Genomic DNA, 56,019 nt, shown 5'->3' with positions numbered 1-56,019 from the left:
GCGGTGACCGGATGACGTTGGCAACACCAGACTCTCCCGTCGTCGCCATCGCACTGCCGACCCTGAAACTGGGTGAGTCTGAGCGCGACGCCGCGCGGGCACTGCGCGCCCAGCTGAACCGGGTGAACGTCAAGAACCGTCAGAAGTCCGCTCTGTATGAGGCCAAGCACGCCGCGGAGGATCTGGGAATCGCCGCCCCGGAGGGCCTCTCCGACTTCGTGCGCGCCGTAGCGGGATGGCCTGGCACCACCGTGGACGTCCTGGAGGAACGCCTCGACTTCCTCGGCTGGACCGGCGCCGACCAGCTGGCACTGCAGGACGTGATGATCGACAACGACCTCGTGGTCGAGTCGGGCCGCGGGCATTTGGACACCCTGATCTGCGGTGCTGGATTCATCGCGGCGGGCAAGGGCGATGAGTCCGCGGGTGAGCCCGAGATACTGGTGACCGTCGAGTCGTCCGAATCATGCACCGTCGAATGGGATTACCGGCTACGCCGTGCCAAGTCTGGCCTCTCGCAGACCCGCGATGAGAACGGCGTGCCGATCATGGAGACGCTGTATCTACCGAACGAGACCATCAACTTCGAGCGTGTGCGCGGTGAGCTTGTCGTCACCCGGCGAGACCCTCACAAGCTGAACCGCGTGCCGCTGGCGCAGCTGGTGAACCGGGAGCGCGCCTCTGACATCCGTGGCCGCTCCGAGATCACCCGTGCGGTTGTCTATTACACCGACGCCGCGATCCGAACCCTGCTCGGTATGGAGATCAACCGCGAGTTCTACACGTCTCCGAAGTGGACGGCACTCAACACCGACCCCGCGGTGTTCGGGATGAGCGAGAAGAATACCCAGCAGGAGAACCGTCGCGCCGGATGGTCGTCCACCGCAGGGCGCATGAATGCGATTCCGCCGCAGGTGGACGACGACGGCAACGTCGTCGAGCCGAAGCTGCACGAGTTCCGGCCCGCGCCTCCCACGCCGTACATCGACCAGATTCGTTGCTACTCGCAGCTTCTCGCTGCCGAGGCGGGCATCCCCGCGCCGTACCTGGGGTTCGTCACCGACAACCCGTCGAGCGCCGACTCGATTCGCCAGCAGGAATACCGGCTCGTGAAGCGCGCCGAGCGCCGGCAGACCTCATTTAGCCTGGCGTGGCGTGAGATCGCCTACCTGGCACTACTGCTACGCGACGGATCTGTGGATCCCGTTGTCTTCCGCGAGGTGAGCCCGAAGTGGCGCGACGCCGCGACACCCACGCGCGCGGCATCCGCCGACGAGGCATCCAAGCTCATCGCCGCCAAGGTGCTGCCGCCGGATTCGACGGTCACCTGGGACCGCATCGGGCTCTCCCAGCAGGAGCAGCGGCAACTGGAGCGCGACAGGCGTACAGCCTCGGTGACCGACCTAACGGCCATCCTCCGCGCCCGCAAACAGCCCCAACAGCCTCCGCAGGGCGAGTAAGTGACGCCGACCGAGGTCCAAGAGATCCTTGCCGAGCTCGGCAAGGCGTTCGACTCGGACCTGTTGGCGGCATGGAACGCAGCCGCCGACCTTCCCTCGGATCAGTTCCGGGCCTTCGTCATAGACGCCTTCCTCGAGTTGGTGTTGCCCTACTCGTCGGCGGCGGCCGAGATTGGGGCGCAGTGGTACGACTCGCTCCCGTCAACATCCAACTATCAAGCCACCGTGGGTGAGTTGCCCCCGGAGGCTCGCCTGGCCGAATCGGCTGTATGGGCGCTGAATGTGGGGGCAGGAGAGAAGGCAATCTCCTTACTATCCGGCGCGGGCCAGCGAGGGCTGATGGACGGCTTGCGAGAAACGGTCTTCGAGAACGTAATCGCAGAACCCGGAGCGCGATGGGCACGCCACGCCTCGGCGAACGCTTGCGGCTTCTGCAGGATGCTCGCCACCCGCGGCGCGGTGTACAGGTCCGAGGAATCAGCGCGGCGCGTCGTCGGGCGCAGCGTCGATCTGGAGGTCACCGACCGGCGCGCGATTGCGCGCGGGCAGATGACCCGCGATGAAGCGTTGGAGCGCCGATCGGTGTATCGATCGCAGCGACAGGCGTCCAAGCGCGGCAAGAGCGTCGGAGATCAACGCGGCGGCCAGCAGCGCGGGACTCAAGCTCTCGGCGACAGATTCCATGACCACTGCCATTGCGTACCCGTGATGGTTCGGCCGGGTCAGTCGTACGAACCTGCCCCGTACACCGAACAGTGGGAGCAGGACTACATACGTGCGGTGCGCGAAGCCCGCAGTGATGGAAAGACATTGGGCAAGTACGGCGCGATCGACGTCAATGAGATCGTGCGCCGTATGGACCTGATGCACGCCTAGACCCCCGGAAGGCGCGAGGCCAACCGGATTACCTCTGCGATGGAGGAACCCCCATGTCCATGTCAACCCTGCCTGTTCATCCGGCGACCGGATTTCAGGCTCTCGGCTTCGGCAAGCGCGGCCCTATCTGGCCAGTAGTCGGTGCGTCGGAAGACCCGCCGAATCCCGAAGACCCCACGCCTGAACCCGATCCCGATCCCGACGAGCCGTTGGGCGACGCCGGTAAGAAGGCACTGAAATCGGAGCGCGACGCCCGTGCCGCATCTGATGCCAAGGTGGAGGATCTGCAGAAGCAGCTCGATACTGCCAACCAGAAACTCGCCGCGGCCAAGAGTGACGGTCAGCCTGAATGGCAGCAGAAGCTCGACGAGCTGCAGGGCAAGCTGGACGCCGAGATCGAGGCGCGCACAACGGCCGAGAAGGACAAGGCCGCTGCCCAGCGCGTGTCGTACGGCATCGACAAGGGCCTGCCGAAGGCTCTGGCGACCAAGCTCGTCGGCACGACCGACGAAGAGCTGGATGCCGAAATCGAGGAGCTGCTACCGCTTCTCGGCACTCCCGGGCCCCAGCCGAATCCGCAGCAAGGCAACCCCTCCAAGGGGAACGGCGGATCGATCGCATCCGGGCGTGCGCAGTACGAGGAATCCAAGAAGAAATAAACCCCGCAGGCGGGCCGCCTGCACAACCACTCTGAAAGGAGTGACACCATGACCCAGCTCGCCCCGCGCACTGAGTCTGTCGGTGCAGGCGACCAGTCCTGGCTCGGTTCGCGACACGGCACCGAAACCCCCAAGTCAGCAACCCTGGACCCGTCCGCATGGACCTCCAAGACCACTGCCGGCGTCATCAAGTCCGGTGAGCCGTTCGCGGTCGCCGGTGGACTCGCAGTGCCTTACGACGCAGCCGGTTCTGCCGCCGCGAAGGTGCTGGCCGGGTTCGTGTTTACCGACCAGTCGGTACGCGCCGATGGCGGGAACCTGACGTTCCCGGGCATCTGGCACGGCCGGATCATCCTGTCCAAGTTGCCGTCTCCGGTCGCCGCTGATGCGACGACCAGCGGCCTGTTCGTTCTGGAGGCGTAATCATGCTGTGGACTGACGCCATCACCCCCGCGGAGCTCACCGGCTTCGCCCGCGCTGCCGTCGAGGACGTGGAGCGCACAAAGGGCACGCTGGCCCGCTGGCTGCCGAACACCTCGGTTCCCGACGTCGTCGTGAAGACCATTGTCGGCGAGGACGGTAACGGCGCTCTGGCGCAGTACCGTTCGTTCGACGCCGAGACCCCCATCGGTTCCGGTGGCAAGGCTGAGGAGAAGCTCTTCGGACTGCTGCCCCTGGGTCTCAAGGAGCGAGTCTCGGAGTACGACCAGATCCGCATGCGGGGTAACACCTCGCTCGCGATCGTTCTGGGCGGTATCCAGAAGGCGGCCAAGCGTGTCGCCAACGCAGTCGTCGACCGCCTCGAAGTCGCTCGCGGGCAGGTGCTCGAAACCGGCTCGCTGGCCATCAACGAGAACAACGTCGTGCAGACGGTGAACTTCGGCCGCCCGGCCGGGAACTCCGTCACTGCGGCAACTCTATGGTCGGCCACCGGCGCCAAGCCCGTCGAGGATCTGATCACCTGGACCGAGGCATACGCCGACGCCAACCAGGGCAGCGCACCGGGTGCGCTGGTCACCTCCAAGCGCGTCTTGGCCGCACTGCAGCGCGCCGAGGGTATCCGGGCGCTGGTCGCTACGACCGCCGGTACCCCCAGCATCGTGTCGGTGGAGGCGGTCAACGCCGTGCTGTCCTCGTACGGCCTGCCGCCGATCGTGCTGTTCGACCGCAAGGTCCGCGGCACGCGTCTCCTGTCGGACAACAAGATCCACCTGTTGCCCGCGCCGGTCGACCCCGAAGGCAGCAACGAGCTCGGCGCAACCTTCTACGGGCAGACCCTGGAGGCATCCGAGCCCGAGTACGGCATCGGCGACGCTGACCAGCCCGGCCTGGTCGTCGGCGCCTGGAAGACCAAGGACCCGATCGGCGTGTGGGTGCATTCCAACGCCATCGCGATGCCGATCATGGTCAACCCGGTCGCCTCGATGGTCGCCACGGTCCTCTGATGAAGATCCGTGACGACCTGGAAGGCGTCGTCTACGTCCACACCGAGGGGGGTGTCGTCGTCCTTTCGGCCGGCGACACCGTCCCGGACGGTGCGAGCGTGGGCGATCACCTGACCTCCGAGGACAAGGAGACCGACGGTGCTGGCAGCCGACGCGGACGTAGAGGCCCGGCTCGGTCGGGATCTGACGACTGACGAGCAGGACCGCGTAGACGATCTTCTCGAAGAAGCGTCAGACCTCGTGATCGGTTTTCTGCGCTGCACCCCAGACCCGGTTCCCGGTGCGGTGGTACGGGTGACAGCTCGTATGGTCGCCCGCGTGTTCGGACTGAAGTACGGCCCCGGTGAAAGTCCCGACCCCACAGTGGAATCGGTCAACGCCGTGATGGGGCCGTTTCAGGTGAACAGGAAGATCGACACGGACCGGACCGATGGGGAGCCTTGGCTCTCCAAGAAGGACCGATTGAAGTTGCGCCCCTACCGGTGCAGCGGTCTAGCCGGAAACGTTCCGACGTCGAAATGGTGAGCTTGGCGCGGTATTTCCCGCTTCCGTTCACGTGCTCGCACGAGCGTTACACCGCTGGTGACGAGAACGCACATGGCAACGCGACACCGGGATGGGCACAACCCGTCTCGGTGCCGTGTGTCTGGTGGACCCCCACGTCGAGCGAGCCCGCCGGACCACCCACCGGTGGCGAGCGGGTCATCGCTGATCTGGTGCTGGTGGTCGATGTGGCTGTCCCGGTTGATCATCGGGACAAGTTCACCGTCGAGGGCCGCAAATTCGAGGTGATCGGTATCCCCGAGGACTACAACCATGGGCCATGGGGGTTCTCGCCGGACCGCCTTGTCATCGCGCTGAAATGGGTGGGTTGATATATGGCCGCGAAGTTCTCCGTCAGCCTGGCCACGATTCGCAAGCTGATGACATCGCCGAACGTCAAGGCCGAAGTCTATGAGCGCGCTCTGCGGTTGGCGGCCAAGGCCAATGAGGTGCCGTCGACCACGTCACCCGAATTCGATGGCCTGTATTACGAGGCAGTCGAGGCGTCCGACGAGAAGCGTGCGCGTTCCCGGGTGAAGACCACCGGCCCGCGCGCGGTCAACCACGAGGCTCGGACGCAGGCACTACTGAGGGCGGCCTCCAGTGGCGGTTGATCTCGTCGAGTTCGACGACCTGACCGCACTCGCGAGAGCGATGGCCCTGCAAGAGCTGGCCGCCCATGGCATCTCGGGCGTGAAGATCAGCTCGCACCAGATCAGCGGCAATCCCTTGCCGAAGCGCTACATCCGCCTGTTCGCACTGCCCGGAACGGAACGGTGCCTGCGCGTGATGACCGCCACCGTGGTCGGTCAGGTGTACGACGAGACTGACGAGATCCGTTGTGCCGAAACGGCGGGCAAGCTTGGGGCGATTCTGCGCGCTGCGCCCAACATCATTCTCGCCAACGATAATCCGATCACCGAGCCGTGTGAGCTGCATGGCCCCTATCCATCGCAAGACCCTGATCTCCCGACCTATTCGCGGTATCAGGTCAATGTCTCCTGGACGGTTCAGTCCAGCGTGACTCAGTAATCACAGTCCAAGGTAACCCCCTCCCGCGCCGCGGCTGGGGGCATTTGTCGTGCCCACTCGGGCGCACTCCCAAGGAGGAAAAACAGTGGCGCACACCAATGTTCGCAACACCGGCGTCTGGGTGCCGAAGGCAACCGGCGGCATCTACCGGTATCCGCTGGGCACCATCTTGCCTACCGACCCGTGGACCCCCCGGCCCGTCATCCCCAACTGGGATCCCCGGCTGGGTGGCGTCTCCGACGAAGGCGTGACCAGCACCACCAAGCGCGACACCGAGAAGAAGAAGGACTGGAATGGCGACAAGGTTCGCTCGGTTCAGAACGGCAAGGACGACACGCTCAAGCTGACGTTCATCGAGCCGAAGAACCCGCGCGTGATGGAGGAGTACTTCGGTAAGGCCAACGTCACCGTCACTGAAGCCACCGCGCAGCACGGCACCCTCATCGCCGCGGTGTCGAACTCGGACATCCTGCCGCACTTCGCCTACATCATCGACACCTTCGATGGTGCCGACCGTAAGCGTCGTTGCCTGCCCGATGCGCAGGTGAGTGAGACCGGCGACGAGGTGTGGCAGTCGAAGGACTGGACCGTGCACCAGCTCACGTACGACCTTTTCCCCGATCTGGCAGGCAACACGTTCTACGACTACACCGAGCGCGACGACAAGCTCATCGAGTCCACGTACACCGTGACCTTGTCGGGCCCGCCGACCGCCGGCACCTTCGACTTCAAGGTCGCGGACCTGGCGGCCGAGATCGCCTACAACTCGACGCAGGCGGCATTCCAGTCGGCCGTGGCCGCGCTGGCGAACGTCAAGTCCGCCACAGTCACCGGCACCGCCGGTGGGCCCTACACGGTCAAGATCACCACCGCCGGCGTGGCGCCCGTCTCCGTCGACGGCACCGACCTGACCGGCGGCACCGTAGCTGTCGCCTAATCCTGTACCCCACCCCGCGCCGTTTACACCTTGGGCGGCGCGGGGTGGTCACACAAAAACCAAGGTGAAACAAGGTGATTGACATGACAAAGAACCAAAACCCGCCAACCCACAAGATTGCCGCCGAGGATGCCGAGACCGTCGTCGAGGAAGCAGAGACCACCGAGGTAACCGAGGCGCAGACCGATACCCCGGAAGCTCCCAAGGATGATGAGCCCGCGGGGCCGCTGCCGGGCGCGGCGGACTACGACTGGTCGGCGCACTACGGTGAAGGCGTCGAGCTGTACCGGCACACGTTCCGTGACGGAACCACGGTGGCGCTGAGGCCTTTCGGCGCGGTGTTCTCCAAGACGCTGCTGTGGAAGCTCAGGCACGCCGAGTCCACGTCCGAAGTCGAGTTTACGACCATCATGCGCGGCGGTTGCCCCGTGGTCGATGTGGTGCTGGACCGGGTAGCTGCGGCTGTACTCGATACCGATGACTACGAGTACGACCCGATCGATGACCTGTTTCAGTCGTGGATGAAGGCGGGCACCAGCACCACCCCCGACGCCGATGACGGTCTGTCACTGGGAAAATCCGCCAGCTAGCCGAGATCACATTCGAGCACATCGACGCCATCGAGCGCGATCTGCTCACCGATCATCTGGTCTTCGACGACCTCGGCTGGCGCGGACTGTGGGCATACGTCACCAAAGCACCTCCGCTGACCGCCATCCACCATGACCGCACCGAAGGCATGTCGATCGAGGCCCAGATTGGCGCGGAGCTGCTCAATGAAATCGCCGAATTGCATTGGCGATACGCCGCAGTCCATTTCAAGGGCCGCGCAGACCTCCCAATACCCGAACGCCTAACGCTGCGAGAGCTGATCCACGGCGTCGAGGAAGTCGAACCGGTCGATTGGGAACCGGCGATCGACACGCTAACATCCCCCGAATTCCGCGCGATGCTGCAAGGAGGCTGATCATTGTCTGAGATCGAAACCTTGTGGATATCCCTCGCGGTATCGGGCAAGAACCTCAAGCGCGACATGGATCGCGAGGTCACCGGGGCCGGCACGCAGGCTGGTAACAAGATCGCCAAGGAGCTCGAAGACGCCGCCGGCAAGGGCGCCAAGCGAGCTGCGCAGCAGATCGATCGGAACCTGGGCAGAAGCCTAGGCGAGAGGACCGGCGCAGCGTTGGGCACCGCGCTCGGCGTGGGGTTGCGTCCGGTCGTCGGGACCGTGCAGCGGCTCGGCGGCGAGGCTGGACGCCAGTGGGTGCAGAAGTTCTCCCAGCAGCTCGCCAACGCAAAAGTCAATGCCCCCAAGGTCAATGCACCGATCAATGTCGATCTGCCAGGTGGCGGATCGAGCAGCAGTGGCGGACTGGCGACGGCCGGCATACTCGGCGCAATCGCGCGTGCTGCTGGCCCTGCCGCAATCGCCCTCGGTGTCACCGGCGTTGCATACAAGACACTTTCGGCGGGATTTGATCGGGCCAAGAGCCTTGACGCCACTCGATTCAAGCTGGAGGCGCTCGGTAACGATGCCACCGCGGTCGCGCAGATCATGCAGGCCGCCCAGGCGTCGGTGAAGGGCACTGCGTTCTCTATGGACGAGGCTGCCTCGACAGCGGCAACCGCAGTCGCTGCTGGGGTCAAGCCGGGCGAGGATCTGGCGAAGTATCTCAATACCGTCGCCGATGCTGCTGCTATCGCGGGTGCCGACCTGGGGGATATGGGCCACATCTTCAATAAGGTGCAGACGTCTGGCAAGGCCATGACCGACGACCTGAACATGCTGGGCGACAGAGGATTGCCGATCTTCGCGTGGCTGCAGAAGGAATACAAGGTCACCGGCGCCGAACTGTCCAAGATGGTCGAGGGCGGAAAGGTCGATGCCGCCACGTTCCAGCGTGTCATCTCCGAGAACGTTGGCGGTGCCGCCAAGAAGATGGGTGGCACTTTCGAGGGCTCGATGAAGAACATGGGCGCGGCCCTGGGCCGGCTCGGCGAGGCGATCATCGCTCCATTCATGGGTAGTGGCACAGATGCGCTCGGACAAATCACGGTCGCCGTCGACAAGCTGTCAGGGTTCGTCAAAGAGCACCAGCCCGAGATCATCCGATTCGCGGCGGCCGTGGGCACGGCGTTCACCTCGATGGCAGGCTCGATTGCACGCGGCCTAGGCGATGGGCTGCGATTCATCGCGAAGTTTGTCGACGGAATCAAAACGGCGTCAAGCGGTATCGGTGGATTCTTCTCGGCGCTCGGACTGACCGATATCGGCGACGCGCTACAGCGTTGGGGTAGTGACCGTAGCGTCAATGACTGGCTGCGCGACACAGCGAAGTCCGTCGACGAATTCGGCGACCGCGCTACCGCGGCATCGGATCGGATCGCCAAGTGGGGCGAAGACACCGCCGAGACCACCAAGATCGTCAATGCACTCGGTGCCGCGGTGCAGGAAGTGCCCGACACTCACGAGATTGTCCTGAAGGACAACTCGCCCGAGCAGATCGCCAAGCTGAATGCCATTGGCTACACCGTTAAGCAGATGCCCGACGGCAAGAACTTGGTGATCCGGGTCGACGACAGCGATGCGGCCGAGCGGATGCGTGCGCTGCGCCAGGAACTCGAAGACCTTGTGAGCCATCCGAAGACGGTCAAGGTCACCACCGAACTGCAACAGCAGAACTTGATCGGAGCGCAGCCTGTAACTCCTACCGCCTCGGCACCTTCGGGTCCGTTCCCGTTCGCCACCAATCTGCTCCCGAGGATGTTCGGCGCAATCGCGATGGCTACCGGTGGACTCCGTCAGATCTCCAAGCCGCAATCGGCCGATATCTACGCCGGCCGGGGCGCGGGGACGATCTTCGCCGAACAGGAAACTGGCGGAGAGGCCTACATTCCGCTGGCGCCATCCAAGCGCACCCGTAGCACCGCGATCCTGCGCGAGGTTGCCCGACGGTTCGGGATCACCAGCTTCGCCGAGGGTGGCATCACCGTCGACGAGCTCAAGGCCATGGCCAGCGGCATCGAAGGGCAGACCTATGGCTGGGGCGCCCCAGCGGGACCCAACTCGGACTGCTCAGGTGCTCAATCGTGGATCGCCAACATGATCAGCGGCGGCACAGGGCGATTCGCAACCATCTCAGAGAGCAGCGCGCTCGCGGCGCGCGGGTTCCAAATGGGAGATCCGCCCCCAGGGGTCTCGGCGTATTGGGTCGGCTGGAAAAACGGCGGCCCGGGTGGAGGGCACACCGCGGGCACCATCGTCGATCCCGAGGGCGGCAACGTCAACGTCGAGATGGGCGGCAAGCGCGGCAACGGCCAGTTCGGCGGGGGCGCGGCGGGCGCTCGCGACTTCCCTAGCCGGGCATGGATCGCGCTGGCCGGCGGTGACAACGGCAAGACCACCGGTGGCGGAGGAGGGGCTTCGACATCGCAGGTGATGTCCGCGCAGTCGTCGGTCCGCCGCACCAAGGCGGCCACGGCCGCGGCGCAGAAGGATCTCGACGACGCGAACGCGGAATTGAATTCGGCACCCGATGACAAGAAGCGCGCGGCGGCCGAGAAGAAACGCGACGGCGCGCAGCGGCGCCTCGACTCGGCGAAGGACCGCCAGGCGGTTGCCGAACAGAAGCTCTCTGAAGTGCTGGATAAGAAGGCCAAGGGCACCGACAAGGAGGCGGGTGGCGCTGGCGATGCCGCTGGCGGCGGAATGGGCCAGGGTCTCGGCCAGGGCATCATCTCCGGGCTCTTCCAAGGCCTCGGTATCGACGGCTCAGTGTTCTCCAATCCCATGGAATGGCCGAACGTCAAATCCGGTATGGCCGCATTGAACTGGGGCCTGAACTACGCACAGAAGTGGGCTGGCGCCGACAACTCGGACCTCCCTGGGGGTGGTGGCGAGCTGAACTTCGGATCCGAGGTCGCAGGCGGCGCGATGGCCGGGCTCGGCGTCAACATCCCCAGCGCGGCGACCGCCGCGACGCAGGCGCCACCACGCGGGGGAGACACCTACAACATCTCGGGCGTCAACCCGACCGACATGTTGAACAAGGTAGACGCGCGCCAGATGGCTGCGCAGCGTCGCAATTTCGGGACGGTGCAGAAATGAGCAAGTGGCTCAAGTACGACCCGATCCTGGATCGCACCGCGGAGCCCTCATTTGCGACGTGGTCCGAAAACGACATGGGCAAGTGGGCGTCTCAGCTCCAATCGAATCAGACCAAGATCGTCTACGTCTCGCCTGACGGGGAGCGGATCTACAACCTTGCCGGCGGGTTCAAGGGAGACCGGGGTGTGATCCTCGCGCCAAAGCTCAAGGGCCACACTGGCGTCGACTTCAACCAGCGGTACTCCTCGGGCCCCTGGATGCTCGGCGAGGAACCGGAGCGCACCGACTACGGCAAGCGCGTGATCCATATGGGCCTGCATTTCGGCCCGCACCTCAACGCCGTCTCCAGATTGCGGTACGTCGATACTGCCGTGGCGCTTCGGCAGATTGAGCAGCAGTGGTGGCGCGACTGGCCCGAGGACTCGGACCTACCCATGGGATTCTGGGGCGAGTTCACCCGCTACGACGGATGGCGCTGGACCCGGGTGCGCAACGGCGAGCCCAACCTCGACGAGGTCGAGATCGACCCACACGCATACGGGAACAACTACGCCTCGGCGGCGATGACGATCCACTCGCCGTTCCCGTTCTACTCCAAGCGCGCCCTGACACGCGAATGGGTCAACGACGCCGCGAACGCGACCATCAACGGACGCAACCACGGAATCCTGCACCTGCCCAACAAGGGCGACTACGAGCAGTGGCCCAAGTTCATCATCGAAGGCGCTGGCGACGTCACCATTTCCGACGGCATTACAGATCGGATCGTGCCGCTGGAGATCCTGCCGCAGGACGGCATGGTGCTGGTGGACACCGACCCATCAGCCAGAACCCTTACTTCCGAACATGATCCGATCGACAATGCGCTGTGGAAGCTGATCCGCAACAGCGAGATCCTTGATTTCATTCTCGGTGACATCACCAACGCCGACGCCGGTATCCCGATCGGGCGCCGTGTTCCGGGCGGGGTGGGGTTCATGTCCCCAATTCCCTCGGAGTCGATGGCCAATATCAAGGTCACCCACACCAATCCCGCCGGCAAGGTCACGATGGTCATGTCGCAGTGGTATCGGCGCGGGGTGGCGTGATGGCCGGCCGGATGATCACCGCGCCAACCGATCCGATCACCAAGTTCCGGCTCCTGGACGGTCGTCGCGAGATGTGGCGGCGCTCGGGGAAGCAAACACCCCTGCTGCGCGTGCTCGACAAGCAGCTCAAGTACCTGGGCACGCTGCACGGACAGGTCCGCAGCGGGGACTGGGAGCGCCTGCTCGACGAAACCGGTGTGGGCAAGATCCGGGTGCGCCGCGCCGACTGGCTAGCCGACCTCATGGCCCGTGGCACCCGCTACACCGAAGACCTCCACCTGGCGATCGACCCCAACCCGAACATCCGATCCTGGAGAACCCGCATCGGGTACCGCATTCAGGCGGTAGTCGCGGTCAAAGACGAAGACGGCACGTACTGGGTCGACCTGGAGCTGATGTCGCTACGTGAGCACGCCAAGCACATCGCGCTGATTCCCACGCCCATCTCGGCCCCCGAATTCCAGCCCATGAAGGCGTGGATCTGGATCCAGAACATTCGGTCAGGTCTGGCGTTCACCACATTCCTGAACCTGTTGCGCACGTACTGGCCATTCCTGGCACTCATCACCTCATGGGCCGATCCGGTGCACTGGCTGACCACCCGCGCCGGAAACCTCTCGCCGCTGCACTGGCCGATTCAAGTCCAGTTCGTCAACCCGATCCTGGACCAGTCGCGAATCGTGCCTATCGCAGCGAAAGCGCAAATGCTGCACGATATTCACGCCCCACTAGGGGATGACACGGGCGTCGCTCTGATCGACTACCTGTGGCTAGAGGAAGACGAGACCAGCCCGCACCCCGAGCTCGCCGCGATCGTGGGGGAGAAGCTGGCGCGCCCCACCCGCAACTGCATCGTGCTGGCCTTCGAAGACAAGTCGGGCGTAACCGGACCCACGGGAACGGCTTTCGATGGCGCGCTCAACGCAATCGGCGCCATCCTCGACGACACGATCACCGAGGTGATCCTGCCACTGGACTCCGACGGCGACGGTCTCACCGACCCGTTCTTCCGGCGGCTGCTCGGCGTCGCACCGGAGAAGCCCTCGCTGGTGTGGAGAGACTGCAAGCACTCAGGCATCATCACCAGCGCGCACAGGATGCAGCGCGGGACCGCCCGCACCATCTGGACCGGCGGCCACAGCCCGACAATTTTGAACCAGGCCATCACGTTTGGCATTCGATACGGGCTCGCGCAGCTCGAGCAAGTCATTCCATATCCGGGTAGTGCGTACCAGCAGCCGGGCAGCTCGGGCCTGGACAACATCTACCAGGGCCAGCTCGACGACGTGTTCTTCTCGTGGCAGAAGATGAGCAATCCCAAGGTCGCGATCTGGCTCAACGACTACGCGCTGATCGATCACGTCGAATCCGGCAACGGCATCGCCTGGGTGGTGTCCAGCGCGCTGACGATCCGCCAGGGCATGAGCAAGACCATGCCCAAGGTGGCCTTCACCATGACCACCCGCGACGGGCACCCCTGGGTGTACGGATTCGACTACCTCATCGGAGACCGCGGACTGTGGGAAGTCGATGCCATCTACTACGTCGACAACATCCGCGGCATGAAGTGGTCGGTCAGCGAAAACTCGCCCATGGCACAAGATCTGACCATCGGCAAGGCCCGCGACCACGACCCCTTTGAGGCGGGCATGAAGGCCCTTGCTGACGGCTGGAACGCCATCGGATCCCTGATCGGCGGCGCGGCAATAGCCGGATAGCCCGTATCACTCTCAACCGCCTCGCCAACTGGCGCCGCGGTCTGTTCGTCATCTCAAGGAGGCCACGTGGAGCCTGGCAAGGAACGCGACCCGAAGGCGCAGGAACTCCTGGACGCCGCGGCGCGTATCACCGACGCTCTGGCGTTCGCGCGCGGACCCCGCGGGGAAGTGATGTACCTGACCGACGACCAGCGCGTGTGCTTCGCATTCCACCTCGCTCGCGCTGGGTGCGATGTGCATCCCGACAAGGCGATCATCAAACGCCGCGCCATCCCGGACCGAGTCGGACAACTGCCGGGAGTAATCGACTGGGTTCCCGTCAATTGGGCCGATGACCCCAGTGCGCCCGAGCCGATCTCAGCTGTAGGGCCCGTGCCCATCCCGCCCGAGCTCCCTGATTTCGACGCCATGAACGCCTGGCACACCAAGCCACGTATCGAAGGAGACTGGTCGTGACGACTCCACTGCCCGGTGCGCCCGTGCACCTCATGGACTGGCTGAACACCATGCATGTGTTCGGCATCGTCTCCGACGGCGAAGTGCCCGGCCTGCGCACCGCCACCTTCGAGGGCGTCGCGAACGACATCGTGGCCACAGTCCCTGTACTCAAAGGCGACACTGGTGAGCCCGGCGCGGCGGCGCCTGCTGTCGATATGCAGATCGACCCCACCATCACCCAGCCGACTCAGCTGCCCACCAACCTGGGCCTGGATGACAAGGGCAAGACCTGGTGGATCGGGGATCTGCTCTACTACTGGACCGGCATCGAGTACGTCACGCACCCAGCCGGATACCCCGGGCGCCCTGGCCCAACACCGCAGATCTCCATCTCCATGGAGCTGCTCGCACCGAGCGAGACCTCCAGCGCGACAATCACTGGCACAGCCCAGAACCCCCACATACATTTCAAGATCGCCGCGCCCCGAGGAATCCCCGGACCGGCCGCCGCGATCCGTCAGGCAACGGACTACAACAACACCCTGCCGCCGACCGATGGCCAAGTGCCCACCTGGGACGAGGAGCAAGGGAAGTGGAAGCCAACTAGCTTCACCGGCAAGCGCAGCGGGGCATTCTCCATCCCAGAGGCCGCGTTCACCAACGTCACCAACATCATCAACGGCCGGATACCAATCCTCTCGTATCAGCTGCCGGTGTGGGAATTCCCGGTGAAGTTGGCGGCGACAGGCAAATTCAAAGCGTTCGGCATTGACCTGAACATCTTGGACCCCTTCAAAATTGGCGCCGAAGTGCGTCTAGGCGATCCCATGAACGGACAGATCATCGGCCGCGGCAAGGGCACCGTCGCGCAAGAAACCACCGTCACCCCCCACTACTCAACACCCGGTGAGCCCACCGTGGCAATGACGATGGACAACGAGATAGCGCTGATCAATGCCGGCCAACAGGCCACCCTGACCGCCAATCTCGTCAACGACGGCCTACTCGGTATGTACGCGTTCAACCGCCAGGACGCACAGCTGTTCGTGCAGTGGTGGGAAGTCTAATGGCATACACCCGTGAGTTGAAAACGGTTGTGCCCGTGCTGGTAGCCGAGCACACCGAAGCTGACGACGAGCAGCTCGTGTGGTTGGTGCGCGAGAGCTTCGAGCGCGAGGCCGCCGCAGAGCACCTAGTGCTGACGCAGTGGCATGACCGCGGAGTCTTGGACCCCTCGGAGGTGTCCCCGCAGACAGAGCGCGAGGTACTGAAGCGGCCTGCCACCGACTTCCACTGGCGGCTGTTCGAGGGGATCGCCGAGAGAGTGGCCAATGCCAGCTTCGTTTGATCTGGGGCCGCCACCGGCGATTTCACACAACCCGGCTCAGCGCCTCGACCCGACGCTGCCACGACTGCCGAAATTCAGTCCATTGCAGGTGTTTCAGCAGTGGATCAAGGGCATCAAGGACGCGACCGGCCTGGACCTTGCAAGCCCGGTGGCCTTCATAGCCAGCCTGGGAGGCCTTCTGCAGGGCGCCATAGGCAAGCTGTTCAATGGCGTGCTGCCAGCTGCCTGGATTGCCGACGTGGCGGCCGACCTGACTTCCGGTGCAGGCGGTTTCACCGACCCGTCGGTGGTAGAGGACAACCCGTACTGGCATTACGACCCGGGCCAGAACGGTCATCTGTCGGGGAAGTCGATATACCTCACTGCCGACGGCCACGCCTACGCGATTAGCGTCAAGGACCCGTTCGACGTCGCCCCCAGGCAGACAATCGACGCTGCGGTGTCTGCGATGTGGCAAGGACTGTCTGCGGTAGCCGGATCAAACCCGATCCGCCTGTGCATCACACCATTCGACGCTAACGGCAACAAGCTGCCCGACATCGTGGTCAAGCAATTGCAGCCGGTCGCAGCCGACTCCGCATGGGTGCGGGCCAGCCTGACCGGATCCTGGACGGTGCCGACCAACGGGTCGGTGAAGTCCGCGACCGTGACCTTGGTGGTTACCGAAGGCGCCACCGCGGGCACTGTGCACTTCTCCAACGTCACCTCGGCGATGTCGAACCTGGGCCCGGTACTCGGGAAGTTCCGCTCATTCTTCGACACGATCGGCGGCCAAGCCAACTCCGACATCGCGCAATTCGAGCAGCGATTCGCCGCAATTACCGCCGACGGAAAGATCACAGCATCGGAGATACTCGGCCTGCTCGGGCTGGGGAACATTCCGACATTGCCACAGACGAAGGTCACTGACCTACCCGATATCAACAGTTGGCTCGATCAACTGCGGCACATACTTTCTGGCGGCGCCATCACTGCCACCGACCCAATCACCCAGGCCATCAAGGACTGGTTTGCCGGGAACAGCAACAAGACTCAAAGTCTTAACAGCTCAGGGCAGCTCGCCGGGTCAGCAATCACAGGCGCCATCTCCGAAGCGCAGACCGGCCTCAACGCGGTGCGCGATGCGATTGCAAATGGACTCGGCGCCGTCGGTTCCGGGTTCACAAACCTGCAGGCACAGAACCAAGCAATCCAAGTCGCGCAGATCGCCGCCCAGGCCGCTGCCGCCGCAGCCGCGGCTAACGCCCAGCTAGCCAAGTCGCAAGGGCAGCAGAACGCGGCCGGCGGTGGCCTGAACTACACCACCGTGTTCGGTGGCGCCGACGGTGCGGCCCTGCCCGTCGAGTTCACCGGCGCTGATCTGAAAGTGCGGGGCAACAACGGGTACGCCGGGATTGCAGCCTCCAGGCCAGACGGCACTTACGTGGTCACCTGCAACAAGCAGTACAGCACCGACGATCAGAGCCTGGCCGTGGTGCTCGGCGATCAGGGTGGATCGCCCAACGTTCCTGAATACCATCTGTTCCACTCGGATTCGGGATACACGGCGGGCGCTTGCCTCAAGATCGACAACGGCAGTGCGACCATCGGCAGCTACACCCGGTCGGGCGCCAGCATCACGTTCACGCCATTCTCGGGCGGGTCTTGGTCGGGAACGCTCGGGCAGGGCTCCCTGGTCGAGGTGCACAACGTCGGCACCACATGGACGCTGAGCATCAACGGCAACCCGGTCCTGCCAGTCACCTCATCGGCAGTAACGTTCGGCGCAACCACCCGATACGGCGGCGGATTCGTCATGCAGCGCGCCACCGTGAACAACGGATGGTTCCAAGGGACCACCACCTACGACAGCTTCCGGGTTGCGGCTATCACGTTGTCGGACTACGTCGAACCCATCTATTTGGGTTCCGGTGCCGTGATGGCCCGCACCAACACCGCGGCGGTGACGGTCGCGACGGGCACGACTGTATTGCCGAGCAGTTTCTATAACGTCGTGCAGGCGGCGACACCGGATATCGCATGCAGCCTGGCAAACGGAACCATGACGGTGTCGTTGAGCGGATGGTATCTGGCGAAACTGTCGACCAAATCGAGCATCAATACAAGCTCGACCAACAGCTCCGGAACGGCAAGCCCGGCGATATTCATCAACAGCACCACCGTGGTGTCGAAACTCGGTATACCGCAGCAGTATTCGAGGTCCAATTCGAGTGACGGAAGCATCGATTTACAGGTGCCCGTGTTGGCGCTGTCCGACTCGTTCGTCATCTACCTCAACGCAGGTGATGTCGTGCGCTGCGGTCAGGTTCTCGGATCTAACGCGACAACTCGGCAGATCACTGGGGACTCTGCGGGCACAGCGACTTACCTATCCCTTTCGCTGCTCAACCGAAGCCAAATATAAAGGGGAGAAATGAATTTCGAACAGGACAAAGGCGGGTTCATCAAGGCGAAGGGACCCGACGGCTCCGAAGTATGGTTCAAGCCGCTGACCCTTGGCATGCGCAACGTCGCAGACGGTGTCGAAATGAAGTTCGCCGGACCGTACACCGTCACCGTTCAGGGCAGCGCCGAGGAATACCTCGAATTCCTCGAACCCTCTGCCGAGGAATAGATGCCCTGGTCTCCCAACCCGACCATCCCGCCACGGAGCTCGGGCGGCAAGTGGTCGCCGAATCCCGTTGCACCGCCGCGTACTAGTGGCGGCAAGTGGCACTGGGTGCCCCGCCTGGGCGCCACTGACACCGGCATCGGGGGGGACTCGGCAAGCCTGCTGGCCCACCTCACGGCAACTGACAACAGCATCGGTGAGGACCGCGCCTTGCTGGCCGCGCACCTGACCGGTCGCGACGACGGCCTCGGCGGCGACCAGGCCGCACTACTAGTGCACCTCACCGGTGCAGACACCGGGATCGGCGAGGGCTCGGGCACCGTGCTCCTGAAGTACTTCCTGGCGGGTGGTGACGACGGAATTGGCTACGACAGCGCTGCCCTGCTCGCACACCTGACCGGCCGCGACGACAGCAGCGGGACAGACCTTGCTGCCCTGCTAGTTCACCTGACCGGCCACGACGACGGAATCGGCTACGACAGCGCCGCGGTAGCCCGCTCGCCGGTTGCGCCGGTGCGCACCGACATCACCGCGACCGGCGCCTACAACTACCCGATCCCTGAGTGGTCCCTGATCATCGACTACGCAATATGGGCCGGTGCCGCATCCGGGCAGACCGGCAACGGCGCCGTCAGCACCGCAGGCAAGGGCGGTAAATCCGGCCAGCTCATCAGCGGCACCCTGATCCGCGGTGTCGACATTCCTTGGAGCCTGTCCAGCATCACCGGCACCGTAGGGGCCGGCGGGGCGCAGCCCGCCAACAGCGACGGCGCCGGACCCACGGCGGGCGCCAACACAACCGCCGTCATCAACGGCACCACGCAGACCGCAGCCGGCGGCACCGGCCAAGCGTCGAGCCAGAACGGCGAAACCGCTGCCAGCGCAACGATCGCCGGCACCAACTACACGGGCGGCGCCGGAGGTACCGGAAACGGCGGCACTGGAACCGCACCCGGTGGCGGTGGAGCAGGCGGCAACGGCGGCATCTTCGGCTCCCGCACACGCGGTGGACCGGGCGGCAACGGCCAAGCCTCATTCAGGGCACGTCAATCCTAGTGAAAGGCAGAAACCATGGCGGCAACAGCGGAGGAGAACCGCGCGGGATGCGACTTCATCACCGGCCGGGGTAACAAGATCACCGCGCACGAATCGGATCCCGGGACAACCGGCGCAGGATTGATCGCCACCACCCCAGCGTCAGGCAACACCACATGGCCAGCGGCTACAGACGGCGCTGGTGCCGACGCGGGATATGGCGTATCGCAAGGATCCCCCGTCACGCTTCAAGGACCAGCAGGGAAAGTCGTTGGCTGGTACGGCGTTTGGAACGGCTCAAAATTCCTGCGCGGTCACGCCCTGGATCAAAGCATGACCATCGGATCGAACCCGGTGAACTTCGACATCACCCCCAAAGCCCGATTCAAGGGCGGACAGTGACACCCCGTCAACTGCTCGCCGTGAGCGGGCTGTGCCTCGTCATAGGGGGAGCGGCATTTCCCCTCGGCTGGTGGGCATCGCACTACCTCAGTGACCGAATGGACAACTACGACCCACGTATCAGCCACGGTAAGCACGGATGGTGAACCACCCATGACCACGAAAGACCAAGTAGCCCAGATCATCGTCGCAGAAGCCAAGGCGCGCGGTCATGCTCGCGAGGAATGCCTGGCCGAAATGTCGGCGCTCTACCAAGAGTCCGCGTGGGACGAAGGGATCTGGGACCCCACGCACACCACATACGGAGTTGCACAACAGGATGCGAGCTACCCCAACCGATTCGGTGGTGCCTCCGAACAGGTCAAGGCCTTCTTTGACAAGCTCGACGCCAAGCGCACCGCGCCGGGCCATGGCGATATCTGGCTCAACATCTGCTGGCTGCAGCAAGCGCCGAACTGGCCGAGCGCGCAGTACTGGTACGAGCACGGCCGCCGCGCCTACCTCACTGAAATCAAATCGCGCATCGCGACCGTCACGCCTTATCTCGACAAGTTCTGGCCCATCGCCGACGGAGGAGCTACCTTGCCCACAACACAATTCGACTACGGCATCACGAAAGTGATGCATGGGTTCAACCCGAACACCCCCGACAACGCCACTGGCAACAGCAACGGACCGCGTAGCCAGACGCTCTACGTGGTGTTGCACACTCAGCAGGCAAGGGCCAGCGCCGTGGACCTCGCGGACTTCACCAACAACAGCTGGAAGACCCAGCCCGACAACCCGGTCTCGTATAACCTTGATGTCGACGACAAGGACACCATCGAGACCGTGCCCGTCGTCGAGGGGCCATGGGCCGCAGCCGATGCCAACAGCATCGCTGTACACATCTGCTTTGCCGGCAGCTTCGCCGAATGGCTGGCCGGCAAGTGGCTGGAAACCGACGCCAGCGACGGGCTCAATGAGGACGCCATGCTCACCCGCGGCGCCAAGGCCGTCGCAGCCGCGTGCCAACAGTTCAGCATCCCGGCCGTCTACGCCGGTGACGGAGGCGTGTCCGGGTGGCCCATCCTGCCCAAGGGCGTCGTTGGACACCGCGACTTCGGAGCACGCGGCGGCGGCCACACCGACCCCGGCAACGGATTCCCGATGGATGAGTTCCTGCGCCGCGTCCGCGCATTCATGTCGCCCACCGCGCCCGAGCAGCCCCCCGTCAAGGTGTTCCCGGGCGACTACACCGACCGCGAGCTGTTGGAATACATCGCCGCGCAGACCGGCCCCGGCCTCGACGCGTGGGGCGTAGACGGTGACCTCGGGCGCAACGCCCAAGGCCAGCGGCGCACGCTGCGCGCCGGCATGGCCGCGATCATGCGAAAGGTTGGTGCCTGATGGCCTGGACACCACCGAGCAAGCCTGGCGACTCCGATCCGCTACTCCCGTTCGCACGTAAGCACCTGTCCCGGTTCAGCTATGGAGCCACGCTCAAGGGCACCACCAGCGAGGTACTTGATGCTGACTATCTGGCGGCGCAACACCAGTTCAAGGTGAACCGGCACGCCGAAGTCATCAGGGGACTGAAGCCCGGCCCCGATCTCGACCCGGCGAGTGACGCGTTCGACTGGGCCACCAAGAAACAGCTCGGGTTGCTTGATGCAAGCCCCAGCACACCGGCGCCTACTGGGCCCCGGCATCCGGCATTCGTGTTCCGCGGTACCGGCGGCATCATCGGTCAGGACTACGTCAGCCGCGTCTGCCAAGGCGCGGCCGATCTCGTCGAAGAGATCAACACCCCGTGGGCAGCCACCATGGGCGGCATCCCCGTTGGAGCCTCGGGAGGGTTCGGCGACCCGTCCATGTGGCGGGCCGTGCAGGAAGCGTTCACCGCTGCCAAAGCTGAATTCACACGGCGCAGAACGGCTAACCCGAACATGAAAGCGGTGATCGGCGGCTACTCGGCCGGCGCGGTCGTGGCGGCATTACTGCGGCAATGGGTGCTCGCCAACTACCCGGACAACTATCTGTGTTCATTTTCCCTCGGTGACCCGACCCGGCCCGAGGGTGGATCGTTCTACGGAGGCATCGACCCGGGCGGGCACGGTATCTCAAGCTGGCTGTTCGGCGACCCCACCGACTACCGACACTGCTGGCTCACCAACGTCAGCGACCCCAACCGGCCGGACATGTACGGGCGCGTGCCCAAGGGCGCCACCGGCAAGATCATGCAGGACGCGTTCGACATGGTTACCCACGTCGAATTCAGCGATCCGATAGAGACTGCCCGCCAAATCATTCCGGTCATCCCGCAGATCGCGGCGGACGCCGGTATTGGCATCCCCGATGCGCTCGGCGCGCTGGCGGCCGGTATCCCCGGGCTGATCGGTTGGGGGTTACCACTGCTGACCGGTGCTCTCGGCGGGCTCATTGGTGGCGGCAACCCCGACACCCTGACCGGCACCGCAGCGGCGGCCAAGGCGGGGCAGATCGCATTGACGTTCGCGCTGGATTCCCCGCCCACCAGGGCGCACATCACCTACGAGTTCGCCGAAGTGTGGCCCGGCCAAACGTATCTCGGTCTGGCTATTCAGCACGTCCGCGACTGGTGCACTCGCACCCCTGCCCTCGCCGCGTAGATCGGCCCCGCGCGAGGAGAGCGCGCAGGGAACTCCCTCACGGTAAGCCCAACTGTCGAATTCACCGAATCGGTTATCCACAACCCCGAGAGGACATCAACCATGCCCATGCCCAACGACAATGTGCGGTTGGCGATTCACGCCGCCGCACTGCTCACCTTCATCATCGCAGTGGCGGTGCTCGTCGCGCTCGATCAGCTTCAAAGCTCCGAGGGCCTGACTTGGATCGTCACCGGCGCCGGCCTGATCACCGCCGGACTATCCACCACCAAGCTCATCGCCGACCGGCGCACCGGCCCCACCGACGGCCAGTAAATGGGTTCGGTATCGCTGGGGCCGATGTCACCATTGCTCAACTCGCCCGATGACTTCATGTTCGCCGGTGCGTTCATGGCCATTGCCATTCAACAGGTATGGATGGTGATCACCGGTCGGCTCGTGCCCCGGCGTACCCATGAGCGAGAACTCGCGCAGAGGGATGACGAGATTGCCTGGTTGCGCAAGACGAACGGCAAGTTGGACGAGACCGTGGACAAGCTGGCCGCGCCGGCCCGCTTGGCAGTACATGCCATCGAGGGACTGCGGGAGCAGACATGACGGTCCGACGTTTCAAGCGATGGCTGGGCGACCGCTCGGGCGTCGATGCCGCCCGTCAGGCCGACGCGGATGCACAACGGAAACTGGACAGCGCGAACGAGCTGTGCGACCGCGCTGAGGCGCTCATCGCGGCGAATGGGTTCGCCGACGCCATCGAACGCTCGATGCGCAGAAAGTATGGGACCGCATGAGAATCCGCCGGTGGCTGCATCCGACCGCCATCCTTGGACTGTCCGTCGCTGCGGTGCTGACCGACCCCTACGGAGTAACGCTCGCGATCACCACGTCTGCGCTGCTCGCCTGCCTGTTCACGCTGCTGTACATGGGCTGGTCCAATTGGCGCACAACGGAAGTCGGAAAGGTGCTCGCGTGGACGTATCTGTGGCTCTCAGGGCTGCTGGCGCAGATCGCGCTATCAGAATGGACACACCTGTCGTACCCGGGCCGTGAACAGGTGCGCGCCGTCCTCTATACCGCGCTGGCCTATTCGCTGACTCGCCTCGTCATCACACTGCGCAGGATCCAGAACCGATAGCAGCCCCACAGACCCCGCCCTAGGCGGGTTGAGACGCCCCCGGCTCCCGTGCTTCCCCAGCATGGTTGAGCCGGGGGCTTTTTCGTGTTTCAGGGAGGAGCGGTTGAGGTTTAGAGGCCGAGAATGTGGTTTACCGTGGGGTCTTCCACCATCTTGGCGAACTGGATAGCACTCACCCCGTTGTCGCCCTTCAGCGATAGGTTGGCTCCCCGTTCCCGCAGCAGTTCCAGGACCGCGGTTCCCGATGCCTTCGTGCTACCGAGTGCGATCGTTATCGGCGTCTCGCCCCGTCCATTGATCGCGTCGATATCGGCTCCAGAATCCAAGAGCAGCTTGACCACTTCCGGACTGTTCGTGCGCGCGGCGAAATGCAACGGGGTCCAGTTCTCGCCTTCTCTCGCGTTGACATCGGCACCACTGGCGATGAGACGTTCGCAATTGGCCAGTCGGTAGTCGGTTGTGCGTTTGCGGGCTTCTTCACGCTCGGCCGGGTCGGTCAGTTTCCAGTCGTTCTCGGACCCTTCGGGCCCGTCTAGTACTGCGTAATGCAATGGCGTACGTCCGTATTCGTCACGGTCATGGACGCCTGCTCGCCCCATCCTCGGCATCGTTGCTCCGTTCATTACGGCTTCTCGTATCGGTGACTGCGGTTCCCAGGGATGTCCTGGATCTCGTAGAGATCGGGGTTGTTCATTGCATCATTCCACCGCTGCCGTGACCAGTGCTCATCGGCAGCTTGCCGCTGCAGCGTCTTGAACTCATCACCGAACTTGTGCCCGAAGTCCCACTTTGAGTCGACTGGATACTTGATCCCGTTGGAATCGATGAAGTACTTACCATCGGCGGTTTTCGGAAGCCCTAGAACATCTGGACCGTAGCTGGCATTGCGGTCCACCAAGACCCGAACCGACTTGTCCGAGTTGACGACATAGTACTTCCCGCCGTCGGTTTTCATCGTCGCATCTTCGATAGCGCGCTTGGTTCCCACTCTCAAGTAGGGGCGCGGATACAGCCAGTCCAGACTGCCGGCGACTTCGCCGCTAAGTAGCCCCGCTTCTTCGGCGGCTAGCAATGAAACATTGGCGCCGGCAAGCGATTCCACTCGGCCGGCAGCGCTTACCGCTTGCGCTGCCGCAGCCACAGTAGGAAAAGTAGACGTTTCGGCCAGGGCGATGAACTCGCGAATCATCACGGCGATTTTGCGTCCAGCTTCCTCCAGCCGGGCCACGTCAACAATCTTGGATGCTGCCTCACTGGCGCCGGCGGTTATCGGAACCAGGATGGCAGCCGCCACCTCCACAATCCCCACGGTGGCCGCGAGCATGATGATTTCATTGGAGATCTTGTCGTGGACATCGTCGATGTTCTGCGCGTAGTGAAAGCACGCCATGCCCGCTGCGTGGAACGCGGTGGCGGTATCGTCCAAGCCGTCGCGGGCCTTCTGCAGGTTGGCCATCACATCGGGGATTTCGGGGGAGACCTGAGAATCAACCTGCCCCATAGGCCCATCGCCGGAAGCTGATTGACCGTAGCCGGGGGCATCGACCTGAAACGCTAGGTCGCTGATTTCGTTGGCCAGCGTGTTCCACGTGTTGGCGGCGTTCCGTAGCTTCTCCGGATCACCGTTGGGCCATACGGCGCCTTCAACGTGATCCTTGATGCTCTCCCACCAGCCCGGCGCAGCCTTCGCGCCCAGTGAGCCCGGAGCCGTCGGCGCCTGCATTGCGGACCTGTTCTGCGGCGGTGGTGTCCACCCGGGCGGAAACAGGTGCTTGTACTTCTCGGGCACCACAGTTGGTGAATCCGCGGCGCCATGGTTATGCGCCGTCGCATCCAGCAGGTCAGCAGCCTTCAGTACCGCGTTGACCGAGGTGGCTCCGAGCGTCAACGCTTCTTTGGCCAAGGCGTCGTACTCCTTGGCGAATTTCTGCCCCGCGGAGTCGGTGCCAGCCATACCCGCCGAGTCGGCCAGCCTCTCGCCAGCCGCGGTGACTTTCCCCTTGAACAGGCCGCCCATGTTCCCGAACTTCCAGGCAGCGTCCTGCACGACCCCGATATCGAAGATGATCACGCCGGCGGCCACATCTTCCGGTTGTGGGCAATCGCCTGGGTGTACTGGAAGTGCGACTTTCGGGCGGCCTCTTCGAGTTCCTCCTCCGCTTTGCGCATCTGCGCGATGCCCTCCAGCCATTCCTGGTGGTACTTCTTCTGCGCCTCCGCGTCGGCGCCAGTCCAGGTGGTGTGCAGGTCCCGGATCCGGCGATCTACATCATTGGCGCGCTTCTCGGCTGCGCGGTCGAACGCTGCGAGCTGGTCCGCGAAGTGCTCTAGGGCCTCGAGGTCGACCCGGTATCGATGATCATCGGCCATTTACGGACCCACCGAAGAGATGTTGCTGCTGCTGCCGGTATCGACGTCGGTGAATTGATAAGCGTGCTGCGCCAAGAGCTTTGCAACGCCATTCAACGCCTCGATGACCTTGGTGGCGCCCTCGGTCCAGGTGTCCCACTCGGGACGGTAGGCGCTGGCCGCTCGGCCCTCCCACGTGCTGGAGAGGTCTTCCCAGGCGTGCGTGATTCGCTCGAGCTCATTTTTCAGATCAGTGGACGCGTCCGCGGCAAGGTCCGATGCGCTCAGCATCTCGCTGGTCTGGGCGCTGAATGCCCCCGTCATGGCAACCTCCCCGAAGTGGTCTTGGGTGTGACCATAACCCGTCAAATGAACTGGCGAGAAGGCATAGGAAAACGTCGCTGTTGCATCATGCAACATGCCGCCGCGTTTTCCCACGTCAGATCGCGTTAGATCACGTTTGTCCACTGGCCGGAAATCTATTCTGACCTGCGTCGATAGGCTCTAATCAGCGGGTTCAATTCCCGGCAGCTCCACAAGAGAAGACCCCCCGATATTCGGGGGGTCTTCTGTTTAGCGTCGGGCAGATTCAGGCGATCCAGACCGTCTTGATATTGCAGAACTCGCGGATGCCATGGGCCGAGAGTTCGCGGCCGTACCCCGAGCGTTTGATGCCGCCGAAGGGGACCTCCGGGTAGGACACCGTCATACCGTTGATGAAGACCTGTCCGGCGTCGAGCTCGTTGATGAAGCGTTGTTGCTCGGCTTCTTCGCGTGTCCAGGCGTTGGAGCCCAGGCCGAAAGACGTGGCGTTGGCGATCTCGATCGCTTCGTCGATGTCGGTTGCGCGGTAGACCGAGGCGACCGGACCGAACACCTCTTCGCCGAATATTGGCATGTCCTGGGTGATATCGGTGATGACGGTCGGCGGGTAGTACCACCCTGGGCCATCCGGGCGTACGCCGCCGCAGCGGACGGTGGCGCCGGCCGCGACGGCCTGCTGGACCTGCTTGTCGACCTCGTCGCGTCCCTGCTCGGTGGCCAGAGGCCCGACGTCGGTGGCCGGGTCCGTGGGGTCGCCGACGCGTAAGGCAGCCATCTTCTCGACAAAGCGCGACAGGAAGTCATCGTAGATATCGCGATGGACGATGAATCTCTTCGCGGCGATACAAGATTGGCCGTTGTTTTGGACTCTGGCCGTGACCGCGGTTGAGACGGCCTGCTCAAGGTCCGCCGACGGCATCACGATGAACGGGTCGCTGCCGCCCAGTTCCAGCACGGTGGGTTTCACTTCATCGCCGGCAATCGCGGCCACTGAACGCCCCGCTGGTTCGCTTCCGGTGAGCGTGGCGGCCGCCACGCGCGGATCACGCAGAATCCGTTCAACCGCACCGGCGGGCACCAGAAGCGTCTGGAAGCAGCCGTCGGGAAATCCGCCGCGAGCGATCACATCGGCGAGGTACAGCGCCGACTGCGGCACATTCGATGCATGTTTGAGCAGGCCCACATTGCCCGCCATGAGTGCCGGAGCCGCGAACCGCACCGCCTGCCAGAGGGGGAAGTTCCACGGCATCACCGCTAGTACCACCCCAAGGGGTTGGTACTGGGCGTAGGCTTGTGATGCTTTGACGGCAAACGCGTCTGCCGATTCCGGAGCGAGCATGGATTGCGCGTGCTGCGCGTAGAACCGGAATCCCTTGGCGCACTTGAGTACCTCGGCCTTAGCCGAGGCCAAAGTCTTGCCCATTTCCAGCGTCATCAGGGCGGCAACATCATCGGCCTCCGCCTCCAGTAGATCGGCGGTGGCTACCGCCCAGGCCGTGCGTTCGGCGAAACTTGTTGTGCGGTACTGCCTGAACCGCTCGTGTGCGCGTCCGATGGCAGCGTCGATTTCCACATCGGACGCTGGTACGAAGGTTTTGATCGTCTCTCCGGTGGCGGGGTTGATCGTTGCGATAGGCATGTCTCTAGCGTGCCACTACCGTAGGAAAGATGAGCACAGCTGCCCAATTAATGGTGAAGTGTTTGGAAAACGAGGGTGTCTCCGTGGTCTTCGGGATACCGGGGGAGGAGAACATCCGGTTTATCCAGGCACTCGCGGCATCGGACATCCGCTACATCCTTACCCGTCATGAGCAGGGCGCGGCATTCATGGCGGAAATGTATGGCAGGGTCACTGGGCGTGCTGGGGTGGTATCCGCCACGTTGGGTCCCGGGGCAATCAACCTGCAGCTCGGAGTCGCCGACGCATCGACAAACAGCACGCCCCTAGTCGCGATCTCAGCCCAGGTGGGGCAGGACCGGGCTTACAAGGAATCTCATCAGTATGTGGACCTGGTGGCGATGTTCCGCCCGATTACCCGCTGGGCGGACGGTGTTCCCACCGCCCGCGCGATTCCGGAAATGTTCCGCAAGGCCTTCAAACTCGCGGAGACCGAACGGCCGGCGGCCGTCTTTCTGGCGGTGCCGGAAAATATCGACGCTGATGGCGCCGATTATGAACTGAATCCGCTGCCGCGCAATGTGGTACACGCCGAGGCGCCGATGGCCGGCCAGGTGCAACGGGCGGTCGATATCCTGCGGCGAGCGCATCGGCCGGTGGTGCTGGCCGGTCACGGCGCCGCCCGCGGCAATGCGACCGCAGCACTCATCCGGTTCTCCGAGGAGCTCGGCGTGCCGGTGGCCAACACCTTCCACGGTAAGGGCGCGATGCCCGATGATCACCCCAATAGCATGGGGACAGTTGGTTTCATGCGCCGCGACTACGCCAATTTCGGCTTTGAGCACGCCGATGTGATTGTCGCGGTGGGGTATGAGCTGCAAGAGTTCGACCCCGTCCGGATCAACCCGCTCGGTGACAAGGAGATCATCCACATCCATAGGTTCCCGGCCGAAGTCGATGCACACTACTCGGTGTCGGTGGGAATCATCGGCGATATCAGCGCGTCGGTCAACGCGCTCACCGATGACCTGGCCGGACATCGGTTCGACTGCAAGTCCGCTCCCGGATCCGCCCTGCTGGTCGAGGAATTCGCTCGGGGACAGCAGGATTCACGATTTCCCATGGCGCCACAGCGGATCGTGGCCGATATCCGGGCCACCCTGGGCCGTAGCGACATCGTGCTTGTCGATACCGGCGCTACCAAGATGTGGATGGCGCGTCTTTACCCGACCTACGAGCCCAACACCTGTCTTGTGTCCAATGGCTTGTCCACCATGGGTTTCGCGTTGCCCGGAGCACTCGGTGTCAAGCTGGCCCGTCCCGACGCGAAGGTGCTCGCCGTCGCGGGTGACGGGGCATTCCTGATGAACTCGCAGGAAATCGAGACTGCCGTACGCGAGCGGATTCCGCTGGTGGTGCTGATCTGGGAGGACGGGGGCTACGGGCTCATCGAATGGAAGATGGACCTCGAACTTGGCGAACACCATCATGTCTCGTTCACCAACCCCGACATCGTTTCCTACGCGGAGAGCTTCGGAGCCAAGGGCTACCGCATCACCGCCGCCGACCAATTACAGCCGACGTTGCAAGCCGCTCTTGACGATGACGGCGTTTCACTGATCGCCTGCCCGGTTGACTACTCAGAGAATCTGCGACTTACCGACCGGCTAGGGCAACTGGACGCAACTCTGTAGTGACTGTGGGGCCGCTACGGTCTTGGCCGCTTCCCGGACAGGATGGGAAGCACGTGTTCTGTGAGCAGCGGCGCCAGATCTGTGGGGTACGGCTCGTCGAGTAGCTGCCAGCGCAGTTCTTCGATTTCGGCGGCGGGCTGACTGACCGGTAGCGGCGGATGCGCGAACACCGTTGACTCAACATCGAATCCGGGTTCGTTCGCGGCTGCGGCTCGAAACACTCCGATCGGTTGCAGTGCGGTGGGTTCCAGATCTATCGAGAGTTCTTCGCGAACCTCGCGCACGGCGGTTTCCGCGGCGCTTTCGCCCGGGTCGGGCTTCCCGCCCGGCAACATGAACCGGCTACTCCCGCGTTTACGAACGGTCAGGACCGCTCCTCGATCGTCGCGCAATATGACGACACTGACCCGTATAGTCGGCACGGTTTCGCTCCTGCTCACGTCGCCAGCATAGAAACGTCAGACCTCAAATGCCGGGGCGTACGTGATCCGGCCAGTCGGTGTCGGGCGCTGAGGGTCGAACGTCAACGCCAGGAGGCGTCGCCGGCGACATCCATCCCTCGTGATCCCGAACGTGAAGTCCTGTGTATCGAGCATCGCCAGCTACCTTGCGTCACTGTAGATTTGACGCATAGTAGCTCCCGGCGACAGCTCGCGCATCTGATTATTTGCGGACTTCCGACACGATTTCTACCGCCCGGAGCCTTCAGTGTGCACAGTTCATTTCGCTGCGCGCTTGCATGCCACCGTGATGTAGGCGATCTGGTGGTCGATGTCATGGGACCAGGTGACGCCTCCGCGGGTGCCGGGACCATCACCAACGCCGCCACCGGCCTTGGTCTGTGTGGTGGTGTCCGCCCATACCGCCGGACCTATCCGAGTGCCGACCACCGATCCGGCATCCAAGGCGCAGTTGCCAATTCGCTCGTACTGAACTTTATAGCCCTGCGATTGGAGCTCAGCACCGAGTTCGCTGGGTTTCTGAGGAGATTGAGGTCCTGCGGAGGCGGGCGGCGCGCACAGCAACGCGAGAGAAGTACACGCCGCGGCCGACAAGCCGAGGGTAGATTGGAACATGCCACACCTTCCTGGAGTGGTTCTGAAGGCGTTGGCGGCGGGAGACTTTGGCGAGACGACCGCCGCCAACGCTTCTGTGAGATTTCACCGCTACGCACAACGGCAGCTGAGCTCCATGCATTCCCCGATCGGAGAGGCCACGCTCACATAGCCGTTTTCCGGCGTCCGGATGTACTCCAAATATGGTTTGCTGCTTTCGAATCCAACGTTGTCGGCGATCACCAGCGCGCCCGGGGCCAACTTGTCTTCCAGGATCTTCAGGATCGGGAGGTCAAGATCCGGCCAGCCGTCCAGCAGCAGAAATTCGATCGGTCCGTCAACGGCTTTCAGGGTTTCACGAGCGTCGCCTTCCAGGATGGTGATGAGGTCGGACACCCCGGCGTCGGCGAAGGTCGCACGTGAAGCGGCGATTTTCGCCCTGTTGAGCTCGGTCGTGATGACGCGGCCAAAACCGTTGTCACGAACGGCCGCGGCCGAATGCAGAGTCGAGATCCCATAGGAGAGTCCGTACTCGACGATGGTCTTCGGCTTGGTGGCACGGATCAGGCTGTAGAGGAGTCGTCCGGCATCGGGTGCGATCGGAACGTAGACGTTCTGGAAGAGCTCGGCACGTTCTTCGACGGACTTTTTGTGGAAGGTGTCGCGGTCCACGGGAACCGCATCGTGCGAAGCGTTCTGGAAGAGCCGGTCGACGATCGTTGCGAATTCAGGTTCGTGAAGTGTTGTGGTCATGATTCCTAGAATAGACGCAACGTATCGTCTAGTCTAGGGTGGTGATTCGATGGATGTCGTGAATGAGATGGCGAGGCCCCAGGGGGTAGACGACTCGCGCCGTCACTTCGGCAACCGACATGGCCGCAGCGAGACCGCGCGTGAGGCGGTCATTCACGCCGCCGACGATCTGCTGGTGGCCAAGGGCTATGCCGGGGTCACCATGGAGGGCATAGCCAAGGCGGCGGGCGTGGCCAAACAGACCGTCTACCGATGGTGGAGTTCAAAGGCCGAGGTACTGATGGATGTCTTCCTCGAAGACGCCGCGTCCCAGCTGGACCCACCGGATCTTGGCGGTCTGGCCACCGACCTGCGGCACCATCTGGGCGCCACCGCGCAATTTCTGACGACCGATGATGCGGGTGCGGTGTTCCGCGCCCTGATTGGTCAGTCGCAGCATGACGCACAGCTCGCGGATACATTCCGGGCTCGCTATCTGCGTGAACAGCAGGCTCGCGACCAGATTCCGCTCGCCCGCGCGGTGGCGCGAGGGGAATTGCCTGCCGACGTGGATGTTGCTCGCCTGGCTGAACAGCTGGTGGCGCCGTTGTACTACCGCGTCATTGTGACCGGCGAAGCGGTGGATGACGCCTTCCTCGACGGCCTGGTCGGGGATTTCCTGCGTCGATTGAAATGATGTCAATAAGACTGACATTTCGCGCCAATGTCATTGCCGGCGTGTTGTAGTACCACCGAATACGAACGTAAGACCACCCGGGTGATTCCGGTGCTGGGACTCACCCGTACGGATTAGCGGGCGGCCGTACCAGATCCACAACCACCTCACAGCTGGAGGACTCGCCGGAGAATCCGATGCCCGGTTGTCGGGTTTTGGACGACTATTGCAGAACAATGGTCAATTGTTATGGGCAAGCTACAGTCTGACCAGTCGCAGCGCTGGGTGCTGTCGAAGGGCCGCCTGGTTGTCGGTACGGCTGCCGCATTTGTCATGGCCATCACGGGTTTTGGCTGGGCTGGGTACAACACCACGGTGGGGCAGATCATCACGTCGCATGTGCTGCCTGGAGTGCTCACTCCCGTCGGTCAGGACCAGAACATTCTGCTCATGGGGCTTGATAGCAGGCTTGACCAGAACGGGCAGCCGCTGCCGCAGGAGATGTACGACGCGCTGCACGCCGGTGACGAGACATCGGGTGGGTACAACGCGAATGTGCTGATTGTGGTGCATATTCCCGGCAATGGCGGTCCCATCAGTGCGGTATCGATCCCGCGTGATGACTATGTGAATCTGTCGGGCTGCCCCGGGTCGGTCTGCAAAGGCAAGGTCAAGCAGGCCTACGGATTTGCCTACCAGCAGGCGCTGGATGCGCAGGCGAACGGCAACTCAGATGCCGCGGGCGCCAAAGATCTGACCGCGCGTGAACAGGCCGCCCGTGAGGCGGGGCGCAAGGCCGAGATCGACACCGTGAGTGACTTCCTGGGTGTGCAGATCGATCACTTCATTGAAGTGACACTCGCCGCGTTCTTTCAGATCGCCAAGACTGTGCAGCCGATCACGGTGTGCCTCAACCACGACACGATCGATGAGTTTTCCGGCGCCAACTTCCACGAAGGCGTTCAACAGATCGACGCATCTCAGGCGATGGCCTTCGTCAGGCAGCGGCGGGATGAAAACGACGGGTCATTCACGGATATGGACCGAACCCGTCGTCAACAGGCATTCCTGGTATCGCTTCTGGCCGCGGTGCGCAAGGGCGGGGCGATGTCGGACCCCGGCGCGATACGGAACATCGTGAACGTCGCCCACGACAATGTCGCGATCGATTCCGGCCTGAACATTGTCGATTTCGCCGCGCGCGCCTCGGAATTGACCAAGAGGCCGACGTCCTTCTACACGCTGCCCATCTCCGACTTCGGCGAGGATTCGAACGGTTCGGACGTCAACATCGTCGATCTCCCGACGGTCCGGCAGATCGTGCACGACCGCTTCTCTTCCGATGCCGCGCCCGAGGCGCCCAGTGCCGGCGCGGCTTCCCCGCCGCCACCGCTTGCGGCGCCCGTGGTGCTCAATGTTGTCAACGCGACATCGCGCGACGGGCTGGCAGCCGCGGTCGAGGATGCCTTCACGGCGCGTGGATTCACCCGTGGCCGCGCGTCCACGGCGGAAACCCAGTCAACGGAGAGCTCCATTGTCTACGGATCGGATGCGCAAGAGGGAGCGCAGGCCCTCGCCGATCAACTGCACCTGCCGATGGCGGAATCCGGTGCGGTCGCACCCGGAACCGTCCAACTGACCGTGGGGTCGCAACTCCCCGTGGACGACTACATCGCGCATCACAGTGCCGGGGCGAAGAGCGGCTCGTCGGCAGACGCCAGTCCCGCCGACAAGATGACCGCAGTTGCCGCCACGGGCACGGGCATTCAGGCGCCCACCCCTACCGATCTGAGTCAGCTCACCGCGAATGGCGTTCCCTGCGTTAAGTGATTCACGTGCGCGGATCAAGGCTGCGCACGGAACCGGACGTGCAAGGCGCGCACGTCGTCGGCGAGATCCGGTGCGGGACCGTCGGTCTCGATGCCGGGTGCCACCTGATTGATGGACAACGAGGCAACCGGACTCGGGGGCGCGCCGAGCTCGGTGAGCCACTGTGTCAGCTGGGCAGAGGAACTGGCGTACACAATGCGCCCCAGTCCCACCCATGCGTGCGCTGCCGAGCACATGGGGCAATGCTCTCCGGAGGTGTACACCGTGGAGGATGCGCGGTCGGTGGGCGACAGATTCCCGGCGGACCATCGAGCAAGTTCGAATTCGGGGTGGCGGGTGGAATCTCCCGTGCCGACACGATTGCGATCCTCGGCCAGTACGGCTCCGTCGGGCCCGGTGAGTAGCGACCCGAAGGGCTCGTCGCCGGCATCGAGTGCCTCGGCGGCAAGCTCGACGCAGCGACGCAGATGTCGGATGTCGTTGTCGTCCATGATCTTCCCATCGTAGCTCCGGTAGCCTCACTGCCCGCCGGTGGATAAGCCCGGTAGCAGGCATTTCGACGGCTCGTCATAAACTGGTCTTATGGCTCTTCCTCCGGGCACCCCCGACCTCGGTGTGCTGGACCTGTTGGTATCCGTGGCCGAGGCGGGCAGCCTGGGTGCGGCGGCACGTCAGCACGGTATTTCACAACCCGCCGCCAGCATGCGAATCCGGGCGCTGGAACGCCGCCTGCGGCTGGTGCTGCTGGAACGCGGCCCGACAGGTTCGCGGCTCACGGACGCTGGGCTGGCGGTGGTGGGTTATGCCACGCCGGTGCTTGCCGCGGCACGCGAGTTCGTCACCGGGGTGGCTGCGCTGCACTCCGATCAAGCGCCGCGCTTGGTTGTCGCCGCGTCACGCACCATTGCCGACCATCGGATGCCGTTGTGGCTCACCGCTCTTCGGGCACGGCATGCCGATGTCGCGGTATCCCTCGAGGTTGGAAACACACAGCAGGTGTGTGAGCTGGTGCGGGGCGGCGGGGCGACGCTGGGGTTCATCGAGGGCCCGCATGCACCGGCAGGCCTGGGCGGGGAAGTGCTGGGCGCCGACGAACTGGTCATCGTGGTCGGACCCACACACAAATGGGCCCGTCGGCGCAAGCCGGTGACACTGCGCGAGCTTGCGATCACTCCGCTGCTCATGCGCGAGCCCGGATCCGGCACCCGCGACACCGTGTGGGAGGTGTTGAGTGAGGTGTGTCAGCCCGCGGCACCGGCGGCCGAGCTGGGCTCCGCGGCCGCGATCAAGGCCGCCGCGGCAACAGGATTGGCGCCGGCGGTACTCAGCCGCCTGATCGCGGCGCCTGAATTGTCGGCAGGAACACTCATCGAGGTCACGCCTGCCGACGGCACCGTCTTCACCCGCCAATTCCGTGCCGTATGGCTGCCGGGCACTCCGCCTACGGGACCGGCGCGGGCATTGGTGGACCTTGCGGCGCTGATGGATTAGGACTGCAGTGACCGTAGGTAGCGACGGCGGAAGACCTTCTGTGCCACTAGAAGTACCGGGAACGCTTGCCGCCAGAGACCGGATGGCGCGGCCTGCGTCAGGGATCGAAGCGTGAGAAACACGGTGCCGTCAGCGTCGCGGTGGACGATGAACGCCTCCTCGCCCGACACCGGGTGTCCCGGCAAGGTGCCATAGGCGAATCCGCACCGGACGTCGGTGTCCGCCACGGCAACAATGCGCACGGGCTCGTGGACGGCGAGCGGCCCCCAGCCGAAGCTGATCTGAAACTCAGCGCCGTCGCTCACCGCGATGTCGGGGACAACGCGGAACCCGCTGCGCTGTTTGACTTCCCAGTTCAGAACCGCATGGGTGGCCGCACGCCAGAAGTCATCGCCGCGGCCGATGGTGATGGTCTGTTCGAATCGTCGTAGCCCGGGGGGAGTGGCGGGCCACTTCTCGTGACCCGGGCGTGTCGCGCCTGCGGGTTCGTAGGTCAATACGTCGGAACTCATGGAACCTGTCCAATGCGGCGGGGGGTGAGGTCATCGAATGTCACTGGCTCTGCACAGTTTTGGCAAGTCGGCTGGACATGCAGCGCCGATCCGCATTGGTGTTCCCAAACGCTGGGTGGGGGACCCTGCGTCACGAACTTGTCACCCCACTCCATCAGTGCGAACAGCACAGGTCGAAGCGCGCGCCCCGATTCGGTCAGCAGGTATTCGTAGCGGGGAGGACGCTGTTCGTACTGACGTTTCTCCAGAACGCCCGCGTCCACGAGCTTGCGCAGTCGAGTCGCCAGGATGTCGCGGCTGGCGCCGGTATTGCGGACGATCTCGTCGAAGCGCCGATTGCCCAGCATGATCTCCCGCAGGGCCACTAGGGTCCAGCGTTCCCCGACGACGTCGAGGGCATTGGCTATTGAGCAGGTTCTCATAGTCGTGAAACCCAACTTAGCACGTTATGCGGTCGATCACAGTTAGTTGTGATTTCCAACTAACTGGGCGTATACCGGAAGAACAGGAGTTCAACGGCGAATCCAGGAGGTAGGTCATGAGAGATGCAGTGATCGTCGACGCGGTGCGCACACCCGTCGGCAAGGGCAAGCCGGGCGGGTCACTCTCGGGCGTACATCCCGTCGATCTGCATGCGCATGCCATCCGGGCGCTCGTCGAGCGGACGGGAATTGACCCTGCCCTTGTCGACGACGTGATCAGCGGTGCCGTGGGACAGGTGGGCGAGCAGAGCTCCAACACGGCACGCTGGGCGGCCTTGGCCGCCGGACTTCCGGAGACGGTTCCCGCGGTGACCGTCGACCGCCAATGCGGCAGTAGTCAACAGGCCATCCACTTTGCCGCGCAAGGAGTTATCGCCGGCGCCTATGACGTGGTGATTGCCTCTGGCATCGAGTCGATGAGCCGGGTGCCCATGGGTAGTCAGAGCCTGGGTAAGGATTTCTTTGGTACCGAGGTGGCCGCCCGCTACCCGGATGGGCTTGTCCCGCAGGGCATCAGCGCCGAGTTGATCGCGGCGAAGTGGGGGCTGTCGCGCGAGCAGTTGGATGCCTTCGCCGCCGAGAGCCACCACCGCGCCGCGCGGGCGTGGGACGAGGGGCGGTTCGCGCGTGATGTGGCGCCGATCAAGGCCCCTAACGTGAATGGTGAACTGATCGAGGTAACCACCGACGAATCCGTACGGCCATCAACCACCGTCGATGTTCTGGCCGGCCTCAAGCCCGCGTTCCGTAATGAATTGTGGGAGCAGCGCTTTCCGCAGATCGATTGGAAGGTCACGGCAGGCAACTCCTCGCCGATCAACGACGGTGCGTCTGCTGTGCTCATCACGTCCAGTGAGACCGCGCAACGTCTTGGCCTGACACCCCGCGCCCGCGTGCATTCGGTCGCGGTAGTGGGCGACGACCCGTTGTACATGCTGACCGGAATCATCCCGGCGACCGCGAAAGTCCTTGATCGTGCCGGGTTGTCGTTGGCAGATATCGATGCCTTCGAGGTCAACGAGGCCTTCGCCTCGGTGGTCCTGGCGTGGCAGGCCGAGACCGGCGCGGACCTGTCCAGGGTCAACATCAACGGCGGAGCCACCGCGATCGGGCATCCGCTGGGGGCCAGCGGCGGACGGCTCATGACGACGCTGGTGTCGGTGTTGGAACAGACTGGCGGACGCTACGGCCTACAAACGATGTGCGAGGCAGGCGGTTTGGCCAACGCCACCATCATCGAGCGGTTGTAGGTAGGGGGCGGAACCGATCACGGAAGGGTCGTGCGCATCAACATCACGTTGTACGCGGACCACAGTGAGAGGTTGAAGTAGAGCTCCTTGCCGGTAGTCCACGGATGCAGGTACGGCGCGTAGGGCCCGCCCGGCATCTGGGACTCGGTGACGATGACCTGCGGCGGGCTCCAGGGGCCTTGGGGTGCGGGGGAGGTGGAGAGCAGCACGTCTCCCTGCTTGTCGCCATACATCACCAGATACTTCTTCAGATAGGTGTTGTACTGCGCGGACATCTCACCCACCGGACCCGAGAGGATCGGTGTCGCGGCATTGGGATCTCCCGGCACCCAGGTTCCCCGGTCGGTGTTCCAGAACTCGTGCTGGCGGGCGTCGGGCAGGTTTCCGGGCAGCGCGCGCGACACGAAGCCGGATCCGCTTCGCCCGGCAGGAGTTCCGAAGATGTAGATGTATCCGTCGTTGCCCTTGACGTATGCGGCCTGTTGGAAGTTTTCGTTCCCGGGGGTGAACGGCACCTGGCTGATGGCGTCCGGAGATGCCGGGCGGATGCTCTGCGGGAAGGTCTTCCAGTTCTGGCCGTTGTCGTTGGACACCGCGGTAGCCGAGTAGTTGGTGGTCCACTCGCCGGCGCTATCCCAGCTCTTGATGGACATGTAGTTCATGTACTGGGACCGGCCGACGGAGATGGCGGCGGTGGGGATGATGCCGCGTTCTTGGGCGGCCCATTTGATGGGCGGGATGATCTGCTTGGAGTAACCCGGGCGGGACTGCGGGGAACCGGCGTACGGGTTGGATGTCGATCCCTCCGCCACCGCAAGGCCGTGCGAGAGCGACTTGTCCTGGGTGCGCAGCAGGGTGTTGTAGCGCCACTGTTGGCTGCGCATCCCGCAGTATCCGTAGGTGTCGCCGAAGGCCATCAATACCTGGCGGCCGGCGTTATCGCCGTTGTCCCACATGATTCCGAGGTCGGTGCCGGAGATGCTGAACTTTTGAAGTGTGTTGGCGCCGGTGTCCACACCGGTCACCCAGCCGACCACTGATGTCGAGGGGGAGACGGCGGCTGCGGGGGCCGGGCCGACGGCCGGTGCCGGAGGAGCGGGAGCGACGGCGGCGGCCTGCCGGTCTTGCAGGTCGTTCGGAGAGCCCGGCTCCGGCGGGTTGGGCAAGCCCGGGTGCGCCAGTTCCTGGGCCCACCCGGACGCCTTCTTCGCGCCCTGTTGAGGCAGGACCTGTTTGAGGATTGCCAGGGGCAGCTTGCCCAGCTCCGGTAGTGGTGCCTTGTCATTGGCGCCGGCGGGCCTGCGGCCGATCGGGGGAGCCTGACCGGGTATGCCGTCGTCGGGGACCGGAGTCGGTGGCTGAAGCCCTGCGGCGGGACCGGTGCAGGGGTCGGCATACGCCAAGGGGGCGACATCGACCGCAACGCTTGATCCGATAACGGCCGAGGTCATCAAAACCACGGAGATCCGGCGGCGCGTCGACATGTCAGACCTTCCCGGGGCAGGACGTCACATCGACGTCAGCAATTGACTCCCGTGACAATAGTGGCAGGTGAGGCCAATGTGGCTATTGGTGCATCGATAGGTACGTTCCCGTGACCGGGCCGAAACCGAGGGCGTCGGCGCCGTCCGATTTCTGGATGTGATGATCAGTTATCTCTTGTTGATGGTGCGGGTGCTGGCGAATTACCTGGATCTGCCGTATCGGCGCCGCATCTGAGGTCGATGACAGCTATCTTGACTCCCATGGCTTCAGGGTCGAAGACGCCCACTGTCCGTGTGACCACTCCCAACGGGACCGTCGAGGGATTCGTGCGCGGAGGTGTGCGCCGCTTCCGGTCCATTCCCTATGCCCGTCCGCCGATCGGGTTGCTGCGTCTGCGTGCACCACAGCCGGTGTTGCCGTGGGACGGAGTGCGCGACTGCACCGAATTCGGCGCAGCGGCCCCACAACGACGCCGCTACCGCGTGCTGGGACCGGGTCGTGTTCAGCGCGCAAGCGAGGACTGCCTGACGGTCAACGTCGTGACACCCGATCGTCCATCCAACGATCCGCTGCCCGTCATGTTCTTCATCTACGGCGGCGGCTATCTACTGGGCAGCTCGGCGACCCCGTTGTACGACGGTGCCTCCCTGGCCCGGCGTGGATGCGTCTACGTGTCGGTCAATTACCGCGTGGGGGCACTGGGCGCCATGGACCTGTCGTCGCTGTCCGATCGCGATCACACCATCGACGGGAACCTGTTCCTGCGCGATGTGGTGCTGGCATTGCAATGGGTGCGCGAGAACATCAGGACCTTCGGCGGCGACCCGGGCAACGTGACAATCTTCGGGGAAAGCGCGGGAGCCCATTGCGTCGAGACGCTGATGGCCACCCCCGCGGCCGCGGGGCTGTTTCACCGTGCGATCTGCCAAAGCACCGCCAGCGGCATGGCAGTGCCGGCCGAGTCGGCTGCCCTGTATGCCCAGAAGTTCGCGGAAATTCTCGGTGCGACAACAGAATCAGCTGCCGATACGGTGCTGCGGGCGACCCCAGCCGAACTCGGCGCGGCACTGGACGCACTGATCGCCGACATCGTGACCAACATGCCGGGCGGTTCATTCGCGATAGGTCCATGCATCGACGGGCACTACCTGCCACGCCATCCCATCGAGGCAATGGAACATGGTGAGGCACATCGGGTCCCATTGATCGTCGGTCACAATGCCGATGAGGCCAAGCTTTTCACTCGAGTCCTGAAGATGATGCCGCTGTCCGAGTCGGCGCTGGAGGGCATGCTGACACGGGGCGGACCCGGTCATCGCGATCGCATCGTGGCGGCATATCCCGGGTATCCGGAGCGCTCCGCTCGGGTGAAGCTGGCCGGTGACATGAACTTTTCCACGGCTGCCTGGCAAATGGCCGAGGCCCACCACCGCTATGCGCCGGTGTATTTCTATCGCTACGACTACGCGCCCGGGGCGCTCCGGATGGCCGGTATGGGCGCCACCCACGCCACAGAATTGCTCGCCGTGTTCGATAGTTATCGCGGTGCCATGGGCACCATGATGGCGGGCGCCATCGGCCGTCGTGATGCCGTGCGGGTGAGCAATGACGTGCAACGACGATGGCTTGCCTTCGCGCGCAGCGGGATTCCCGGTGACGGTTGGCCCACCTATGAACCGCCAGATCGTGCGGTGATGGTGTTCGATCACGCCACTCGCGTGGAGCTGGACCCGGAGGCCACCCGGCGCGCGGCATGGGAAGGATTCAGCCTCACTCTCTGAATCAGGCATTGTGGGCCAACCGGTTGGTTGCCTAGGATGTGCCGATGGCAAAGAAGCCCATCCGCATCAACACCGCCAACGGCACCGTCGAAGGATTCACCCGGGGCGGTGTACATCGTTTCCGTGGGATTCCCTATGCCGAGCCGCCGGTGGGTCTGCTTCGCCTGCGTGCACCTCGCCCGGCTCAGTCGTGGACAGGGGTGCGCAAGTGCCGTACGTGGGGCGCTGCCTCCATTCAGCAGCAGCGCTACGCGATCATCCTGCCCGGCAAGCCGCAGAAGCTCAGCGAAGATTGCCTGACTCTGAACGTCGTCGCCCCTGAGGGGCCGATCAGCGGGCCGCTGCCCGTCATGTTCTTCATCCACGGCGGCGGGTACTTCCTGGGCAGCTCGGCCACCCCGCTCTACGACGGGGCGAGCCTGGCGCGGCAGGGTTGCGTGTATGTCTCGGTCAACTACCGGCTGGGTGCCCTTGGCTGCGTGGATCTTTCGTCACTGTCGAATGACAAGCACACCATCGACAGCAACTTGTACCTGCGCGACTTGGTGTTGGCGTTGCAGTGGGTGCACGACAACATCGGTGCCTTCGGAGGCGATCCCAACAACGTGACGATTTTCGGGGAGAGCGCCGGATCGCACGCGGTGAACACACTGCTCGCCGTGCCTGCGGCAGGGGGCCTGTTCCACCGGGCGATCTGCCAGAGCACCGCCACCGGGCTGGTGGTCAACCCCGAGGATGCCGCGATCAATGCTCGTCAGTTCGCGAAATACCTGGGCGCTACCGACGCGAACGCCGCCGAAACCGTGCTGTCGGCGAAGCCGAAGGATTTGGTGAAGGCGCTGTTCCGTCTGATTGGGTCGGCCAAGCATGTGCCGGGACTGTCGTTGCGGATCGGGCCCAGTATCGACGGCGATGTGCTGCCGCTGGATCCCAACGAGGCCATGGAACGCGGTGAGGCGCATCGTGTTCCGCTCATCATCGGGTACAACGCCGAAGAGGCGACCCTGTTCACGAAGATCCTCAAGATTCTGCCGATCACCCCGCAGGCCCTCGAGCACTCGCTGTCCAAGGGCGGACCTGATTTCGTCCAGCGCATTGTCGCGGGCTACGACGGGTATCCGGCGCCGAAGGCGCTGCTGAAGCTGGCAGGGGATCTGGCGTTCGGTTCGGCGGCGTGGCGCGTGGCCGAGGCACACGGCCGTCACGCGCCCACGTACTTCTACCGGTACGACTACACGACGCAGGCATTGCGCCGTTACGGGTTGGGACCCACCCATGCCATCGAACTGCTCGCCGTCTTCGGCACGTACCGGACTATCGCCGCGCCGTTCCTCGCCGGCCGCAAGGACCGGGCGACAGCGCGCGCCGTCAGCGATGAAATGCAAAGCCGCTGGCTGTCATTCGCGCGCACCGGGGTGCCCGGTGACGGTTGGCCCACCCATGCGGTGCCCGATCGTCAGGTGTTGATCATCGACAACCCGTCCCGTTTGGAGGCCGATCCTGATGGGGATCGGCGCCCGCTGTGGCAGGACGTCGCCTCCATCGCCTAGCCGACCCGCGGCGGTACGTTGGGGTCATGATCATCGTGACGAGCAACGACATCCCCGGATACAAGATCGGCGCGGTTTTCGGTGAGGTCTTTGGCCTCACCGTGCGGTCGCGGCACATCGGCTCCAACCTCGCGGCCTCGTTCAAGTCGATCGCCGGTGGCGAGCTCAAGGGCATCACCCAGTTGCTGCACGAGAGCCGCCGCGAGGCACTGTCCCGGCTGGCGGCCGAGGCGGAATCGAGGGGTGCCAATGCCGTCGTCGCGTTCCGTTTCGAGACCACCGAGTACGCCAACACGGGTGTCGAGGTGTGCGCGTACGGGACGGCCGTCGGCATTCAACCGATCCAATAGCGGCCATTCAGTAAGACACGGTTCATCTGATCCAGGCAGAATCAGGTCCGTGAGCAACGCGCGCGCCGGACAGCCGGCCCAGCCGGAAGATCTCATCGACATCGCCCACGTGGTGACCGCCTACTACGCGATAGAGCCCGATCCGGGGGACGTGGCGCAGCAGGTCGTGTTCGGGACCTCCGGGCACCGCGGGTCCAGCCTCGACGGTGCCTTCAACGAGGCGCATATCGTGGCGACCACCACGGCGATCGTCGAGTATCGGGCCTCGCAGGGCATCGACGGTCCGCTGTTCATCGGTCGTGATACTCATGCGCTCTCCGAGCCTGCGTGGACCAGCGCGCTGGAGGTGTTGGCGGCCAACGGTGTTGTGGTCGCGGTGGATTCGCGGGACCGATACACGCCGACTCCGGCGGTGAGCCACGCCATCCTGCGGCACAACCACGGTAAGACGACGGGGTTGGCGGATGGGATCGTGGTGACTCCCTCGCACAACCCGCCCCGGGATGGTGGGTTCAAGTACAACCCACCACATGGCGGACCCGCCGACACCGATGCCACGGGTACGATCGCCGCGCGCGCCAACGAGATTCTGCGTTCGGGCTGGCGTTCGGTGAAGCGGATTCCATTGGCGCAGGCACTCAAATCGGTGCAGCGCTACGACTTCCAGCAGACCTACGTGGACGATCTGGCCAACGTGGTCGATCTAGAGGCCATCTCGGGTGCCGGAATCCGGATCGGCGCCGATCCGCTCGGTGGAGCCAGCGTCGACTACTGGGCCGCCATCGCCGACCGGTGGTCGCTGGAGCTGACCGTGGTGAACCCGCTGGTGGATGCCACCTGGCGGTTCATGACCCTCGACCACGACGGCAAGATCCGGATGGACTGCTCCTCGCCGGATGCGATGGCCTCGTTGGTGGCGTCGCGCGACAAGTACCAGATAGCGACCGGGAACGACGCAGACTCTGATCGGCACGGCATCGTGACTCCCGATGCGGGACTGATGAATCCCAACCACTACCTGTCAGTGGCCATCGATTACTTGTTTAGTCACCGCGATGGCTGGGCGGCGCAGACGGCGGTCGGTAAGACGCTGGTGAGCTCCTCGATCATCGATCGGGTGGTGGCGGGGCTGGGCCGGACCCTGATCGAGGTGCCGGTCGGCTTCAAATGGTTTGTGAACGGGTTGATCGACGGGACAATCGGTTTCGGTGGTGAGGAGAGCGCCGGGGCATCCTTCTTACGTCGCGACGGCTCCGTGTGGACCACCGACAAGGACGGCATCATCGCCGCCCTGCTGGCCTCGGAGATTCTGGCGGTCACCGGGTTGACACCGTCGCAGCGGTACACGCAGCTGACCGAGAAGTATGGCGCCCCAACATATGCGCGCGTTGATGCGCCGGCGAGCCGTGAGCAAAAGGCCGTGCTGAGCAAGCTCTCACCCGGGCAGGTGAGCGCTACCGAGCTGGCCGGTGAACCCATCGTCGCCAAGCTGACCAACGCGCCCGGAAATGGGGCGCCGATCGGTGGGCTCAAGGTTGTCACCGAAAATGCCTGGTTCGCGGCCCGGCCGTCGGGCACCGAGGATGTATACAAGATCTATGCAGAATCATTCAAGGGTGCCGAGCACTTGAGCCAGGTACAGGACGCCGCACGGGAGGTTGTCTCCGCGGTGATCGGTTGAGTGGCTGTCCCGACTGCAACGAGGACAACGCGGCGGTAACGCCACGTCTGCCGTGGGAGATCTGGGTTCTGGTTGTCGCGAGCCTGGTGATCGCGCTCGGATTCGGCGTGGTGGCGCCGGCGCTGCCGCAGTACGCCCGCAGCTTCGGGGTGAGCGTGACCGCGGCGACCGCGGTAGTCAGTTCCTTCGCGGCTTTCCGGCTGGTGTTCGCACCCGCGGCCGGAGCGCTGGTGCAGCGACTGGGGGAGCGCTGGGTCTACATGACCGGCCTGCTGATCGTCGCCACGTCCACCGGCATCTGCGCCTTTGTGCACAGCTATTGGCAGCTGTTGGTGTTCCGGTCACTCGGTGGCATCGGTTCGACCATGTTCACCGTGTCCGCGGCCGCGCTGCTGGTGCGCATCGCGCCCGAGCAGATCCGGGGCCGCGCCCAGGGGCTGTACGGCTCGAGCTTTCTGCTGGGGATGGTGGCCGGTCCCGCGGTGGGCAGTGCCGTTGTGGGCCTGAGCCTTTCGGCTCCCTTTATCATCTATTCGGCGGCGCTGGTGATCGTCGCGATAGTGGTCTACTTTGGGCTGCGGCGCTCCACGCTGCTGGAGGTTGCCGACGAGCATCACATCACCCCGGTGACCTTGACGTCGGCGCTGCATCACCGGACATTTCTGGCCGCGTTGATGTCGAATTTCAGTGCGGGATGGGCGATCTTCGGGATCCGCGGGGCGCTGCTGCCGCTGCTGGTGGTCGAGGTGCTGCATCAGCGGCCGGGTGCGGCCGGGCTGGTGTTCGCCGCATTCGCGGCAGGGGATGTGTCCACGGCCTTCCTGGCCGGGTCGTGGTCCGATGACATCGGGCGCAAGCCGCTGGTGGTCGCCGGGCTGCTGGTGTGCGGTTCCACCGTGGTCGCGATGGGCTTCGTGTCGTCGCTGCCGGTACTCATCGTGCTCTCGCTCGTCGGCGGGATCGGTGCGGGCTTGTATGCGTCCCCGCAGCAGGCCGCCGTGGCCGATGTGGTGGGCAGTAGGGGCAGGGCGGGGACGGCACTGGCGACCTTCCAGATGACCTCCGATATCGGGCTGGTGATCGGGCCCGTGGTGGCCGGGGTGATCGCGGAGCGCACGTCCTACGGGTGGGCGTTCGTGGTGGGCGGCGCGATGCCGCTGATCGCGGCCGTGGCGTGGGTGTTCGCCCCCGAGACGCTGGGGAGACTTGCGTCACCGCAGGTTAGGAGTATGCAGGAAGTAGCAGAGGATGTCGGCGGTCCCGAGCGCTGAGATTTTGAGAGCCCGTCGCCGTGGTGTAACTTCGTGCGGGCACGCAGAACTAAACATGGGGCTATGGCGCAGTTGGTAGCGCACCACACTGGCAGTGTGGGGGTCAGGGGTTCGAATCCCCTTAGCTCCACAAGAAAACCCCCTCCGACCCATTGGTCGGGGGGGGATTGCGTGATTTGCAGACCGGGTCGGGTGACGCGCCGAATGCCCTAACTCTGTCCTATCGCGGACGCGAATACCGCCGAGACTGCGGCCCCATAGGAAGGACTGAGTCATTGCGGATTCCGTTCGGAGGTCGTGTCACAGACCTTGCGATTCTTGCCCTGGAGCGTCGTGGACTGGCGTCTTCTTGCGTGACCAAGAGCTCGGCGTAGGAAGATTGCCGTTCACTATAAGGACCTCGACCAGGCTCGGGGCCTCGGGATTGTCGAGTCCGTGCAGCCTCGGTTCGAGTGCAAACAGGTAGTTCTCAGGGGTACCGATGGGCAGCTGCTTTAAGCTCATGTCCAGGATGGCGAGGATTGAGAGCTGAGCTCCGTCGGCGGCGGCGTACTGCGTCGGCTGGCCAACATATTTCGGCGCGGACTCTCTGGTTACGGGCGTCTTGCGCTCGACTTTTAGCTCCGCGGTGATGCCGTCGTGCCGCACGTCGAGGTAGCCCAACGCAAGAGGGTTGCCGCGTTCGACTCGGCCGCCGAGTTCCGGGTCGGCGAGCAAACGTTCAAAGAGGTCGTCGTGGAATTCGCGTTCTGTTACTCGGGTTCCGCGGCGATACTTGCGTTCCCATGTCATGGCCAAGCCGGCGCGACAAACCCCAGTGAACAAGCGGCAGAACGCCCGCAGTTGGCCATCGTCGAATCCAGCGCGGGCAAGGCGGTCGTATTCGGCTAGGAGACGCTCGTCGAACACCGGATAATTTGTCGCCCGGTCGCGCGTCTCGTCGTAGGGCCGCAGCCGCAGTTCGCGGTGGCCGGCGACGTCGAGCGTCTGCTTGCGCGGCTTGCCGTCGACCTCGCCGCTCCACGTCAGTCGCACCATCAGCGGGGGCGCTGGCTTGCCAGCTGCCACTGTGAACCGAAGCGTCACCGATCCCGACTGCTCATAGGTCTCGCCATCGCCAACATGGTCGCCGCGTGACCAGCTAAACGTCGGCACCGTGATCTCGGCAGGGGTAAGATGGTTTAGTAATTCCCCGTCCATCCGGTCCGCCCACTGCGGCCATTCACCGGGCTGCACGCGCACCGACAGTTCGTAGACACGCTGGTCCCGCAGTACTTCGGGCCCTGTGATCAGTCGGCCGTCCAGCGAAGCCAGCACGACCGCGACGGGTGCCTCGTCTTCTGCCGGTTCGGGCGGGGTGTCACCGGCACTACCGCGGCGTGCGAAGCGATTCTCTTCGGGCCCCCTGACAACCGTGACGGGCAGCGGCAGCTGCGCCCACATGGCGAGGAGCGGCAAGATCGGTGAACCAGGGTCTGTGTTCTTCGCGGCCGCTACGAGTTCGAGAAGCGGCGCACCAATAGGGTCGTCGACCCCTAGCCGCTCGGTGATATCAGCGGTGATCAGGTCGCACCGCAGCGCGACCGCCTGCCCATGTGACGAAGCCTTTTCGGTGTCGGCATTCAGAGCGGCGGCCTGCGCTCGCAACAAATGCGAGACAACCTCACACAAGCCGGAAACGGACCGTAGGTAGGCGCCCGTCGGCGTCACCGTCATACCCGCCTTCGACAATGCCTTGCCAGCTGCCGAGAACTCGTCGGCCCGCGATGCGATGCTCTCCGCTGGCCGTAATGCGTCAACAAACCCGGCATCCATCAGCAGACGCCGCAGTGTCAACGTCGCACGGACCGCGTTAGTTACGAATGCGATTGAATCTGAGTCGCGCTCCTCCACCAGCGCCGTGGCGACCGTGCTTGCGTCGTCGGCGTGTGGGCCCCACTCACCGCCCGCAGTTGCAGCGGCGTCGGCGCGGACGGCCGACGCGAGCATCTCAAGAAAGTACCGCTGCCCCGCATAGGCTCGCTGGTCCGGCGTCGCTTCGAGTAGAGCCGACATGATTGCAACGGCATCCGCCAATCTGCCTGCCCGCCAAGCCACCTCCACGAATTCAGCGGCAGCGACCGGACTATCGGGACCGAACGTGAGAGCCGCGGCCGTCAAGTCCGCGGCAGGGAGCGACGTCAGCCCCGGGCCGCACGCGAGAAGCATTTCGATGTCGGAGTCACCCCTCCGACGAGAGAAATCAGCGAAAGCTGGTTCTGCGGCTTGACGTAGCCGCAGCGACGCCATTTGAGCGGATCGAGCTACCGTGGTGCCCCACGTGTTGTGCTGCAGCACGTCGCGCAGGTCGTACGCGCCGAGCGACGCCGCAGCTTCTAAGCCTTTACGCTCCGAAACCTCCCGGGCTCCGTCGATTTCGAGCCTGGAAGACAGTGACAGCATCGCCCTGATCGCGTCTTTGACGACCTCGGCATGCTCGTGGCCGCTGATTCTTTCCACGATCACTGCCGCGTACACGAGCAGACGCACTGCGGCGTCGGGGGACCAGGTGAGAGTCACTGCCGCCTTCAGGACCGATCGGATGACCATGACAAAGGGGTCGGCAGTCAGCGCCGCCAGCAGATCCTCAAGCGTGGAGGGCAACGGATGACGGCGCGCGATCGCTACCCACGTGTCGATGGCACGTGCTCGCATTCCCACCTCAGACCCGACAATGTACGTGTGGAGAACCGGCAAGATGGCTTGCAGCACACCACTTTCCGTACCGTGTGTGGCGCCGATCTTACCGAGAATCTCCAGTAGATACCAGGCGGCGTCGGCGCCGCGCTCGCCGGCACGCTCATCGGCCATGACGTCGATTACGGCGTTACACGCGGCGACTGGGTCATTTGCCGCGACGAACTTGACGGCGTCGCCAAGTCGCCCGATGGCCCTGCCAAGTAATAGTTCTTGGCTCCAAGCCGTCATCATCTTCAGCGCCGGCGGTTCGTCGTCGATCACGGTCAGCGGCGAGACCTTCGATGCCTTTTGCGCGTCGACCAACCCCAAGATGGCCCCGAGAATTGCCGCCAACTTCACCTGCATTGCGGCAGGGCACTCTTTTGCGAGGCGCTCTATCAGCTCGGCGGCGTCATCAATGGCCTCGCCGCCCCAGTCGCCGCCGAGTCGGCCCATCGCCATCTCGAAGAGCTCTTCGGTCACTGACGCCGCACGTGCGGCGTCAGGCACGGGGTCGCCGGTCTCGCGCCAGTAGGGCTCAGCCGCGACGAGGTCTGCGGTCACCGTGAGTACTCGCAGCAGCCGCTCGCCCAGAAGTAGGGAACCCCGAGCTCCGGCGCGAACCATCGAACTCGACACGTCGCCAACGTCGAGCACGAACATCACCGCCAATGCTCGCTCGATCTCGCGCAAGCCGTGATCATCGAACCGCTCGAATTTATCTGAAGCCAGTTGCATCACAAGGGAATCGACCAGGCCGGCGGCTAAATTCGGATGAGTCTCGGAGAGTATCCGGATAGCACCGCCGGCCGAACCCATCAGAAACTGGGTGACATGTGGTCTCGGCGTGGCCGCTGCCGGCGGGAGATGCAGAACAGTTTGCGTCTCCGGCCCCGGTAGCAAGTCCCTTAAAACCGAAATCAGTTGATCGGGAACGATGGCAGCAACCGCGAGCAGGCTGACCGGATCGCTACCGTGACGGCGCTGGGAGAACGGGTCCCGCATCGGCGAGCCAGCCAACGCGACGGCCGATCGACACACGCGCTCGTCAAGATCAGCAGTGTCCGCGTGCTCGGCTAGATCGGCAAGACACCGCCCCGCCGGTCCTGATGCGGCCTCGCGCATCACCGTCACCGCCGCGCGGACGACTGGAGGTCCAAATTCGGGCCGCGACAGGGCGATGATCCGTAGCGGATCCAGAAGCGACGACGAAGCAAATCCACGCTCGACCAGCTCCACTCCATGGGCGATCACGTCAGGGGTGAACGTCTCAGCGGCGCGCTCGGCCAACGCTCTCAACCGCGCGAGCGGGGCACGGTCATCCTTCCGAAGGTCAGAAGCAGGGTCGACGTCGAGTCGTCCAATGTCGGCCAGCGCGGTCGCCATCATGTCGTCGCAACCCGCCATCAACCCGCGGCGCCTTTGGGCTCGGGCTTCCCATTGCGTATGTAACGCTGCCTTACGCTCGACCTCGCGCTCGCGTTCGGCACTAGCGTTCTCGTCTACAGCGGCGATGTAGCCGGCCAGAGTCGGGAGAAGGCCGCTGGGGCGTTGTTCCGCGCAGCCGATGCAGTTCTGCCGGTAGAACATCGGTACGGTCATCTCAAGATTCGACCCGACCATGTGACCGTGGGCCATAGGGCAGCGAATCTCGCGCGCGTTGATTGGAAGGCCAGTTACCTCCTCAGCCATGCCCTGGCCGCTGCTTTGGACAAACTCCATGCGGGTGCAGTGGTTTTTCGCCAGCGCAATCAGGCGCTGGTTGCGCACGCCCATCTCTAGGGCGTCGTCCCAAACGTGGTCCCGCATGCATCTATTCTGCCCGCGGACGCCGACAAGTCTCTGAGCGGAGAAGAGGATGCCAGTTTTAGTTTCCGCCTACAGCGTTCGCTGATATCACCGCTGACGCGGCGATCAGGCGGTCGTCGGTCACGCGCCCGTAGACGGCCTGTGTCGTCCGCTCGGCGTGGCCGTGCCAGGCGGGCAACCACGTCGGCGGCATGTCCGCCGCGCGCATCCGAGAGATGCTGGAGTGCCGCAGCTTCCCGAGCGTGATCGCCTTGAGCATCGCCAACTCGCGGGCGGGCACCGGCAGGTCGCGGGCGCTGCGGTCAGTCTTGGGTGTGACGATGGTGTCGCGCCCGTTCACGTCGACCCGAGCCTGCCGGATCTGCAGCGCGCCGGCGTTGATGTCGATGTCGGACCATCGCAGCCCGCCGACTTCCTCGCGCCGCAGCCCGAGCAGCGTGAGCGCGAAACAACCGCAGAGCCGGTGCGCGGCAATGTGATTGAGAAAGTAATTCATCTGCTCCGGCGTCCAGATGTCGTCGGCCGCGGTGGCGGTAATCGACTTCTGTTCGGGCGATTCGAGGTCGGCCGACGGGTCGTAGGTCAGCCAGCGCATCTTGCGCGCGTGCACTAGCACCGATTTAAGTCGGACGATCGCGCGCCGTCTGGTGGCCGGCGCCAGCGCTCGGCCTTCCTTGCCGGTCAGCGTGGCGGACCAGTTCGCGAGCGCGGGGGGAGTGAGGTGCTGCACCGGAACTGCTCCGAACGCCCGCCGTGCATAAGGGAGCGATTCTCGATCGGCCCGAACAGTATTCGGCCCGATCGACTTGTCGGCCTCGCGCAGCATCAGCCAATGGTCGGCGACCTCATCGAATGTCCGACTCGACTTTGGTGCCCACGTTGCGGTGCTCCACTGTTGCCGTTGCTCTGTAACCCAATCTTGGGCGGCCCTTTTGGTTGCAAATACTTTGGTCGGCCGGACCTGCTTGCCTGTGACAGGGTCGGCGCCGAGGGGCGGCCGCGCACGCCACCCTCTGCCGTTGGGCAGCTTCGTGATTGAGCTGTCGGTAGGTTCGCCGCGCTTCTTCGGTGGCTCGGAATCCGAAGTGTCGCTGCTCATCGGCTGAACCCTTCCGTGGACGGAGCCTGGTCATTGGGAAAGTTTCCGCTTCGCTCGGTCCTGGTGACGAACCCCTCTGCAAGGCGGTGAAGTGACGACGCTGTCATGACGCCAGATCCCGAAGGCCGGCGGTCACGACGTAGACGCGGCCACCGAGACGGCGAACCGGTAGGTCGCCGGACGCTGCCAGCCGATAGGCCGCGGCGCGGCTGATTCCCAACAGCTGCGCAGCTCGCGGCACCGCGAGCAGGAGCGGCAGATCGTTGAACACCTTGTCTTCCATTTTCATTCACCACCCTCCGAAGGGGTCGCTAGGACAAACTTGCCCCATACGCTGCAGGCGCCGTGTGTGGTTGTCGCCCAGTTGGCTTCGTGGCTCGGAGGGCAAAGGGACACTAAATTCGCGCGACGCCGAAGTATGCAGGTCCAGCACGGTCTACAGGAGCGTCCCGAGGACGAACTAGCTCACTCTAAAACCATGAAAACCCCAGCTAGGCCGGGGTTTTCATGCAGCGGGCACGGGTGTCCCGCCGACATGTTGAGACTTATTTTGCCATATGCGCAGGTCAGCGCTGGCATCTCAGATCCGGGGCGTGTCGCGACCCGGCCGTGCCCAGCGACCTAGCCGAAGCCGTAACGGACGGAGAAGCACAGCTCGGGGTCCAAGCCCTCCTCGTCCTCACGGCGCTTACTGGGGCCGGCGTCGATCTCGCTTATGGTTGGGAGTGAGGTCGGGAGAGGGGTGGTGTACATGGGGCCGTCATCTCGCTGTGGTATCGGATTGTCGCGTTGCCACGTAAGACGATCCACTTCCCCCAGCGCCCGCCGCCGGTTCGCGAGCATTTCCGCGCGCTCCTTGTAGCAGTGCGGCCCTTTGGCGAGTAATTCGGAACCCTTGTAATCAACGATGTGGTTGTCCGACGGGTCGGGCTTGTCGAGGCCGAGATGACCCAGACGATTATCGCGGTCGCGACGACGGCAACCAACCCGATAAGCGCGGCGGCGATGTTCTCCATGCTCGCATCGGTCTTTTCATCGAGCGCGTTCAATCGCGCTGCGACCTCGCCGTGCAGCTTCTCGACTTCTGCCTAGAGATCGGCCGCCGGATCGGCCAGCGCCTCGGGTGTGCGTTCCGCGCGCAAGTCGTTCGAGTTATCTGCGTCGGCCATCCGGTTCGTCCCTTTGCTGGTGATCGCACCATATCTCGGGGGTCTGACATGGGCGGTGCCATCTGCAACATCGTCAGCCGTCACGCTTGACTCTTCGCATGCCGATCCGGGCCCGCTCAGGATCTTGCACCCGTTGCCGAGCTTGGACGCGTAGATGGCCGCACCTCAGTGGTGCCGGATACTGCACGCACACGGCCGGCGGCGCTGCGTCCAACCAGGCTCATGGACGCTGTGCCACTCGGGGCAGTAGGTCGGTCCGACTCGGGTCCAGCCCTTGCCGTTGGGCACGAGGTCACCGACGTACGCGTTGGGGAACTTGTCGCGTGGTGGTCGTGCCATGTCCAGGTTCTACGCCGGGGGCCGACACTGGCTAGTGATCTGATCGGGATATGGAGATCTGGCGAATGCGCCCCGACATGCCGACCGATACTTGGTGCCGAGTGGTCTAGGTTGCTCCAAAATCACGGAGTCGACCAGGGTCTACGTGTTGCCTCTACCGGGGTCGATGTAGGCTTTGGCGAATTCAGCTAACTCTATAACTGGGATTTTATCGACATGGCAACCATATTTATGTAATGATCGGGCTAGGGGCGCGCTCAGCGCCAGCTGAAAGGGGTGGCTGTATTCATGGTCATGCATGGTCGTTGGAGTATGCCTGCGGGTTTGCGGCGCACGTTGGCGCTGGTGGCGATTGTCGCCCTGGCTGTCGGTGGAGCGAAGGTTGTCGATGAGCACACCCTCCCCGGCAGCGGCTTCTCGGCGGTTGCGACCGTGGCTGCAGATCCTACTGGACCTCCGGGACCCACTGGGGGAATGACTGATGGCGGGGGCTCGCAATTCCAGCCACCACAGATGCCAAGCTCCATGCCTGATTATCAGGGTGGTAACAACCAGCCGCCGTTGGATCAGAACTCGGGTATCAGCATCTATAACAGCGGCAGTCCGCAAGCACCGCAACAGGTTCCGGGTCAGCAAGGCGCTCAGCAGCCTCAGCAGGCGCAGCAGCCCGCCCATGGCACCCAGATCCCCGACTATCAGACTGCAACGCCCTACACCCAGGGCCCTGGCAAGGCGAACCCGGATTACCAGGCACCGCAACAGAATTCGCCTCAGCAGCCGCAGCAGGGCCAGCAGCCAAACCAACAGCAGCCGCAGAACAAACAGGACGATACGACTCGGCAGTTGGATCAGCAGCAGCAACAGCGTCAGCAGCAGTGCATGTCGGCGGCCCAGGATTATGGGATAGCTGAGCAGATGCTCAGTTTCATGGCTTCGGCGTTCGGTGGTGCTGGATCGATGTTCCAGCAGCCCAGCCGGAAGGTGGGTCCCGACGGCCAATGTAACTGCGCCCCTGAACAAGCGGGGCCCCAGGAGCCCCAGCAGGAGCCATCTAACCAATCTGTATCGGACCGGAAAGTCAACTGCGAAGCGCCTCGGCAGACAGCCACGGGTGACGACTTGGACTTCAGCATCCCGAACACCGGCCGCAATCTCGGTGGGGATCCGGGCAAGATCGGGGACCATCCGAAGCTTGACGGTGCGGACAATCCGCTCAATCCGCAGTTTCTTCCCAAGGACCAGCGTCCAATCTCGACTGGGACAGCTCTCGGGCCGCAAGGTAAGCAATATGCGTTCTACAGCACGCCCAAGTACCACAACCCAGATGGAACTCTTAACGAGCACTATGTGACGCCTAACTCCGCCATCGTCGATCTTGCTCATCCCGACAAAATCATCGGCAACTCACCGCTGGCACAAACCAGCGGAGCATTTGATCCTAAGACAAACACCATGCTCCTAGCAGGGAACACGTCGGCAGATCCGGATACGACCGGTCGTGCGTTGTATCAGTCGGCGCCGATCGACCCCAAGAACCCCAATAGCTGGATCAACGGCCCCTTTACGTATATCGGACCGCTGTTATCTGGAAGTCGAGAGAGTCAACTCATTGCTCTTGGCGCCAAGGGAGAAGATGGCTTCTTCTTCGCCGAGTCATCTGCAGGCCGGGCGGCTACTGGCGTCTTGGCGTCAACAGCCAAGGAACTCACTGAGAAGACTGTGGGCGATGTCTTGGTGGACAACGTTGTTAGTAACATCGGGGGTGTGGATGGGGTGTACGCGCCGACCATCACGAAACAGGGCCTGGATTCTGCTACCAAGATGGGTAGTCTGGAGCTGAAAGTTAGCCAGTTCTGGGACCCCGCCTGGATGGCTGCTAACCGTGAAGCTGTTAACAGTGGCAAGGCGAAGGTGCCCTACAGCCCACGTATATACACGACTAACTGCACGATTCAATAGGAGAGCGTTGATTATGAAGACACGAGTTTCATACGCATCTGCCGCATTTCTTGCACTAGCTATTTCCGCATGCTCTCAGTCCAATGTCGCATCTGCTGAACCGCCAGGATTCCCTGATCTTAATGGCTTCTCAGAGGCGCCGGCGGGGTCGTACACAATGGGCTGGGACAGAGGCTCAAAGACCATCGGGTTTTCAACGGCAAATGGTGTTACCTGCAATTTTGGTGCGCCCGAAAACCCGAATGGACAAAATCAGGAAATTTCTTGCTGGGGCCCGCTCCCGGGCCTTCAAGATGTTCCTGTGCACGGCGCGGATTCTGGACCATGTGATTTAGGCACTGTAAACCAACGCGGCATAGCTCATACCAAGGGCGCCTGCAAAGATGCCAACCCCGGACGGAAGATTCTCAACCCAGGCCAGAAGGTCTCATACGGGAACGTGACATGTGCGGCCGGTGACGATGGATTGATCGCATGCATCGAACGCGTCAGCCCGGAGCGCGGTTTTGTGCTGCAACCATCCGGTTCTTTCGTTTTCTAATCAAACCGAGCTACTGGAAAGCAGGGGGCATTGCGTTGAGAGCGCTGTTTTTTGTCGTGGGATTGTGTGGCATTGCCATTGCGGGATGCGCTCAAGCCGAGGAAACGCCGTCGACAAAGCAGTCCGCGACCCGACAGGAGTCGACTGATTTTGCGAACATTCCCGGCCAGTTCCCGTCGCCGGGGTCGCTGACGGCTAATGGTCAGGCCGATGCTCCGGTGGGGGGATGTGTGAATTTGGGCGGCGAGCTGGTAAATGCGTCGTTGACAGTGGTGGATTGTGGCTCGGACCGAAATACCTACCGGATCGTTCAGCGTGTGAATGTTCCGAAAGAATGCGGCGACACTGATCGCTCGTTTTACCACAACTCCGAAGCCACCGGGCAGTACACCGCGTGCCTGGATTTGGCGTGGGTCAAGGACTCTTGCATCAGTCTGGGGCAGCCTGTATCGAAGGTTGCCTGTACCGACACCAACGCGCCCAAACGGATCAAGCCGCTCAAGGTCATTCTGGACACCACAAGCCTTGATGGTTGTCCGAGCGGCGGCTATAAGCATCCGCAGCGTCGGTTCACAGTGTGCACTGAGGCCCAGCAGTAGCCTGTGACTCGGCGCCATGAGCGCGTACCCGCACCGAGTCGCGTTGCCGCTCTGCCGGCCGCGATTGGCAAGCACTTCATCGGGTGCCGGGTTGGTGAGGCACGGCCAAAGGGGCATCGGCTCGGGCGGTCGGTTGATGATGCGAATGATGTTGCGGCACATACGCTCGATCTCGTCTCAGACGCGGTCAGGG

Annotated in this window: 64 protein-coding genes and 1 tRNA gene (1 of these 65 only partly in view); 46 read left to right on the top strand and 19 right to left on the bottom strand. The window is 63.7% G+C overall.

Going from position 1 to position 56,019, the window contains the following annotated elements; translation table 11 throughout:
- From B4393_RS22550 to B4393_RS22495, 13 genes are all read left to right on the top strand, one after another.
- On the top strand, positions 1–15 hold the 3' portion of the coding sequence (locus B4393_RS22550; RefSeq protein ID WP_078336057.1) for a terminase large subunit domain-containing protein. Its footprint begins 1,437 nt before the window's first position; only the last 15 of its 1,452 coding nucleotides appear in the window; its start codon lies beyond the left edge, outside the window; the stop codon is at positions 13–15.
- Complete coding sequence (locus B4393_RS22545; RefSeq protein ID WP_078336056.1) at positions 12–1,460, top strand: phage portal protein; 1,449 nt, start codon at positions 12–14, stop codon at positions 1,458–1,460. The genes B4393_RS22550 and B4393_RS22545 overlap by 4 nt, the downstream gene beginning before the upstream one ends.
- Complete coding sequence (locus B4393_RS22540) at positions 1,461–2,336, top strand: VG15 protein (RefSeq protein ID WP_078336055.1); 876 nt, start codon at positions 1,461–1,463, stop codon at positions 2,334–2,336.
- 53 nt (positions 2,337–2,389) lie between these two features.
- Entirely contained in the window at positions 2,390–2,995 is a 606-nt protein-coding gene (locus tag B4393_RS22535) for a hypothetical protein (protein ID WP_078336054.1), read from the top strand.
- Between the two features lie 48 nt (positions 2,996–3,043).
- The gene (locus B4393_RS22530; RefSeq protein WP_078336053.1) at positions 3,044–3,418 is read left to right on the top strand and encodes a potassium transporter; all 375 of its coding nucleotides are present in this window, start codon (positions 3,044–3,046) and stop codon (positions 3,416–3,418) included.
- Between the two features lie 2 nt (positions 3,419–3,420).
- A complete protein-coding gene (locus tag B4393_RS22525) occupies positions 3,421–4,440 on the top strand; it encodes a major capsid protein (RefSeq protein ID WP_199345596.1) in 1,020 nt (339 codons plus the stop codon).
- The gene (locus B4393_RS27690) at positions 4,440–4,634 is read left to right on the top strand and encodes a hypothetical protein (RefSeq protein WP_083070037.1); all 195 of its coding nucleotides are present in this window, start codon (positions 4,440–4,442) and stop codon (positions 4,632–4,634) included. Before B4393_RS22525 ends, B4393_RS27690 begins: the two co-directional genes overlap by 1 nt.
- The gene (locus B4393_RS27885) at positions 4,579–4,965 is read left to right on the top strand and encodes a hypothetical protein (protein ID WP_057970214.1); all 387 of its coding nucleotides are present in this window, start codon (positions 4,579–4,581) and stop codon (positions 4,963–4,965) included. The genes B4393_RS27690 and B4393_RS27885 overlap by 56 nt, the downstream gene beginning before the upstream one ends.
- Complete coding sequence (locus tag B4393_RS22515) at positions 4,959–5,315, top strand: hypothetical protein (protein ID WP_078336052.1); 357 nt, start codon at positions 4,959–4,961, stop codon at positions 5,313–5,315. The genes B4393_RS27885 and B4393_RS22515 overlap by 7 nt, the downstream gene beginning before the upstream one ends.
- A 3-nt stretch (positions 5,316–5,318) precedes the next feature.
- The gene (locus B4393_RS22510) at positions 5,319–5,597 is read left to right on the top strand and encodes a hypothetical protein (protein WP_078336051.1); all 279 of its coding nucleotides are present in this window, start codon (positions 5,319–5,321) and stop codon (positions 5,595–5,597) included.
- Complete coding sequence (locus tag B4393_RS22505) at positions 5,587–6,015, top strand: hypothetical protein (protein ID WP_078336050.1); 429 nt, start codon at positions 5,587–5,589, stop codon at positions 6,013–6,015. Before B4393_RS22510 ends, B4393_RS22505 begins: the two co-directional genes overlap by 11 nt.
- Before the next feature lie 85 nt (positions 6,016–6,100).
- A complete protein-coding gene (locus B4393_RS22500; protein ID WP_078336049.1) occupies positions 6,101–6,952 on the top strand; it encodes a hypothetical protein in 852 nt (283 codons plus the stop codon).
- Positions 6,953–7,035: 83 nt separating this feature from the next.
- Positions 7,036–7,542, top strand: coding sequence for a hypothetical protein (locus B4393_RS22495; protein ID WP_078336048.1), 507 nt, complete (start codon positions 7,036–7,038; stop codon positions 7,540–7,542).
- On the opposite strand, the gene B4393_RS27680 is transcribed toward B4393_RS22495, so the two are convergent.
- Positions 7,539–7,676, bottom strand: coding sequence for a hypothetical protein (locus B4393_RS27680; protein WP_157901322.1), 138 nt, complete (start codon positions 7,674–7,676; stop codon positions 7,539–7,541). The genes B4393_RS22495 and B4393_RS27680 overlap by 4 nt on opposite strands.
- Positions 7,677–7,691: 15 nt before the next feature.
- On the opposite strand from B4393_RS27680, the gene B4393_RS22490 reads away from it, so the two are divergent.
- The 18 genes from B4393_RS22490 (at position 7,692) to B4393_RS22410 (ending at position 23,462) form a co-directional block, all read left to right on the top strand.
- Complete coding sequence (locus B4393_RS22490; protein ID WP_236743226.1) at positions 7,692–7,919, top strand: hypothetical protein; 228 nt, start codon at positions 7,692–7,694, stop codon at positions 7,917–7,919.
- Between the two features lie 3 nt (positions 7,920–7,922).
- Positions 7,923–11,060, top strand: coding sequence for a tape measure protein (locus tag B4393_RS22485; protein WP_078336046.1), 3,138 nt, complete (start codon positions 7,923–7,925; stop codon positions 11,058–11,060).
- Positions 11,057–12,148 carry a hypothetical protein gene (locus B4393_RS22480; protein WP_078336045.1) on the top strand — a complete coding sequence of 364 codons (1,092 nt, stop codon included), beginning with the start codon at positions 11,057–11,059 and terminating at the stop codon, positions 12,146–12,148. Before B4393_RS22485 ends, B4393_RS22480 begins: the two co-directional genes overlap by 4 nt.
- A complete protein-coding gene (locus tag B4393_RS22475) occupies positions 12,148–13,866 on the top strand; it encodes a Gp37-like protein (protein WP_078336044.1) in 1,719 nt (572 codons plus the stop codon). The genes B4393_RS22480 and B4393_RS22475 overlap by 1 nt, the downstream gene beginning before the upstream one ends.
- A gap of 66 nt (positions 13,867–13,932) precedes the next feature.
- Positions 13,933–14,322, top strand: coding sequence for a phage gene 29 protein family protein (locus tag B4393_RS22470; protein ID WP_078336043.1), 390 nt, complete (start codon positions 13,933–13,935; stop codon positions 14,320–14,322).
- A complete protein-coding gene (locus tag B4393_RS22465; protein ID WP_078336042.1) occupies positions 14,319–15,371 on the top strand; it encodes a phage tail protein in 1,053 nt (350 codons plus the stop codon). Before B4393_RS22470 ends, B4393_RS22465 begins: the two co-directional genes overlap by 4 nt.
- Positions 15,371–15,652 carry a hypothetical protein gene (locus B4393_RS22460; RefSeq protein WP_062912516.1) on the top strand — a complete coding sequence of 94 codons (282 nt, stop codon included), beginning with the start codon at positions 15,371–15,373 and terminating at the stop codon, positions 15,650–15,652. The genes B4393_RS22465 and B4393_RS22460 overlap by 1 nt, the downstream gene beginning before the upstream one ends.
- On the top strand, positions 15,636–18,056 hold the full coding sequence (locus B4393_RS28165) for a hypothetical protein (RefSeq protein WP_236743225.1): 2,421 nt from the start codon (positions 15,636–15,638) through the stop codon (positions 18,054–18,056). Before B4393_RS22460 ends, B4393_RS28165 begins: the two co-directional genes overlap by 17 nt.
- A 9-nt stretch (positions 18,057–18,065) precedes the next feature.
- Positions 18,066–18,266: a hypothetical protein gene (locus tag B4393_RS22450; protein WP_078336041.1), complete on the top strand. Its 201-nt coding sequence runs from the start codon at positions 18,066–18,068 to the stop codon at positions 18,264–18,266.
- Positions 18,267–19,319, top strand: coding sequence for a glycine-rich domain-containing protein (locus B4393_RS22445; protein WP_078336040.1), 1,053 nt, complete (start codon positions 18,267–18,269; stop codon positions 19,317–19,319).
- Positions 19,320–19,334: 15 nt separating this feature from the next.
- Positions 19,335–19,700 carry a hypothetical protein gene (locus B4393_RS22440; RefSeq protein WP_062912512.1) on the top strand — a complete coding sequence of 122 codons (366 nt, stop codon included), beginning with the start codon at positions 19,335–19,337 and terminating at the stop codon, positions 19,698–19,700.
- Complete coding sequence (locus B4393_RS27675) at positions 19,697–19,846, top strand: hypothetical protein (RefSeq protein ID WP_157901321.1); 150 nt, start codon at positions 19,697–19,699, stop codon at positions 19,844–19,846. Before B4393_RS22440 ends, B4393_RS27675 begins: the two co-directional genes overlap by 4 nt.
- A gap of 7 nt (positions 19,847–19,853) precedes the next feature.
- Positions 19,854–21,089, top strand: a complete 1,236-nt coding sequence (locus tag B4393_RS22435; protein WP_078336039.1) for an N-acetylmuramoyl-L-alanine amidase — start codon at positions 19,854–19,856, stop codon at positions 21,087–21,089.
- On the top strand, positions 21,089–22,330 hold the full coding sequence (locus B4393_RS22430; RefSeq protein WP_078336038.1) for a hypothetical protein: 1,242 nt from the start codon (positions 21,089–21,091) through the stop codon (positions 22,328–22,330). Before B4393_RS22435 ends, B4393_RS22430 begins: the two co-directional genes overlap by 1 nt.
- A 108-nt stretch (positions 22,331–22,438) precedes the next feature.
- Positions 22,439–22,645 carry a hypothetical protein gene (locus B4393_RS22425; RefSeq protein WP_062912820.1) on the top strand — a complete coding sequence of 69 codons (207 nt, stop codon included), beginning with the start codon at positions 22,439–22,441 and terminating at the stop codon, positions 22,643–22,645.
- Positions 22,646–22,927 (top strand): hypothetical protein, encoded by a 282-nt coding sequence (locus tag B4393_RS22420; RefSeq protein ID WP_062912510.1) that lies wholly within the window; start codon positions 22,646–22,648, stop codon positions 22,925–22,927. It begins immediately after the preceding gene.
- Positions 22,924–23,118, top strand: a complete 195-nt coding sequence (locus B4393_RS22415; RefSeq protein ID WP_078336037.1) for a hypothetical protein — start codon at positions 22,924–22,926, stop codon at positions 23,116–23,118. The genes B4393_RS22420 and B4393_RS22415 overlap by 4 nt, the downstream gene beginning before the upstream one ends.
- Entirely contained in the window at positions 23,115–23,462 is a 348-nt protein-coding gene (locus B4393_RS22410) for a putative phage holin (protein ID WP_062912508.1), read from the top strand. Before B4393_RS22415 ends, B4393_RS22410 begins: the two co-directional genes overlap by 4 nt.
- Positions 23,463–23,572: 110 nt before the next feature.
- Here the strand turns inward: B4393_RS22410 and B4393_RS22405 are convergent, their stop codons facing one another.
- The 5 genes from B4393_RS22405 to B4393_RS22385 all read right to left on the bottom strand — a co-directional run bounded on the left by B4393_RS22405 (position 23,573) and on the right by B4393_RS22385 (position 27,774).
- Positions 23,573–24,061, bottom strand: a complete 489-nt coding sequence (locus B4393_RS22405) for an ankyrin repeat domain-containing protein (RefSeq protein ID WP_062912507.1) — start codon at positions 24,059–24,061, stop codon at positions 23,573–23,575.
- A 23-nt stretch (positions 24,062–24,084) separates the two neighbouring features.
- Positions 24,085–25,545 carry a GH-E family nuclease gene (locus B4393_RS22400; protein WP_078336035.1) on the bottom strand — a complete coding sequence of 487 codons (1,461 nt, stop codon included), beginning with the start codon at positions 25,543–25,545 and terminating at the stop codon, positions 24,085–24,087.
- Positions 25,530–25,832, bottom strand: a complete 303-nt coding sequence (locus tag B4393_RS22395; RefSeq protein WP_062912505.1) for a WXG100 family type VII secretion target — start codon at positions 25,830–25,832, stop codon at positions 25,530–25,532. The genes B4393_RS22400 and B4393_RS22395 overlap by 16 nt, the downstream gene beginning before the upstream one ends.
- A complete protein-coding gene (locus B4393_RS22390; protein WP_062912504.1) occupies positions 25,833–26,135 on the bottom strand; it encodes a WXG100 family type VII secretion target in 303 nt (100 codons plus the stop codon).
- Between the two features lie 265 nt (positions 26,136–26,400).
- Complete coding sequence (locus B4393_RS22385; protein ID WP_078336033.1) at positions 26,401–27,774, bottom strand: NADP-dependent succinic semialdehyde dehydrogenase; 1,374 nt, start codon at positions 27,772–27,774, stop codon at positions 26,401–26,403.
- Positions 27,775–27,803: 29 nt separating this feature from the next.
- On the opposite strand from B4393_RS22385, the gene B4393_RS22380 reads away from it, so the two are divergent.
- A complete protein-coding gene (locus tag B4393_RS22380) occupies positions 27,804–29,447 on the top strand; it encodes an acetolactate synthase large subunit (protein WP_070938800.1) in 1,644 nt (547 codons plus the stop codon).
- A 14-nt stretch (positions 29,448–29,461) separates the two neighbouring features.
- On the opposite strand, the gene B4393_RS22375 is transcribed toward B4393_RS22380, so the two are convergent.
- From B4393_RS22375 to B4393_RS22365, 3 genes are all read right to left on the bottom strand, one after another.
- Complete coding sequence (locus tag B4393_RS22375) at positions 29,462–29,887, bottom strand: NUDIX hydrolase (protein WP_078336032.1); 426 nt, start codon at positions 29,885–29,887, stop codon at positions 29,462–29,464.
- Positions 29,888–30,166: 279 nt separating this feature from the next.
- Complete coding sequence (locus B4393_RS27345) at positions 30,167–30,523, bottom strand: hypothetical protein (protein ID WP_109420790.1); 357 nt, start codon at positions 30,521–30,523, stop codon at positions 30,167–30,169.
- 90 nt (positions 30,524–30,613) lie between these two features.
- Positions 30,614–31,255, bottom strand: a complete 642-nt coding sequence (locus tag B4393_RS22365; protein WP_070938802.1) for an O-methyltransferase — start codon at positions 31,253–31,255, stop codon at positions 30,614–30,616.
- 67 nt (positions 31,256–31,322) lie between these two features.
- Between B4393_RS22365 and B4393_RS22360 the strand changes: the two genes are divergently transcribed.
- Together B4393_RS22360 and B4393_RS22355 are read left to right on the top strand one after the other, a co-directional pair.
- Positions 31,323–31,931 carry a TetR/AcrR family transcriptional regulator gene (locus B4393_RS22360; RefSeq protein ID WP_109558655.1) on the top strand — a complete coding sequence of 203 codons (609 nt, stop codon included), beginning with the start codon at positions 31,323–31,325 and terminating at the stop codon, positions 31,929–31,931.
- Positions 31,932–32,159: 228 nt separating this feature from the next.
- A complete protein-coding gene (locus B4393_RS22355) occupies positions 32,160–33,740 on the top strand; it encodes an LCP family protein (protein WP_070938804.1) in 1,581 nt (526 codons plus the stop codon).
- A gap of 14 nt (positions 33,741–33,754) precedes the next feature.
- Here the strand turns inward: B4393_RS22355 and B4393_RS22350 are convergent, their stop codons facing one another.
- The gene (locus tag B4393_RS22350; RefSeq protein WP_078336030.1) at positions 33,755–34,231 is read right to left on the bottom strand and encodes a nucleoside deaminase; all 477 of its coding nucleotides are present in this window, start codon (positions 34,229–34,231) and stop codon (positions 33,755–33,757) included.
- A 91-nt stretch (positions 34,232–34,322) separates the two neighbouring features.
- Between B4393_RS22350 and B4393_RS22345 the strand changes: the two genes are divergently transcribed.
- Positions 34,323–35,231 (top strand): LysR family transcriptional regulator, encoded by a 909-nt coding sequence (locus tag B4393_RS22345; RefSeq protein WP_078336029.1) that lies wholly within the window; start codon positions 34,323–34,325, stop codon positions 35,229–35,231.
- Here B4393_RS22345 and B4393_RS22340 read toward each other — a convergent pair.
- Positions 35,228–35,743 (bottom strand): DUF1990 family protein, encoded by a 516-nt coding sequence (locus B4393_RS22340; RefSeq protein ID WP_078336028.1) that lies wholly within the window; start codon positions 35,741–35,743, stop codon positions 35,228–35,230. The genes B4393_RS22345 and B4393_RS22340 overlap by 4 nt on opposite strands.
- Entirely contained in the window at positions 35,740–36,165 is a 426-nt protein-coding gene (locus B4393_RS22335; RefSeq protein WP_078336027.1) for a winged helix-turn-helix transcriptional regulator, read from the bottom strand. Before B4393_RS22335 ends, B4393_RS22340 begins: the two co-directional genes overlap by 4 nt.
- Positions 36,166–36,281: 116 nt before the next feature.
- Here B4393_RS22335 and B4393_RS22330 point away from each other — a divergent pair, with 116 nt between their 5' ends.
- Positions 36,282–37,475, top strand: coding sequence for a thiolase family protein (locus tag B4393_RS22330; RefSeq protein WP_070938809.1), 1,194 nt, complete (start codon positions 36,282–36,284; stop codon positions 37,473–37,475).
- A 17-nt stretch (positions 37,476–37,492) separates the two neighbouring features.
- Here the strand turns inward: B4393_RS22330 and B4393_RS22325 are convergent, their stop codons facing one another.
- Positions 37,493–38,959 carry a DUF4185 domain-containing protein gene (locus B4393_RS22325; RefSeq protein WP_078336026.1) on the bottom strand — a complete coding sequence of 489 codons (1,467 nt, stop codon included), beginning with the start codon at positions 38,957–38,959 and terminating at the stop codon, positions 37,493–37,495.
- Between the two features lie 261 nt (positions 38,960–39,220).
- On the opposite strand from B4393_RS22325, the gene B4393_RS22320 reads away from it, so the two are divergent.
- From B4393_RS22320 to B4393_RS22295, 6 genes are all read left to right on the top strand, one after another.
- Complete coding sequence (locus tag B4393_RS22320; RefSeq protein WP_078336025.1) at positions 39,221–40,741, top strand: carboxylesterase/lipase family protein; 1,521 nt, start codon at positions 39,221–39,223, stop codon at positions 40,739–40,741.
- Positions 40,742–40,785: 44 nt separating this feature from the next.
- Positions 40,786–42,291, top strand: a complete 1,506-nt coding sequence (locus B4393_RS22315) for a carboxylesterase/lipase family protein (RefSeq protein ID WP_078336024.1) — start codon at positions 40,786–40,788, stop codon at positions 42,289–42,291.
- A gap of 26 nt (positions 42,292–42,317) precedes the next feature.
- Positions 42,318–42,641: a YbjQ family protein gene (locus B4393_RS22310; protein WP_070938813.1), complete on the top strand. Its 324-nt coding sequence runs from the start codon at positions 42,318–42,320 to the stop codon at positions 42,639–42,641.
- Between the two features lie 49 nt (positions 42,642–42,690).
- A complete protein-coding gene (gene pgm, locus B4393_RS22305; RefSeq protein ID WP_078336023.1) occupies positions 42,691–44,322 on the top strand; it encodes a phosphoglucomutase (alpha-D-glucose-1,6-bisphosphate-dependent) in 1,632 nt (543 codons plus the stop codon).
- Positions 44,319–45,593 (top strand): MFS transporter, encoded by a 1,275-nt coding sequence (locus B4393_RS22300; protein WP_078336022.1) that lies wholly within the window; start codon positions 44,319–44,321, stop codon positions 45,591–45,593. Before pgm ends, B4393_RS22300 begins: the two co-directional genes overlap by 4 nt.
- Positions 45,594–45,650: 57 nt before the next feature.
- A tRNA-Ala gene (locus B4393_RS22295) sits at positions 45,651–45,723 on the top strand.
- Positions 45,724–45,893: 170 nt separating this feature from the next.
- On the opposite strand, the gene B4393_RS22290 is transcribed toward B4393_RS22295, so the two are convergent.
- The 4 genes from B4393_RS22290 to B4393_RS27670 all read right to left on the bottom strand — a co-directional run bounded on the left by B4393_RS22290 (position 45,894) and on the right by B4393_RS27670 (position 52,062).
- Entirely contained in the window at positions 45,894–50,120 is a 4,227-nt protein-coding gene (locus tag B4393_RS22290) for a hypothetical protein (RefSeq protein ID WP_133052614.1), read from the bottom strand.
- Between the two features lie 58 nt (positions 50,121–50,178).
- Entirely contained in the window at positions 50,179–50,946 is a 768-nt protein-coding gene (locus tag B4393_RS22285; RefSeq protein WP_236743224.1) for a site-specific integrase, read from the bottom strand.
- A gap of 376 nt (positions 50,947–51,322) precedes the next feature.
- On the bottom strand, positions 51,323–51,508 hold the full coding sequence (locus B4393_RS22280) for a helix-turn-helix domain-containing protein (protein WP_078336019.1): 186 nt from the start codon (positions 51,506–51,508) through the stop codon (positions 51,323–51,325).
- Between the two features lie 332 nt (positions 51,509–51,840).
- Positions 51,841–52,062 (bottom strand): hypothetical protein, encoded by a 222-nt coding sequence (locus tag B4393_RS27670; RefSeq protein WP_133052615.1) that lies wholly within the window; start codon positions 52,060–52,062, stop codon positions 51,841–51,843.
- A gap of 66 nt (positions 52,063–52,128) precedes the next feature.
- Between B4393_RS27670 and B4393_RS22275 the strand changes: the two genes are divergently transcribed.
- On the top strand, positions 52,129–52,311 hold the full coding sequence (locus B4393_RS22275) for a hypothetical protein (protein WP_078336018.1): 183 nt from the start codon (positions 52,129–52,131) through the stop codon (positions 52,309–52,311).
- Here B4393_RS22275 and B4393_RS27665 read toward each other — a convergent pair.
- Together B4393_RS27665 and B4393_RS27660 are read right to left on the bottom strand one after the other, a co-directional pair.
- Entirely contained in the window at positions 52,308–52,472 is a 165-nt protein-coding gene (locus B4393_RS27665; protein WP_157901320.1) for a hypothetical protein, read from the bottom strand. The two genes, B4393_RS22275 and B4393_RS27665, sit on opposite strands and share 4 nt — an antisense overlap.
- An 81-nt stretch (positions 52,473–52,553) precedes the next feature.
- Positions 52,554–52,727: a hypothetical protein gene (locus B4393_RS27660; RefSeq protein ID WP_157901319.1), complete on the bottom strand. Its 174-nt coding sequence runs from the start codon at positions 52,725–52,727 to the stop codon at positions 52,554–52,556.
- A 288-nt stretch (positions 52,728–53,015) separates the two neighbouring features.
- Here B4393_RS27660 and B4393_RS22270 point away from each other — a divergent pair, with 288 nt between their 5' ends.
- The 3 genes from B4393_RS22270 (at position 53,016) to B4393_RS22260 (ending at position 55,826) form a co-directional block, all read left to right on the top strand.
- On the top strand, positions 53,016–54,686 hold the full coding sequence (locus B4393_RS22270) for a hypothetical protein (protein ID WP_078336120.1): 1,671 nt from the start codon (positions 53,016–53,018) through the stop codon (positions 54,684–54,686).
- 301 nt (positions 54,687–54,987) lie between these two features.
- A complete protein-coding gene (locus B4393_RS28415) occupies positions 54,988–55,227 on the top strand; it encodes a hypothetical protein (protein WP_078336017.1) in 240 nt (79 codons plus the stop codon).
- Between the two features lie 35 nt (positions 55,228–55,262).
- The gene (locus B4393_RS22260) at positions 55,263–55,826 is read left to right on the top strand and encodes an LppU/SCO3897 family protein (protein WP_109558654.1); all 564 of its coding nucleotides are present in this window, start codon (positions 55,263–55,265) and stop codon (positions 55,824–55,826) included.
- The last annotated feature ends 193 nt before the right edge of the window (positions 55,827–56,019 follow it).

The organism is Mycobacteroides franklinii (assembly GCF_002013895.1).
GTDB lineage: Bacteria > Actinomycetota > Actinomycetes > Mycobacteriales > Mycobacteriaceae > Mycobacterium > Mycobacterium franklinii.
Note: the sequence above shows the minus strand (reverse complement) of the source record. Positions and strands in the feature narration are given on the sequence as shown.

Coding starts and splice junctions, on each gene's coding strand:
- B4393_RS22545 (WP_078336056.1), top strand. CDS start 12: ATGACGTTGGCAACACCAGACTCTCCCGTCGTCGCCATCGCACTGCCG.
- B4393_RS22535 (WP_078336054.1), top strand. CDS start 2,390: ATGTCCATGTCAACCCTGCCTGTTCATCCGGCGACCGGATTTCAGGCT.
- B4393_RS22530 (WP_078336053.1), top strand. CDS start 3,044: ATGACCCAGCTCGCCCCGCGCACTGAGTCTGTCGGTGCAGGCGACCAG.
- B4393_RS22525 (WP_199345596.1), top strand. CDS start 3,421: ATGCTGTGGACTGACGCCATCACCCCCGCGGAGCTCACCGGCTTCGCC.
- B4393_RS27690 (WP_083070037.1), top strand. CDS start 4,440: ATGAAGATCCGTGACGACCTGGAAGGCGTCGTCTACGTCCACACCGAG.
- B4393_RS22515 (WP_078336052.1), top strand. CDS start 4,959: ATGGTGAGCTTGGCGCGGTATTTCCCGCTTCCGTTCACGTGCTCGCAC.
- B4393_RS22510 (WP_078336051.1), top strand. CDS start 5,319: ATGGCCGCGAAGTTCTCCGTCAGCCTGGCCACGATTCGCAAGCTGATG.
- B4393_RS22495 (WP_078336048.1), top strand. CDS start 7,036: ATGACAAAGAACCAAAACCCGCCAACCCACAAGATTGCCGCCGAGGAT.
- B4393_RS27680 (WP_157901322.1), bottom strand. CDS start 7,676: ATGGTGGATGGCGGTCAGCGGAGGTGCTTTGGTGACGTATGCCCACAG.
- B4393_RS22490 (WP_236743226.1), top strand. CDS start 7,692: ATGTCGATCGAGGCCCAGATTGGCGCGGAGCTGCTCAATGAAATCGCC.
- B4393_RS22480 (WP_078336045.1), top strand. CDS start 11,057: ATGAGCAAGTGGCTCAAGTACGACCCGATCCTGGATCGCACCGCGGAG.
- B4393_RS22475 (WP_078336044.1), top strand. CDS start 12,148: ATGGCCGGCCGGATGATCACCGCGCCAACCGATCCGATCACCAAGTTC.
- B4393_RS22460 (WP_062912516.1), top strand. CDS start 15,371: ATGGCATACACCCGTGAGTTGAAAACGGTTGTGCCCGTGCTGGTAGCC.
- B4393_RS28165 (WP_236743225.1), top strand. CDS start 15,636: ATGCCAGCTTCGTTTGATCTGGGGCCGCCACCGGCGATTTCACACAAC.
- B4393_RS22450 (WP_078336041.1), top strand. CDS start 18,066: ATGAATTTCGAACAGGACAAAGGCGGGTTCATCAAGGCGAAGGGACCC.
- B4393_RS22445 (WP_078336040.1), top strand. CDS start 18,267: ATGCCCTGGTCTCCCAACCCGACCATCCCGCCACGGAGCTCGGGCGGC.
- B4393_RS22440 (WP_062912512.1), top strand. CDS start 19,335: ATGGCGGCAACAGCGGAGGAGAACCGCGCGGGATGCGACTTCATCACC.
- B4393_RS22435 (WP_078336039.1), top strand. CDS start 19,854: ATGACCACGAAAGACCAAGTAGCCCAGATCATCGTCGCAGAAGCCAAG.
- B4393_RS22430 (WP_078336038.1), top strand. CDS start 21,089: ATGGCCTGGACACCACCGAGCAAGCCTGGCGACTCCGATCCGCTACTC.
- B4393_RS22425 (WP_062912820.1), top strand. CDS start 22,439: ATGCCCAACGACAATGTGCGGTTGGCGATTCACGCCGCCGCACTGCTC.
- B4393_RS22420 (WP_062912510.1), top strand. CDS start 22,646: ATGGGTTCGGTATCGCTGGGGCCGATGTCACCATTGCTCAACTCGCCC.
- B4393_RS22415 (WP_078336037.1), top strand. CDS start 22,924: ATGACGGTCCGACGTTTCAAGCGATGGCTGGGCGACCGCTCGGGCGTC.
- B4393_RS22410 (WP_062912508.1), top strand. CDS start 23,115: ATGAGAATCCGCCGGTGGCTGCATCCGACCGCCATCCTTGGACTGTCC.
- B4393_RS22405 (WP_062912507.1), bottom strand. CDS start 24,061: ATGGGGCGAGCAGGCGTCCATGACCGTGACGAATACGGACGTACGCCA.
- B4393_RS22395 (WP_062912505.1), bottom strand. CDS start 25,832: ATGGCCGATGATCATCGATACCGGGTCGACCTCGAGGCCCTAGAGCAC.
- B4393_RS22390 (WP_062912504.1), bottom strand. CDS start 26,135: ATGACGGGGGCATTCAGCGCCCAGACCAGCGAGATGCTGAGCGCATCG.
- B4393_RS22385 (WP_078336033.1), bottom strand. CDS start 27,774: ATGCCTATCGCAACGATCAACCCCGCCACCGGAGAGACGATCAAAACC.
- B4393_RS22380 (WP_070938800.1), top strand. CDS start 27,804: ATGAGCACAGCTGCCCAATTAATGGTGAAGTGTTTGGAAAACGAGGGT.
- B4393_RS27345 (WP_109420790.1), bottom strand. CDS start 30,523: ATGTTCCAATCTACCCTCGGCTTGTCGGCCGCGGCGTGTACTTCTCTC.
- B4393_RS22365 (WP_070938802.1), bottom strand. CDS start 31,255: ATGACCACAACACTTCACGAACCTGAATTCGCAACGATCGTCGACCGG.
- B4393_RS22360 (WP_109558655.1), top strand. CDS start 31,323: ATGGCGAGGCCCCAGGGGGTAGACGACTCGCGCCGTCACTTCGGCAAC.
- B4393_RS22355 (WP_070938804.1), top strand. CDS start 32,160: ATGGGCAAGCTACAGTCTGACCAGTCGCAGCGCTGGGTGCTGTCGAAG.
- B4393_RS22350 (WP_078336030.1), bottom strand. CDS start 34,231: ATGGACGACAACGACATCCGACATCTGCGTCGCTGCGTCGAGCTTGCC.
- B4393_RS22345 (WP_078336029.1), top strand. CDS start 34,323: ATGGCTCTTCCTCCGGGCACCCCCGACCTCGGTGTGCTGGACCTGTTG.
- B4393_RS22340 (WP_078336028.1), bottom strand. CDS start 35,743: ATGAGTTCCGACGTATTGACCTACGAACCCGCAGGCGCGACACGCCCG.
- B4393_RS22335 (WP_078336027.1), bottom strand. CDS start 36,165: ATGAGAACCTGCTCAATAGCCAATGCCCTCGACGTCGTCGGGGAACGC.
- B4393_RS22330 (WP_070938809.1), top strand. CDS start 36,282: ATGAGAGATGCAGTGATCGTCGACGCGGTGCGCACACCCGTCGGCAAG.
- B4393_RS22325 (WP_078336026.1), bottom strand. CDS start 38,959: ATGTCGACGCGCCGCCGGATCTCCGTGGTTTTGATGACCTCGGCCGTT.
- B4393_RS22320 (WP_078336025.1), top strand. CDS start 39,221: ATGGCTTCAGGGTCGAAGACGCCCACTGTCCGTGTGACCACTCCCAAC.
- B4393_RS22315 (WP_078336024.1), top strand. CDS start 40,786: ATGGCAAAGAAGCCCATCCGCATCAACACCGCCAACGGCACCGTCGAA.
- B4393_RS22310 (WP_070938813.1), top strand. CDS start 42,318: ATGATCATCGTGACGAGCAACGACATCCCCGGATACAAGATCGGCGCG.
- B4393_RS22290 (WP_133052614.1), bottom strand. CDS start 50,120: ATGCGGGACCACGTTTGGGACGACGCCCTAGAGATGGGCGTGCGCAAC.
- B4393_RS22285 (WP_236743224.1), bottom strand. CDS start 50,946: ATGCTGCGCGAGGCCGACAAGTCGATCGGGCCGAATACTGTTCGGGCC.
- B4393_RS22280 (WP_078336019.1), bottom strand. CDS start 51,508: ATGAAAATGGAAGACAAGGTGTTCAACGATCTGCCGCTCCTGCTCGCG.
- B4393_RS27670 (WP_133052615.1), bottom strand. CDS start 52,062: ATGCTCGCGAACCGGCGGCGGGCGCTGGGGGAAGTGGATCGTCTTACG.
- B4393_RS27660 (WP_157901319.1), bottom strand. CDS start 52,727: ATGGCACGACCACCACGCGACAAGTTCCCCAACGCGTACGTCGGTGAC.
- B4393_RS22270 (WP_078336120.1), top strand. CDS start 53,016: ATGGTCATGCATGGTCGTTGGAGTATGCCTGCGGGTTTGCGGCGCACG.